Here is a 51,995-nt window from a genome sequence, read left to right as displayed (position 1 = left end):
TCGATGCCCGCCGCCAGCGCCAGATACAGCGCCCGCGGCAGATGCCAGTCCTGAGTGATCAGCAACGCCCGGTCGACGCCGAAGACCTCGTGGGCCCGCACGAGGGTGTCGAAGGTACTGAACCCTGCATAGTCGAGCGTCATGGCCGCGTCGGGAATATTGGCACGGCGCAGGTCGCGCCACATGGTCACGGGCTCGTTGTAGTAGCGCGTGCGGTTGTCGCCCGACAGCAGCAGGTGCCGAACGCGATGCAGGCGCATCAGCCGGGCCGCGGCATGCAGCCGGGCGGCATAATGCGGGTTGCGCTCTCCATCGCGGGACCAGTAGGACGTCCCGAAGACGATGCCGATGGGTGCCGTGCGGCACAGCAGCAGGTCATCCTGAATACGGTCGCGCGTGCGGGCGAGCACCCACAGATTGGCGGCCAGCACCACGCCGGCCGCCAGCAGCAGCAGCACTCCACCCAGCAGCGTCACGCGTTTCAGCCAGCCCATTGCACGCTTCGGCGCCATCGTCTCTCCATCCGAAGGAGTCATCAGCGCACGAATCCTACCCGGGGGCCCTCCCCGTCACAAGCGGGCATGACACCGGCGGCCGGGACGCACCTCAGAAGAGCCCCAGCTCGAGCCGGGCTTCCTCGGTCATCATCTCGCGGCTCCACGGCGGGTCGAAGACGATCTCGATATGTACCCGCGAGATCTGCGGCGCCCCGAGGATCTTGCGCCGCGCATCCTCGGCAATGACATCCCCCATGCCACAACCGGGGGCGGTCAGGGTCATGCGCACGGTGACCACCCGCTCGCCGGTGAGCAGGTGCTCGATGCGACACCCGTAGACCAGGCCGAGATCGACGATGTTGACGGGGATCTCGGGGTCGAAGCAGGTGCGTAGCTGGTCCCAGACGAACTGCTCGAGCGCGGCATCGTCGGCGTCTTCCGGCAGGGTCGGCCGTGGCAGCGGCTCGAGGCCCAGCGCATCCAGGTCACTGCCCTCGATCAGGTACAGCCGCCCCTCGTAGGTGACACTGACGGTGCTGCCCTTGGCCTGCATCACCCCGACCACTGAATCCTCGACCAGAGTGACGCTCTTGCCGAAGGGAATCGAGATCGCGTTCACGTCCCGCTGCAGGGGCATTTCCTGCCCCTTGTAGAGACTCTCCAGTTGCTCCATCGACACGCGTCCTCCCTCCCCTAGCGAACCATCTCGATGGCGCGTTTGAGTGCCGCGACGAAGATGTCGATCTCCTCGGGCGTGTTGTAGGCGGCGAACGAGGCTCGGCAGGTGGCGTCGACGCCGAACTGCTGGAGCAGCGGCTGCGCGCAATGGTTGCCGGTACGGATCGCCACGCCCAGCTGGTCGATCAGCAGCGCGATATCCTGAGCGTGCGCGCCCTCCACCACGAACGAGACCACCCCGGCCTTGTGCGGCGCGGTCCCCAGCAGGCGCAGCCCGTCGATGGCGGCCAGCTCGTGGTGCGCGTGCTCGAGCAGCCGGTGCTCCCAGGCGCGGATCAGGCCGATGCCGATCTCGCCCACCCACTCCAGAGCGCGCCCCAGAGCGATCACCTCGGCGATGGCCGGCGTGCCCGCCTCGAACTTGTGGGGAATCTCGGCATAGGTGGTGCCAGCCTCGAAGGACACCGTGCGGATCATCTCGCCGCCACCCTGCCAGGGCGGCATGGCCTCGAGCAGCGCCGCCTTGCCGTAGAGCACGCCGACACCCGTCGGGCCATAGACCTTGTGCCCCGAGAAGGCATAGAAATCGGCATCGAGGGCGGTGACGTCGACCACCTCGTGGGGCGCGGCCTGGGCGCCGTCGACCAGGATCAGCGCGCCGTATTCGTGGGCGATGCGCGCCATCTCGGCCACCGGGTTGATGGTGCCGAAGGCGTTGGAGACGTGGTTGACGGCCACCAGCCGGGTACGCTCCCCGACCAGCTCGCGGTAGGCAGCCATGTCCAGCGCGCCGCGCTCGTCGACCGGGATCACCCGGATGGTGAAACCGCGCTCGGCAGCGAGCAGCTGCCAGGGCACGATGTTGGAGTGATGCTCGAGCCGCGAGATCAGCACCTCGTCGCCGGGCCCCAGGTTGGCCCGGCCCCAGCTGTTGGCGACCAGGTTGATCGCCTCGGTGGTGCCGCGGGTGAAGACGATCTCGCGGGTCTCGCGGGCGCCGATGAAGCCGCGCACGGTCTCGCGCGTGGCCTCGTAGGCCGCCGTCGCCTCGTCCGCCAGGGTATGCAGCCCGCGGTGGATATTGGCGTTGTAGTGCCGATAGTAGTGATCGAGCGTCTCGATCACCTGCCGCGGCGTCTGGCTGGTGGCGGCATTGTCCAGGTAGATCAGCGGATGGCCGTGAACCCGGCGCTCGAGGATCGGGAAGTCGCGACGTACCCTGACGACGTCCAGGGTCAGATCAGTCATTGCGGTCATGGCCCGATGCCTCCTCGAATGCCTGCTCGTCGAGCAGCGCCGCCTCGACCAGCCCGCCGAGATTGAAGCGTTCCGGCAGCTTGCCGGCCACCGTGAGTTCGACACGCTCGGCGACGGCGTCCAGCTCCACCTTCTCCATCACCTCGCCGGCGAAGGCCAGGGTCAGCAGGCCCCGGGCGGTCTGCGCGTCGATGCCGCGCGCTCGCAGCGCGAACACGGCGTCCTCGTCGAGCTGGCCGGTGGTCGCCCCGTGGGAGCACTTGACGTCATCGGCGTAGATCTCAAGCTCCGGCTTGGTGTCGATCTCGGCGCGATCGGAGAGCAGCAGGTTGGCGTTGCTCTGGTGCGCCTCGATCTGCTGGCTGTCGCGCTTGACCACCACCTTGCCGTTGAACACGCCCCGGGCACGATCGTCCAGCACGCCCTTGTAGTTCTCGTTGGAGAACGTCAGCGGCGCGTTGTGATTGACCAGGGTGTGGTTGTCGACATGCTGGCGCCCCTGGGCGAAGAACAGCCCGTAGTAGTTGGCCTCGGCCCCCTGGGCGTTGAGGTCGGCCACCAGGTCGTTGCGCACCAGCGCGCCGCCCAGGTTGACGGTGAACGAGGTGAAGCGGCTGTCGCGCCCCTGCTCGACCTGCAGGCTGCGCACCAGCAGGTCGTCGAGCGGCGACTCCTGCAGGGTGTAGTGGGTCAGCAGGGCGCCGCGCTCGAGGATGGCCTCGGCGACCACGTTGGTGAAATTGGCGGCCGTCGGGTCGCCGACGTAATGCTCGAGCACCGTGGCCTGGCTGCGTGCCCCGGCCTGAATCAGCACCCGCGGATGGCTCATCACCGGCCGCTCGCCGGCCCGGGAGAGGAACTGCAGCAGGATCGGCGTCTCGACCACGGTTCCCGGCGCCAGACGAATGACGGCGCCCTCCTCGGCGAAGGCGGTGTTGAGCGCGGCGAACGGCGAGAACTCGACGCCGGTCAGACGGCCCAGCACGGCACCCACGGCCTCGTGGTTGTCGGCCAGCGCCCGGGTCAGCGGCTCGACGCTCGCGCCAGCGGGCAGCGCGCCGGTATCGGAGAGCTCGGGCGCGAACACGCCATCGACGAAGCTCAACCGGATCGCCTCGATCGGCAGCGTCAGGGCGGCGGCCTGGGCCGGCGAGAAGTCGGCGTCGTCGGCCAGCGCGAATTCCCCGTCACGGATGCGCCGCACGTCGGTGTACTTCCACTGCTCGACCCGCCTGCCGGGAAAGCCGATCGCCTCGAAGCGTGCCGCCGCGGCCTGGCGCCGCGCAGCGATCCAGGTCGGCTCGGCACCGCGCACCGCCTCGCGCGCCTTCAGCTTCTCGAGAAAGCGCTGTTCTGCACTCGGTTGGGTCTTGTCGCTCACGCCGCAGACTCCTCCTGCACCCATTCATAGCCGCGCGACTCGAGTTCGAGCGCCAGGTCCTTGTCACCGGACTTGACGATGCGACCATCGAGCAGCACGTGGACCTTGTCGGGCACGATGTAGTCGAGCAGACGCTGGTAGTGGGTCACCATCAGCACGGCGCGCTCCTCGCTGCGCAGCGAGTTGACGCCCTCGGCCACCACCTTGAGCGCGTCGATGTCGAGGCCGGAATCGATCTCGTCGAGCATCGCCAGCCGGGGCTCGAGCACCAGCATCTGCAGGATCTCGTTGCGCTTCTTCTCGCCGCCGGAGAACCCCTCGTTGACGGCGCGCTGCAGGAAGCTCGGGTCCATCTTCATGAACGCCAGCTTCTCCTTGACCCGCTTCATGAATTCCGGGGCCGGGACCTCGCCCTCGCCGCGGGCCGCCCGCTGGGCGTTGAGCGCCGCCTTGAGCAGGTAGATGTTCTTGACGCCGGGAATCTCCACCGGGTACTGGAAGCCCAGCAGCAGCCCCGCCCGGGCGCGCTCCTCGATCTCCATCTCCAGCACGTCCCGACCCTCGAAGGTGATCGAGCCGGCCGTCACCTCGTAGCCGTCCTTGCCCGCGATCACCGAGGACAGCGTCGACTTGCCCGCGCCGTTGGGACCCATGATGGCATGCACCTCACCGGCGTTGACCGTCAGGCTCAGCCCCTTGAGGATTTCCTTGCCGTCCACCGACACGTGCAGATCTTTGACTTCGAGCATGTGTTGCCACCTTCAATCTGGATTCGAGGGCGCCATCGCGCCCTCCGACGAATACGTTGCCATATCACCCTCGAGAAACGCGCGAGCGGCGTCTGGGCCAGGCGGCAGCGGGCGAGAGAAGCGGAGTTGACGACTGTCAATGAGCATTCTCGAGCCCGCTGCCAACGCCGCACAGGCGTCGCGCAGCCGTTTCCCGGTTAACCCACGGCGCCTTCGAGCGTCACGTTCAGCAGCGCCTCCGCCTCCACCGCGAACTCCATCGGCAGCTCCTGGAAGACGTCCTTACAGAAACCGTTGACGATCATGTTGACCGCGTCCTCCTCGGAGATACCGCGCTGGCGGCAGTAGAACAGCTGGTCCTCGCCGATCTTCGAGGTGGTCGCCTCGTGCTCGACGGTCGCCGTGCTGTTGCCGATCTCCTGGTACGGGAAGGTGTGTGCGCCGCAGCGGTCACCGATCAGCAGCGAGTCGCACTGGGTGAAGTTGCGCGCCCGCTTGGCGCGCGGGCCGATCTTCACCAACCCGCGATAGGCCTGGTCGCTGCGCCCGGCAGCGATGCCCTTGGAGACGATGGTCGACTTGGTATTCTCGCCGATGTGGATCATCTTGGTGCCGGTATCGGCCTGCTGGCGGCCGTTGGTCACCGCCACGGAGTAGAACTCGCCGACGCTGTCCTTGCCGCGCAGCATGCACGACGGGTACTTCCAGGTGATCGCCGAGCCGGTCTCGACCTGGGTCCAGGACACCTTCGAGCGGTCACCGCGGCAGTCGGCGCGCTTGGTGACGAAGTTGTAGATGCCGCCCTTGCCGTCCTCGTCGCCCGGATACCAGTTCTGGACCGTGGAGTACTTGATGTAGGCGTCTTCCAGCGCCACCAGCTCGACCACCGCGGCGTGCAGCTGGTTCTCGTCGCGCTGGGGCGCCGTGCAGCCCTCCAGATAGGAGACCTGGGCGCGCTTGTCGCAGACGATCAGGGTGCGCTCGAACTGGCCGGTGTTGGCGGCGTTGATGCGGAAGTAGGTGGACAGCTCCATCGGGCAGGTCACGCCCTCGGGCACGTAGACGAAGGAGCCGTCGGTGAAGACCGCCGAGTTGAGCGCGGCGAAGTAATTGTCGCCCTGCGGCACCACGCTGCCCAGGTACTGCTTGACCAGCTCCGGGTAGTCGCGGATCGCCTCGGAGATCGAACAGAAGATCACGCCCGCCTCGGCCAGCTTCTCCTTGAAGGTGGTGGTCACCGACACCGAATCGAAGACCGCATCGACCGCGACACCGGCCAGTGCCGCCCGCTCGTGCAGCGGAATGCCCAGCTTCTCGTAGGTCTCGAGCAGCTTGGGGTCAACCTCGTCGAGGCTCTGGGGACGATCCTCGGGCTTCTTGGGCGCGCTGTAGTAGGAGATCGCCTGATAGTCGATCGGCGGGTAGTCGAGATGCGCCCAGGAGGGCGTCTTCATCTTCAGCCACTGGTGATAGGCCTCGAGCCGCCAGTCGAGCATCCACTGCGGCTCGCCCTTCTTCTGCGAGATGAAGGCAATGACGCTCTCGTCGAGTCCCGGGGGCACCGTGTCGCTCTCGATGTCGGTCACGAAGCCCTGGGTGTACTCGCGACGAACGAGTTGCTCCATTTCCTCTGTTGCCATGATTCTCCCCTCCGGGCGCATCGCACTGCACCCTGTCATCAAGCCTTGGTCGACGTCAGCCCTCGGCCGTGGCGGCCAGGGTCACGCTCTGTATGGGTAACTGCACCGGCAACTTGAGCGGCTCGGCGCGCGCCAGATGCGCCAGGGTCACGCTGTCGAGCAGGGTGCGCACGCCCACGGTGACCCGTTGCCAGTTGTCGGCGACACCGCAGCTGCTGGCCAGGTCACAGTCCCCGTCGGCCTGGCTGCATTCCGTCATGGCGACCGGCCCCTCGATGGCGGCGATGATGTCGCTGGCGGTGATCTCGCCGGGTGCCCGCGACAGGCGATAACCGCCCTGCGCGCCCCGCCGCGAGGTCAGCAGCCCGGCCCGCACCAGCATCTTCAGCGTCTTGCTCACGGTGGGATGCGGCAGCTGCACGGCACTGGCCAGGTCGGCCGCCGCATGTGCCCGTTCCGGGTGGCGGGCGATCTGCGCCATCACCACGGCGGCGTAATCGGTCAGTTTTGACAGCTTGAGCATCGCGATCCTCCAGCCTGTCGGAATTGGGGACCATTTTAGTCCTCTATGACGGCGCTGTGAAGCGCCCGCTGAGGCCGGTACGGCCATCGAGTAAGAAAACAGTGTGCAAAAATTCACCCGGGCGCATGTTGACCTTTGTCGATGGAGCCTCTACGCTATTTGACGTTACCCGGCGATTACATAACTTAACCTTGCTAATTTAGAAAAGATCGCCAGGTCGCGGCAGTATGTCACCCCCCGGTAACGGTGCTGCCCGACAATGACATAATACCGGCGAGAACCAGGCAGGCATGCCGTTCTCGCCCCGGGCCCAAGGAATGGATTTCAGTCGCAGCCCGGCGCGCTCGCGTGGCATTTGGCCCAGTGGCCAGACGCATTGCAGATCGTGACACCAGACAACCACCATGGAGAGGTGCAAGATGCGGATTACCATCTTCGGATCAGGCTATGTCGGCCTGGTCACCGGTACCTGTTTGGCCGATGTCGGCCATGACGTCGTCTGCGTCGATGTTGACGCCGACAAGATCGCGCGGCTCAACCGCGGCGAGATTCCCATCTACGAACCCGGCCTGGAGTCGATGATCGCGGAGAACCGCGATGCCGGGCGCCTGCGCTTCACCACCGACGCCGAGGAAGCGGTGCGTTTCGGCAAGCTCCAGTTCATCGCCGTGGGCACGCCGTCCGACGAGGATGGCAGCGCCGACCTCAAGTACGTGCTCAAGGTTGCCGAAACCATCGGCCAGCACATGAACGAGTACAAGGTGGTGATCGACAAGTCCACCGTGCCGGTGGGCACCGCCGACAAGGTCCGCGATACCCTGCGGCGCACCCTCGAGGCCCGCGGTGCCGACGTCGACTTCGATGTCTGCTCGAACCCGGAATTCCTCAAGGAAGGCGCGGCGATCGAGGACTTCTCGAAGGGCGCACGCATCATCGTCGGCACCGATTCGGAAGCCGTGCGCAAGGCGATGCGCGAATGCTATGCCCCCTACAACCGCAACCATGAAAAGCTGATGTTCATGGACGTGCGCAGCGCGGAGCTGACCAAGTACGCGGCCAACGCCATGCTCGCCACCAAGATCAGCTTCATGAACGAGATCGCCAACCTGGCCGAGCGCCTGGGGGCCGATATCGAGCATGTGCGCCACGGGATCGGCTCGGACCCGCGCATCGGCTATCACTTCATCTACCCCGGCTGCGGCTATGGCGGTTCCTGCTTCCCCAAGGACGTCAAGGCACTCGCCCAGACCGCCACGGACATCGGCTATGACGCCCAGCTTCTGGGGGCGGTCGAGTCCGTCAACCTGCGCCAGAAGACGCGCCTCTTCGAAAAGCTCAACCAGGCGTTCGACGGCGACCTCAAGGGCAAGACCATCGCCCTGTGGGGCTTGGCCTTCAAGCCCAACACAGACGACATGCGCGAGGCGCCCAGCCGCGAGCTGATGGAAGCGCTGTGGGACAGCGGTGCCCGGGTCCAGGCCTTCGATCCCGAGGCTGCCGACGAGTGCCGCCGCATCTATGGCGAACGCGACGACCTGGTACTGGTCGACCGGCGTGACGACACCCTGGAAGGGGCCGACGCCCTGGTCATCTGCACGGAATGGAAGATCTTCCGCGCGATCGACTTCGACAACCTGCGCCAGACGCTGCGCACCCCGGTGGTCGTCGACGGGCGCAACCTCTTCGACCCCGAGATCGTCAAGGACGCCGGCCTGCTCTACTACGCCATCGGCCGCGGCGAATCCCTGAACCGGCAACAGGCAAGACGCGCGGCCGCCTGAGCCGCCGTCACCGGCGGGCCGCGCCTGGCGTTGCTCGCCGTTCCCGGTCTTCCCGCGATTGCCGACCGCACCGGCCGGCAATTCCGCGCAAACGACCACATGTTGTCACGGCGCCGCTGCGGCGGCGCCCCATCAGACAACGGGGCCACGCGAGACCATCAGGTATCACGCGTCGCGCCACCGTTCGATGAGGAAGGTTCGTCATGTCGCTGAACGAGCTTACCGGCGGCTCACGTGCCAGCCGGATCACGGAGTTGACGACGCTGCTGTTCCTGCTGTCGCTGATCGTCGTCCTCGTCTTCGAGCTGCCGCCGGAAGTCTTCTCGCCCGGCTCCAAGAGCTTCATTCTCGCCATCGGCGTCATCGGCGCCTGGCGTTATTCCTGGTGGTTTACCATCGCGATTCGCTCCGTGTGGTACAACCGCCGCGTGTTTCCCCGGCTGCGCCGGCAGGCCGATGCCGCCGACGCCCGCGAAAAACCCGATGCCCTGTATGTGCTGTGTACCTCGTTTCGCATCGAGCCCGAGGTCAGCTTCGCCGTCTATGACGCACTGATCCGCGACGCCGCCGACTACGGCGTGCCCACGACCATCTTCGCGGCGATCTCCGATCGCAGCGACGTCGACGTGATCGATCATGTCATGGCGGAAAACGGCTGGCCCGCCAATGTCGAGGTCAGCTACATGTTCCAGAAGGGCGACGGCAAGCGCTCGGCGATGGCCGAAGTGCTGCGCGCCATCTCGCGGCGCATGCCCAGCCATCGCTCGCTGCTAGTGTCGATGGACGGCGATATCCGCATCGAGCCCGGCACGCTGGCCCGCTCGCTGTCGTTCTTCTTCGTCAAGGACGACCTAGGCGCGCTGACCACCAACAACAGCGCCATCGTCAACGGCGGCGACGTCACCAAGGAGTGGTACGACCTGCGCTATGCCCAGCGCCACCTAGTGATGAGCTCGGGGTCGGTTTCCGAGCGCCTGCTGGTGCTGACCGGTCGCTACAGCGCCTTCCGTGCCGAGCTGGCCACGGACCCCGGCTTCATCGAGCTGGTCGAGAACGACCATATCGAGCACTGGCGCTTCGGCAACTTCAAGTTCCTGTCCGGCGACGACAAGTCGACCTGGTTCTGGCTGCTCAAGAACGGCTGGAAGATGCTCTACATCCCGGACGTCTATGTATCCGGGTTCGAGGAGCTGCCCGACAAGGACCGCTTCTTCGCCTCGAGCCTCGACCTGATGAAGCGCTGGTACGGCAACATGCTGCGTACCAGCGGCCGCGCCATCGCGCTGGGGCCCAGGAAGATGGGGCTGTTCACCTGGTGGAGCCTGGTCGACCAGCGGCTATCGATGTGGACCACGCTGATCGGCCCCTCGGTGGCGATCATGCTGACGCTGTTCGTGCGCCCCTCGTTCATCTTCGCATACCTGCTGTGGATCCTCTTCACGCGCAGCGTCACCGCCACCGTGCTGGCCCTCCAGCACGGCCGATTCAGCCTGCTGTGGATCCCCATGCTGTACTACAACCAGGTGGGTGGTGGCCTGCTGAAGACCTATGTCAGCTTCCGCTTCAATCGCCAGTCCTGGTCGCGCCAGGGGATCTCGGCAGGCGAGCCTGACGACCCGCGTGCCGCCAAGCGCCAGCGCCGCATGGGGCATTTCATGCACGCCGTGTATGTCGGCTCGATGATCCTCGTCCTGGCGCTGACGGTCGGCGTGATAGCCCCGCCGGACCGCGTGGCCTTTGCCGTGCTCGAGGATCAGAGCGCCATGCTGACCGATGACGGCCCGGCCCCCGACCGCGATGACGGCTACTGGCTCGCGCTGGCGCTGGCCGACGCGCCGGAAGGCAGCACCGTGCAACTGCCGGCGGGCAACATGCGGGTCGGCAAGCGCTTTACCGAGAAGCTCTTCGAGGTCGGCGACGTGCGCGCCCGGACCTTCCGCGGCCACGGTGGCGAACGGCCCACCACCTGGTATGTCAACACCAGCCTGGCAAGCCGCCTTCACGATGCCCAGGGGCATACCCTGAGCGAGACCCGGACACTGACCTGCCGCAGCGACAACCCCTGCCGCCTGGACACCGCCTCCGGCACGGTCACCCTCGACGATATGGACGTCCGTCGCGCCTCTACCGAGCGCCGCCAGTAACCGGACATGGATCTACAGGACAAGGAGGATCCCCGAATGAGCCACGACGACAATCACGACCCGGGCCGGACCGAACCGACCCTCGCCGGTCGCCCGCGCGACGAGCGACGCGACGATGCGTCGCGTCCCGCCACCGGCGACCAGATCCATCACGAGCGCCGTGACGAGCGCCGCCACGTCCGCGTCGACGTCCCCTTTGAGGTACGCTTCGCCGACGGCGCCACCCTGGTCGGCCATGACCTCTCCATGGGCGGCTTCTCGGTGTACAGCGACACCCCGATGCAGGCCGATCAGGTGATCTCGGTCTCGCTGCTGCTCTCGGCCGGGACCGCCGAACTGATCGTGCCCGTCGATGCCAAGGTGCTGCGCGATCATGGCGAGCGCGGTGGCCAACAGCACGAGGTGGCCTTCGAGATCACCCGCATCGAACGCCGTCACCGGGAACTGCTGCGCCGGATTATTCGCGCCTACCTGAGCGGCAACCACGCCACCGTGGAAGGCCTGGTCGGCAGCGAGGATCCGCAGACGCCGCGCAAGCGCCGGACCGCCAAGGCCCCCCAGACGGAGAGCAAGACTCGCCGCCCCTGGGGCCGCTACGCTGCGCTGGGGCTGGCCGCTGTCACCCTGCTGGCGGTGATCGCCGCCACCGCCTATCGCAATTTCATGCTCATCGAGCCCGACTTCGCCGCGGTGACGGCCCCGCGCATCGACATCCGTGCCCCCGGCTCGGGCATTCTCGCCGAGCACGGCTTCCATGCCGGCGATCGTGTCGAGCGCGACCAGGAGTTGGTCCGCGTCAAGAACAGCGAGCTCAAGACCGACCTGATCCTGGCCAAGGCCTCGCTGAACTACAACAGCCAGCTGATCAAGAACCTCAAGGAGCGCATCGAGGCGCCCGGCACCAAGGAGGTCTATATCCCGTCCGGCGACAGTGGCGCCAGCGGCACGCCGACCAACTTCGAGAGCGTGCCGCCGGAAGTCGCGCGGGTACGCATGAAGCAGTTCGAGACCGCCAACGACTACCAGCGTTCGCGTATCGACGCCCTCGAGGCACGCGCGTCGGAGAACACCATCTACAGCCCCTGCAACTGTCTCGTCGCCTGGGCGCGCAGCAGCGCCGGCGAGACCTTCATCAACCAGAGCGAACGCATCATGACCCTCATCCAGACCGGTGAGAACGACGTCATGGTGGAAGCCCTGGTGCACATGGACGATATCGATCGCATCGAGCCGCACCAGCGCGCCTACATCGCCCTGCCCAACGCCTCCGAGCCGATCGCCGCCCAGGTACGCAGCGTCTCGCTGGACGTCGAGCGTCAGCCGCGCGCCGGCTTCCCGAAGTGGGTGCGCCAGCAGCAGAACGTCGCCAGCGTGCTGTTGGTGCCGGAGTCGCCGCTGCCGGCCAGCGCCGTGGGGGTGCCCGTGGACGTGCGCTTCAGCGAGGCCCCGGTGATCGACACCACGGCGGAATGGATCTGGCAGGGGGGCCGCGCAGTCTACCAGGAGTTCGCGGACCTGTTCGCCGCGGTGACCGGCTCGGGCGACGACGCCGAGGCCGACAAGCCGGCCAGCAGCGTCGCCAACGGCCAGCCCGTCAAGCAGACATCGAGCTGAATCGAGCCATTGCCAACGTCCGGGCCGCCGCCACGGCGCGCCCGGGCCAGGAGAGCCTCTAATGCTGGAACGTCACAGCAGCAAGACCGCATTCCACTATCGGCAACGCATCGGCCTGAGCCTGGCGCTCGGCCTTTCCCTGAGCGTCTTCGCGGCCCAGGCCGTGGCCGGCAAGCCCGACCTGCCGATCCCCCAGCTGTCGCCCTGCTCCGAGCGCTACACCGAGGTCGCCGACCCGGCGCCGCCGCAGCTGGCCGATAGCAAGGAAGCCATCCGCCAGGCTTTCGGTACCCATGACGACTGGGCCACCGACAAGAACGTGACCATCCTCTCCCCCGCCCAGACCGGCATCGGCGAAACCGGCATGCGCGTCGCCTATCCCGCGGGCACCTCCTCGCCGGGCGACAAGGCGGAGGGGGGCGCCGGCTTCTATGCCACCATTCCCGCACTGCATGGCGCCGATCGGGCCTGCCTGAGCTACCAGGTTCGCTTCCCCGAGGGCTTCGATTTCGTCAAGGGCGGCAAACTGCCCGGCCTCTACGGCGGCAACGCGCCCAGCGGCGGCGATGCCGTCACCGGTGACGGCTACTCCATGCGCTTCATGTGGCGTCGCGACGGGAAGGGCGAGCTTTACGAATACATCGTCAACAAGAAGAAACACTACGGCAAGTCCGTGGGACGCGGTCTCTGGCACTTCCCCACCGGGAAGTGGGTCACCATCGAGCAGGAGATCGTGCTCAACGATCCGCAGCGTCGCAACGGCATCGCCCGCGTCTGGGTCGACGGCCGGCCGATTCTCGAGCAGCGCGGCATCGTCTACCGCAAGTTGCCGACGGTCTACGCCGACGGCCTGATGTTCTCGACCTTCTTCGGCGGTCACGGCAAGAGCTGGCGCACTCCCCGGGACCAGCACGTCGACTTCGCCGACTTCCGCTTCTACGCCGACCGGCCGTGACCGGCCGGCACCTGACCGCCCCATTCCACGCGAACGAGTCGCCATGACCACTATCACCGCAACCCTCTCCGGCTGCTTCGGGCGGCGCCGCCTCATCGGCCAGGCGCTCGCCGCCCTGCTGATCGCCGTCCTGGCCCTGCCGGCCATGGGCATGTCGATCAAGGAGCGCAACCAGCTCGACCTGTCGAAGTACACGGTCAACGACCCCAACGCCTCCTATTTCGACGTCCCGGCGCGCATGAAGCTGCTGCAGCAGACCGAGAACCCCATGCTGCTGACCCAGGTGGAGGAGCTTTCCACCGGGCCCAGCTGCCAGCAGTTGCTGGCCATTCCCCCGCTGGACACCGAGATCCGTATCCCCGGCTTCTACCCCAGCCCCAAGGCCTGGCGGAAGATTTCGGGACCGCTGTTCCAGTTCGAGAAGGCCGTGGCCAAGCTGGCCGGGGCTTACGTCACCAGCGGCGACGTCTACTATGGCCGGTGTCTGATCCGCTTTCTCGACAAATGGGCGCAGCACGACGCCCTGCTGAACTTCTACTATGAGTCATCCCAGCCCCAGGCCTGGTTCTCGACCGAGTCGATGATCTTCTCGGCGGCCGAGGCCTACTCTGTGGTACGCCCGGCAGTGGACGGCATGGACGAGGAAAAGCAGCGGGTCAACCAGTGGCTCAGGGACCTGGCCTACAAGCACAAGGCGATCCCCGGTCAGCCCAACAACAGCTGCTGCAACAACCACTTCTATCGACGTGCCTTGTACGCCTCGATGGTCGGCGTGCTGACCGACGACGACGAGCTGTTCCGTTTCGGTGTCAGCGCCATCTACTCGGCCTTGCATGACCTGACCAAGAAAGGTGCCCTGCCACTGGAAATGAAGCGTGGTCGGCGCGCCAGTCACTATCAGAACTATGCCCTGCTCTACCTGATCCCCAACCTGCAGATCGTCTCGCGGCAGGGTTATGACGTCTTCAACCTCGAGGTCGATGGCCACACCATCAAGGATGCCGTGAACTTCGCCATCGATATCCTCGAAGACCCCGACAAGCTCGGCGATCTGGCGCCTCACGAGCAGTACAAGGGCTTCCTCAAGGATGACCAGTACCTGGCCTGGATGGAGATCTACCTCAGCCACTTCGACGAGCCGCGCCTGGAGCAGTTTCTGCGCACCATGCGCCCGATCGAGAATCGCGGCGCCGGCGGCTACGTGACCCTGTACTTCATGGATCCCGCCGCCCAGCAGCAAGCGTTCACCGCTGCCCAGAAGCGTCGGGCCCGCACCTTCCAGAATCAGAAATGATGCCCGTACGGACTCGTGGCGCCCATCATCACGGAGGAACCTGACATGCTTGGACATTCGCTTCGCCGAGGCCACCGAACCGCCTCCTGGCAGCGCCTGCTGATCGCCTCGCCGCTGCTGCTTGCGGCGGCCGGCTGTGCCACGCACGAGGTGCAACGCGATGCCGCCGTGCCGCCGGTGCCCGCCGCCTACGTCGACTGGTTCGACGGCGGTCGCCCCGTCGACATGGGCGGCATGGATTGGGGGCGCATGGATTTCGCTCGCCAGGCCGCCGAACAGGGCCAGTACGAGAAAGCCATCGCCAGCTTCAAGGCCCTGGGGCGCGAAGGCATGCTGCCCGCCTACTATGACCTGGGCAAGCTCTACGACAAGGGCCAGGGCGTACCCCGGGACCCAAGGCTGGCCGCCGAGTATTATGGAAAGGCCCTGCACCGGCCCAACTCGTCGCTGGGCAACGCCTCCGTGAAACTGGGCGACCTGTACCTAGAGGGCGACGGCGTCGAACGCAACCCCACCCTGGCCTTCTACCTGTACCGCCAGGCCATCGAGGCCGGCGAGGCCGATCAGGCCGCCGCCAAGCTTGCCGGCATGCTGGCCCGGGGCGAAGGCATCAAGCGCAATCCCCAGCGCGCCATCGCGCTCTATCAGAAGGCCGTGGAGGCCGGTGACGCCGGCGCCCTGCGCGAGCTGGCCGACGCCTACCGCCCCGGCGGCTGGTATCAGGCCGACCCGGCCAAGGCCAAGGACTACGCTCAACGTTATGCCGAACATGCCACCACCCTGGCACGCCAGGGCGACGTTGGCGCGATGACCGACCTGGCCAGCCTGTATGCACGGGACGGCCTGCTCGGCTACCAGCCGGAGGAGCAGCGCCGCTGGCTGATGAAGGCCGCCGACTCGGGCGACCCGGATGCCCTGGGCAAGGTCGGCCAGGCCCTGCTCGAGCAGGGCGAGACCCAGCGTGGCCTGGCCATGCTCGAGAAGGCCGCCAAGGCCGGCGATGTCGAATCCATGTACCACCTGGGCTCGGCGCTGCTCGACGGCAAGGGGGTCACGCTGCGCCCCAAGGAGGCCGAATCCTGGCTGGCCAAGGCCGCCGATCAGGGCTCGACCAATGCCGCCGTCGCCCTGGGGCGCGCCTACATCGCCGGTGACGCGCTGCCCCCGGCGCGTCGCCAGGGCATCCAGCTGCTGCAGGGTGCCGCACAAAAGGGCGACCCGCTGGCCCTGGCCGTGCTGGGGGACCTGTATCTGAACGGCAAGGAGGACTTCCCGGCACAGCCCGCCAAGGCGATCGACTACCTGCAGCGTGGCCAGCAGGCCGGCAGCAGCTACGCCACCGCGCAGCTCGGCGAAGCTTATCTCAAGGGCACCGGGGTGGCACCGGACGCCCGGAAGGCGGAAACCTTGCTGAAGCAGGCCGCCCGGCAGGGGCAGGACTATGCTGCCCGCCTGCTCGGCGAAGCCTATCTGGAAGGCAAGACCCTGCCCGCCGATCCCGACGCTGCCGAGCGGTGGCTGCGCAAGGCCGTCGAGGCCGGCGATACCACTGCCATGACCGCACTCGGCAAGGCCTATCTCGACGGTCCACTGGCGGATCGCGGGCAGAGCGAAAAGGCGGTCTCCCTGCTGACCCGGGCCGCCAGCCAGGGCGACGACTACGCCATGGTGGTGCTGGGGCGTGCCTACCGCGACGGCACCGGTGTGCCCCGCGACTTCCGCCAGGCCAAGCGCTGGCTGGAAAAGGCCCGCGATGCCGGTCATGACTCCGCGGAGCTGGCGCTGGCCCGGCTCTACCGCAAGCATGGCAAGGGTGCCGGCAACATCGATGCCATCATCCACGCCGCCCGGCTCGGCGATCCCGCGGCCATGGCCGATCTCGGGCGCGCCTATCTCGATGGCAGCAACGGCGTGCCCATGGATGCCCAGAAGGCCTACCGCTGGCTGACCAAGGCCAGCCGGGCCGGCCACGGCGGTGCCGCCGCCAGCCTGGGCCGCGCCTACATCGACGGCTCGCCCTTCCCGAAAAATACCGACAAGGGGCTCAAGTACCTGAAGATCGCCGTCGCCCGCGGCCACACCGGCGCCATGGCCGACCTCGGCACCATGCTGCTCAAGGGCGAGAATGTCAGCGCCGACCCGCAGCGGGGCGTCCAGTTGCTCCAGCGGGCCATCCGCGGCGGCAACCTGGGCGCCATGCAGACCCTGGGGCAGGCCTACCTGCAGGGCAACGGCGTGTCGCGTCAGCCGCAGAAAGGCATCGCGCTGCTCAAGCGCTCGGCGCGCCAGGGCAACGCCTATGCCGCTCAGGTGCTCGGCGAGGCCTACCTCAACGGCACCGGCGTCACCAAGGACCCGGCCGAGGCCAAGCAGTGGCTGACCCGCGCCGCCAATGCGGGCAGCCTCTCCTCACTGGCCAACCTGGGACGCGCGCTGCTCTACGGGCGTGACGGCATCACCCAGGATGAACAGAAAGGCATCAAGCTGCTGACCCGGGCCGCGGATCAAGGCCACGCCGGCGCCCAGGCCGCCCTGGGACGCGCCTACCTGCGCGGCGAAGGCGTCGAGAAGGATGCCGCCAAGGGCGCGGAATACCTGTTCCGCGCGGCACGCCAGGGCCACCCCACGGCGCGCCTGGCCCTGGCCAAGGCCTATCTCTGGCAGCAGGGGCTGGAAGACGCCAACCAGGATCAGGCGCTGCTGTGGCTCGACCAGACTCTGGAGAGCCGTGGCGAGGCCGCCCTGCGTACCATGCGCGACCTGCTGCAGAACGACCAGGCCGCCCAGGCCGCCGCCAGCAAGGTGGCCGGCGACACGGCGTCGCCCTGACGGCACGGGCGCCCCGCCTCGGCGGCGGTGCCCTCCGCCGCGCGGCATGCGCAAACGCAAGGACCCCGCCATCATGGCGGGGTCCTTTTCGTTCACTGCGGACTGGCCTGGCCAGCCCACGGCGGCGTCAGTCGGAGAACGGGTTGCGCAGCACGATGGTCTCGTTGCGATCCGGGCCGGTGGAGATGATGTCGATCGGCGTGCCGGTCTGCTCCTCGAGGAAGCTGATGTAGGCACGTGCATTGGCGGGCAGGTCCTCGACGCGCTTGATGCCCAGCGTCGACTCGCTCCAGCCCGGCAGGTCCTGGTAGATCGGCTCGACTGCCTCGTAGCCCTCGGAATCCACCGGGGTGTCGAGCTTCTCGCCGTCCTTGCTGCGATAGCCCACGCAGACGCGGATGTTCTCGAGGCCGTCGAGCACGTCCAGCTTGGTCAGGCAGATACCGGAGACCGAGTTGACCTGCACGGCGTGGCGCAGGGCCACGGCATCGAACCAGCCGCAGCGGCGCGGACGGCCGGTGGTGGCGCCGAACTCGTGGCCCTTCTCGGCCAGATGGCGGCCGAACTCATCGAACAGCTCAGTGGGAAACGGTCCGGAACCCACGCGGGTGGTGTAGGCCTTGGTGATCCCCAGCACGTAGTCCAGATACAGCGGACCGACGCCGGAGCCGGTGGCGGTGCCGCCGGCGGTGGTGTTGGAGCTGGTGACGTACGGATAGGTGCCGTGGTCGATATCCAGCAGCGAGCCCTGGGCGCCCTCGAAGAGAATGTTGTCGCCGGCCTTGCGGATCTCGTGGACCAGGCTCACCGTGTCGCAGACCATCGGCCGCAGTTCCTCGGCCATGGTCATGGCTTCGTCGAGCACCTGCTGGAAGTCCACGGGCGCTTCGCCGTGGTAGTGCTGCAGCACGAAGTTGTGGTAGTCCAGCACCTCGCCGAGCTTGGAGGCGAAACGCTCGCGGTGCAGCAGGTCGCCCAGGCGCAGGCCGCGACGCGCCACCTTGTCCTCGTAGGCCGGACCGATGCCGCGGCCGGTGGTACCGATCTTGGCCACGCCGCGCGCCTTCTCGCGCGCCTGATCGAGGCGCACGTGGTATGACAGGATCAGCGGGCAGGCCGGCGACAGGCGCAGGCGCTCGCGAACCGGCACGCCCTTGGCTTCCAGTTCCCGAATCTCGCTGATCAGCGCCTCCGGAGACAGCACCACCCCGTTGCCGATCACGCAGGTCTTGTCGTCACGCAGGATCCCCGAGGGGATCAGGTGCAGGACGGTCTTCTCGCCGTCGATGACCAAGGTGTGGCCAGCGTTGTGACCGCCCTGGAAACGCACCACCGCGGACGCCGACTCGGTGAGCAGATCGACGACCTTGCCCTTGCCCTCGTCACCCCATTGGGTACCTAGTACGACTACGTTCTTGCCCATTACTCTCGTCTCTTGATCGAAGAATCCGCTGACCGTGGCGTGGCGATGCCCTGCCCGGCCATCGTCACGCCAGGGGCGATACCTGCCAGTCGTCGCCCATGCGCACCAGCTGGCGGTTGCAGCGATGCTCGGCCGGCCCCGTCGACTGCCCCGGCAGGGCCCGCACCACGCGCTCGCCGTCGGCCCGCAGACGCGTCACCACGGCATCGAGCCGGCTGCGCGCCACGGCGTCGTCGATGGCCACCGCCGGCGCCCAGATGCCGTCCACGGCGGGCTCGCTCTCGACCAGCGTGGCCAGCAGCTTGAGGTCCATCGAGAAACCGGTGGCCGGGCGCGCGCGACCGAAGGCCTGGCCGGTATCGTCGTAACGCCCGCCCTTGGCCAGCGCCTGGCCGTAGCCGGGCACGTAGGCGGCGAACATCATGCCGGTGTGGTACTGGTAGCCGCGCAGGTCCGCCAGGTCCAGGTACAGGGTGACATCCGGGTGCGCATCGGCAACCCCCCGGCACAGCGCCTCGAGCTGGTCGAGGGCATCGCTGACCGCCGCCGGCGCTTCGGTGAAGACACGCCGAGCCTCGTCGAGCATCTCGACGTCACCATGCAGCTGCGGCAGTGCGCGCAGCATGCGGGCGATCGCACCGTCGTGGATCTGGGCGGCGACCAGTGCCTCGGTTTCCGCGGGCGACTTGCGCTCGATCGCCTCGAACAGGGCCGCCTCGGCCTCGCGCGACAGGTCCGCCGCCTGCACCAGGGCACGATAGATGCCGATATGCCCCAGCGCCAGATGCACCTCGTCGGCGCCTGCCGTCGCCAGGCTGTCCAGCCCCAGGCGCAGGATCTCCAGATCGGCCTCGAGCCCGGCGTGGCCGAACAGCTCGACGCCGACCTGAACCGGGCTGCGCCCGCCCTGATGCGGGTCCGCCTTGGCCCGCAGCACATGGCTGCAGTAACACAGCCGGGCGGGACCGCGTCGCTTCAGGGAATGGGCGTCCATGCGTGCCACCTGGGGCGTGACATCGGCGCTGGCGCCCATCATGCGGCCGGTGAGTTGATCGGTGAGCTTGAAGGTCTGCAGATCCAGGTCGGTGCCCGTGCCGGTCAGCAGCGAGTCGAGGAACTCGACCGGGGGCGGCACCACCAGGTCATACCCCCAGCGGTGATAGAGGTCGAGCAGCGCCCGGCGCAACTCCTCCATGCGACTCGCCTGCGGCGGGAGCACTTCGTCCATGCCGTCAGGTAGCAGCCAGCGATCTGCGATGGTCATTTGCCTGTCCTGCCAGAGATGAATGGCCACAAAAAAACCGGGCCACGCCCGGTTGAAGGATTCTACCATGTTTGCCCCCCGGGTGTACCCCGGGGGGCCGCGGCCTCAGGGACCGTCGGTCTGCCCTGCCCCGGACGGGGTCGGGCTGTTCAGGTAACGGAAGAAGTCGCTGTCCGGCTCGAGCACCAGCAGGTCCTGCTTGCCGTTGAAGCTGTCCTTGTAGGCGTTGAGGCTGCGATAGAAGCGGAAGAACTCGGCGTCCTGCTGATAGGCCTCGGCATAGATCGACGCCGCCTCGGCATCACCCTGGCCCCGCAGTGTCTCGGCCTTGGACTGCGCCTCGGCGAGCAGCACCTGACGGCGACGCTCGGCATTGGCGCGGATCTTCTCGGCCTGTTCCTGGCCCTGGGCCCGGTACTCGCGCGCTTCGCGATGGCGTTCGGTACGCATCCGCTCGTAGACCGCCTGGGTCACCTCGTCGGGCAAATCGATGCGCTTGATACGGATGTCGAGGATCGCCACCCCGAGCTCCTTGCGCATGATCTGGTCGAGCTCGTGGGTGGGCTCCGACATCAGCTGGTCGCGCTTCTCGGCAATGATCTCCTGAAGCTCGAGCTTGCCGAACTGGTTGCGCAGCGCCTCATCGACCCGCGGCGAGATCAGCCGCTCGGCACTCTGTTCATTGCCGGAAGTCGCCTCGTAGTAGCGGGCCGGATCGACGATCTTCCACTTGACGTAGGAATCGACGATCACCGCCTTCTTTTCCAGCGTCAGGTAGCGGCTGGTGTCGGTGTCCAGCGTCAGCACCCGAGCATCGAAGGTACGCACCGTGTTGGTGACCGGCACCTTGAAGTGCAGCCCCGGCTGGATGTTGTCCTCGACGATCTCGCCAAAGCGCAGCTTGATGGCCCGCTGGGTCTCGTCGACGATGTAGAGGCTGTTGCTGCCCACCCAGGCGAGTACGGCGACGCCGGCGACGATGAGCAGGGAACGGTTATTGATCATCAGCGGCCCTCCCTGCGGATACCCTGCGACTGCGTGGTGCTGGTGCGGTTCGAACGGCTGCCGGTATCGTCATTGCGCATCTGCTCGAGCAGCGACGGCGAGACATCGACCTTGGCATCCGAGGATGCCGCCTTGTCGCCATTCAGCCCCAGCTTGTCCAGCGGCAGCACCATCAGCGGGCTGCCCTTGTCGATGTCCAACAGCACCTTGCTGGTCTTCGACAGCACCTCGGACATGGTGTCCAGATACATGCGGTCGCGCATGACCTGCGGTGCCTGGCGGTATTCGCCGAGCAGCGAGTTGAAGCGGTTGGTCTGACCCTGCGACTTGGCCACCACCGATTCGCGATACCCCTGGGCCTGCTCGATCATGCGCTGAGCCTGACCCTGGGCCTCGGGGATGATGGCGTTGGCGTAGCCGATGGCGTCGTTGATCATGCGCTGACGGTCCTCGCGCGCCTTGATCACATCGTCGAAGGCATCCTGCACAGCATCCGGCGCCGAGGTGGACTCGACGTTGATCGCCTGGATGCGCACACCGATGCCGTAGTTGTTGAGGTACGACTGCAGCCGGCTGGAGACGGTGTCCGCCAGCAGCTCGCGACCCGAGGTCAGGATGTCGTCCATCTCGGTGCCGCCGACCACATGGCGCAGCGCCGAGTCCAGTGCATTCTCGATGGACAGCTCCGGCGTACGCACATTGAGCAGATAGTCACGCGGGTTGGCGACCTGATACTGCGCGGAGATCTCGACCTGCACGATGTTCTCGTCCTTGGTGAGCATCGATTTAGTCTGGGAGATCGAGCGGACCCGGGTCACGTTGACCATGCGCACGTCGTCGACGATCGGCGCGTTCCAGTGCAGGCCGGGATTGACCACATCCTGAAACTTGCCGAAGCGCAGCACCACGCCGCGTTCGGACTGGTCGACCAGATAGAAGCCGGAGGCTGCCCAGATCGCCAGCGCGACCACCGCCAGCAGGCCCGGCAGGGCGAAGGTGCTGCGCTTGCCGCCGCCACCTCCGCCACTGCCGCTGCCGCCGCGCTTGCCGCGTCCACCGAGCATGCGGTTGAGCTTGTCCTGAAATTTCTTCAGGGCCTCGTCGAGGTCGGGCGGCCCCTGGTTGTTGCCGCCATTGCCGCCGCCGCCCCCGCGTCGGCCGCCACCGCTCCAGGGGTCATGCTGATTGCCGCCCCCACCTGGCTCGTTCCAAGCCATACGTCGTCTCCACTAAGCAAGGTTGCGATAGGCATCGATGATCGGTGGCCGGAGCCGGCCACCGTATCGAATCAGTCCCGGATCCCGTCGGCCCAGGCCGGCGGCGCGAGCTCCTCCGGTGGCAGGTAATCCTCGGCGTTCTCGCCCTGGCGGGCGAGCAGCTGCAGGAACTCACGCCGGGGCAGGCGAATCGACAGCAGGGTGTGTCCCTGCTCGTCGAAGCGCTCATCCCGGACCGCGTCCAGTGCGTGCAGCCCCGCCCGTAGCCTACCCTGTTCAGGCGCCAGCGTCAGGTCCAGCTCGAGCAGATCCTCGGCCAGGCGTTCGGACAGCGCCTGGGCGAACAATTCGAGCCCCCGGCCGTCGCGGGCGGAGAGCCACACCTCCTCGGGCACACCATGGCCATCGCGCTCGATGCGTGGCGCGCTGTCGAAGAGGTCGACCTTGTTCATGACACGCAGGCAGGGCACCGTGTCGGCGCCGATCTCGGCGAGCACCTTGTTGACCTCGGCCACGTTCTGCTCCCGGTCGGGGTCGGCGCAGTCGATGACGTGCACCAGCAGCGTCGCCTCCGCCGCCTCCTGCAGGGTGGCCTGGAAGGCTTCGACCAGCTTGTGCGGCAGATGGCGGATGAAACCGACGGTATCGGCCATCACCACCGGGCCCACGTCGGGAATCTCCAGCCGGCGCAGCGTCGGGTCGAGGGTCGCGAACAGCTGGTCGGCCGCGTAGACCTCGGAGGCGGTCAGGGCGTTGAACAGCGTCGACTTGCCGGCGTTGGTGTAGCCCACCAGCGAGATGCTGGGGATTTCGGCGCGCGCGCGGGCACGGCGATTCTGCTCGCGCTGGCTGCGCACCTTGTCCAGGCGCTTGTGAATCGCCTTGATGCGACCGCGCAGCAGGCGGCGGTCGGTCTCGAGCTGGGTCTCGCCCGGCCCGCGCAGGCCGATGCCGCCCTTCTGGCGCTCGAGGTGGGTCCAGCCGCGCACCAGGCGGGTGGACATGTATTCCAGCTGGGCCAGTTCGACCTGCAGCTTGCCCTCGTGGGTACGCGCCCGCTGGGCGAAGATATCCAGAATCAGCCCGGTGCGGTCGAGCACGCGACATTTCAGGGCGCGCTCGAGGTTGCGCTCCTGGGACGGACTCAGGCCATGATTGAAGATCACCAGCTCGGCGTGATGGATCGCGAGCAACTCGCGCAGCTCCTCCACCTTGCCGCTGCCGATGAAGGTACGTGGATCGGGACGCCGCCGGCTCCCCTGCATGAGGGTCGCCGGCTCGGCCCCGGCGGAACGCACAAGCTCCAGGAACTCGCCCGGGTCTTCGCGCTCCTGTTCGTCCTGGAAGTCGATATGGACGAGTACCGCCGTTTCACCGGCGTCGGGACGTTCGAAAAACAATCAATGCCTCGCGATCAGCTTTCCTGGGCCGCGTTGGGATCCTGGGCCGGCAAGCGCACGTTGCGCGACGGCACCACGGTGGAGATGGCATGCTTGTAGACCATCTGGCTGACCGTGTTGCGCAGCAGGATGACGAACTGGTCGAAGGACTCGATCTGACCCTGCAGCTTGATGCCGTTGACCAGGAAGATGGACACCGGAATGCGCTCCTTGCGCAGGATGTTCAGGTACGGGTCCTGGAGGGACTGCCCTTTGGACATTTTGCTCTCCCTAACTGTCTCTCGTTAATGTCATTTTAATGGTTGGCCTTGCATGGCCCGCCCTCACGCCGGGCACGCCGCCAGCGTCAGAACAAGGCTCCATACTACGCTAAGTGCTGCACCGGCGCACGATTTTCAAGGTCTCGCCGAGCGGGTCGGCGGACAGGGCATCGACCCAGTGCAACCCCGCCCAGGAACGCAGCCAGGTCAGCTGTCGCTTGGCCAGCTGACGGGTGGCCACGACCCCGCGGTGATGCAGCTCCTCGGCGCTCAGGCGGCCGTCGAGATGCATCCATGCCTGACGATAGCCGACACTCTTGATCGCCGGAAGATCGGCATGCAGGTCACTGCGACATTTCAGCGCACGTACCTCGTCGAGGAACCCGGCCTCGAGCATCGCCTCGAAGCGTACGGCGATGCGGCGATGCAGCACCGCCCGCTCGGCCGGCGCCAGGCCGATGGGAATGACGCGCCAGGGCAATGGCTCGGCCTGCTGCTCACGCCACAGCACGCTCATCGGCCGCCCGCTCAGGCGCTGGACCTCGAGGGCGCGCAGCAGACGCTGCGGGTCGTTGGGGTGGATGCGCGCCGCCGACTCGGCATCGACACGCGCCAGCTCGGCGTGCAGCGCCCCGAGTCCGTCGCGCGCCGCCCATTCCTCCAGTTCGGCACGCACCGCCGGATCGGCGGCGGGCAGCTCACCCACCCCACCGAGCAGGCTGCGGAAATAGAGCATGGTGCCGCCGACCAGCAGCGGCAACCGGCCGGCGGCCAGGATCTCGTCGATGGCGCGACGGGCGTCGTCGCGGAATTCGGCGGCCGAATAGGGCTCGGCCGGGTCACGGATATCGATCAGCCGGTGCGGAGCGCGAGCCAGCTCCTCGGCCGAGGGCTTGGCGGTACCGATGTTCATGCCGCGATAGACCATCGCCGAGTCGACGCTGATCAGTTCGGCATCGAGCCGTTCGCGCAGCGCCATCGCCATGTCAGTCTTGCCGGAGGCGGTAGGCCCCATCAGCAGCAGGATCGTCGGACGAGGCTCTCCCGGGTGTTGCTCATGCATGCGTGTCATTGTCCCCGCAAGAACAGTTTGTCCAGATCGTGCATCGACATCTCGGTCCAGGTCGGCCGGCCGTGGTTGCACTGGCCGCTGCGCTCGGTGCGCTCCATGTCACGCAGCAGAGCGTTCATCTCGGGAATGGTCAGCCGGCGATTGGCGCGCACGCTGCCATGGCAGGCCATGGTCGCCAGCAGTTCATTGATGTGGGCCTCGAGCCGGTCGGAGCGGCCGTAGCGTTCCAGGTCGCCGAGCATGTCGCGGACCAGCGGCTCGACATCGGCCTGGGCCAGCAGGGCCGGCACCTGGCGCACCAGCAGCGTTTCGGGCCCGGCCACGTCGAGTTCCACGCCCAGCCGCCGGAAGGCATCGTGGCACTGCTCGGCGGTTTCCACCGCATTAGCGCTCACCGCCAGCGATACCGGCACCAGCAGCGGCTGGGCGTCCAGGGCACCGCCGTGCACCTGGGTCTTCATGCGCTCATAGGTGATCCGCTCATGGGCGGCGTGCATGTCCACCACCACCAGCCCGCGGGTGGTCTGCGAGAGGATATAGACCCCGTGCAGCTGGGCGACGGCATAGCCCAGCGGCGGCGTCCCGGTGGGGTCGTCCTCGGGCAGTGCCTGCCGGGCATCCGCGGCCTGCCGCCGCTCGTCGAGCGCCACACCGGCCGCCGCCCCGCCCACTTCCGCCTCGGCTTGGGGAGTCAGCAACTGCGTCTCGTGATCGGGATGCAGCGCCCGATAACCGGCCATGAACTCGCGCACCCGATCGGCCCCGGGGCGCGATTCCCGGGCATGCTCGCCAACGCCCCGCAGCGCCATGGGCTGCTGGCGCCAGGCCGGTGACACGGACGGCTGCTCGGCGGCCTCGGCCGCCGGATCCGGCGCGCCGGCTGCCGTCGATGACGGCTCGCCACCCGCCTCGTCCTGTGCCTCGGGACGCACCTCGCCCAGCGCCCGGTGCAGGCTCGAGAACAGGAAATCGTGAACCAGGCGGCCGTCGCGGAAGCGCACTTCATGCTTGGTCGGGTGGACATTGACGTCGACCACCGCGGGATCGAGCTCCAGATAGAGCACGAACACCGGGTGGCGACCATGAAAGAGCACGTCCCGATAGGCCTGGCGTATGGCATGGGCCACCAGCCGGTCGCGCACCACCCGACCGTTGACGAAGAAATACTGCTGATCGGCCTGGGCCCGCGAATGGGTGGGCAGGCCGACCCAGCCCCACAGCCGCATCCCCGAAGCCTCGATATCCAGGTGCAGGGCGTTGTCGAGAAACTTGCCGCCCAGCAGCGCCGACACCCGCCGCTCGCCGGCCTCGCCGCCAGCGGCGGGTCGCAGCTGATGCACGGTCTTCTGGTTGTGGCGCAGCACCCAGCCGATATCGTAGCGCGACAGCGCCAGGCGCCGGAACGCTTCCTCGAGATGGCCGAACTCGGTCTTCTCGGTACGCAGGAACTTGCGCCGTGCGGGGGTGTTGAAGAACAGGTCGCGGACCGTCACCGAGGTACCCCGGGGATGGGGCGCCGGCGACACTCGCGGCTCCATCTGCCGCCCTTCGGCGACTACACGCCAGCCGCCGCGCGGATCGTCGGTGGCATTGGACACCAGCTCGAGACGCGCCACCGAACTGATCGAGGCCAGCGCCTCGCCGCGAAAGCCGAGGCTGGCCACCCCCTCGAGCTCCTCGAGGGAGAGGATCTTGCTGGTGGCATGCCGCGACAGCGCCAGCGGCAGGTCATCCTCGGTAATGCCGCCGCCATCGTCGCGCACCTTGATCAGCCGCGCGCCGCCGGCCTCGAGCTCGATCTCGATGCGCCGGCTGCCGGCGTCGATGGCGTTCTCGACCAGCTCCTTGAGCACCGAGGCGGGCCGCTCGACCACCTCGCCGGCGGCGATCTGGTTGGCCAGACGCGGGTCGAGAACCCGTATGCGTCGCGGCGTTTCGACAGTCATCACGCTCATCACCCCCGGGGAATCCGCAGTACCTGCCCCACCCGGATCGCGTCGCCCTTCAGCGAGTTGGCCTCGCGCAGGGCGCTGAGCGACACCTGGTGGCGCGAGGCGATCTCGGAGAGGGTATCGCCGGGCTGAATGCGATACTCGTTGGCCTGTCGGCCACGCTGCTGATCACGCTGCCAGGCCAGCAGGCTGTTGGGCGGCGGATTCTGGTGGAAGTGCGCGTCGAGCCCGGCGAAGATCGCCTGCGCCAGCTTGCGCTGATAGGCGCTGCTGGTCAGCCGCCGCGCCTCGTTCGGATTGGAGATGAAGCCGGTCTCCACCAGCAGCGAGGGAATGTCCGGCGACTTGAGCACCACGAAGCCGGCCTGCTCGACCCGCGACTTGTGCAGGTCGTTGATGCGGTCGAGCCGGTCGAGCACCTGGCTGCCGGCAGCCAGCGAGTCGTTGAGCGTGGCGGTCATCGTCAGGTCCAGCAGCACCCCGCGCAGCACGCGATCCTTGTCGGCCAGGTTGAGGTTGCCGTCGACCCCGCCAATCAGGTCGGAACGGTTCTCGCTGGCGGCCAGCCACTTGGCGGTCTCGGAGGTCGCGCCGCTTTGCGATAGGGCGAAGACCGAGCTGCCGTGGGGGCGCGGGCTCTTGAAGGCATCGGCGTGAATCGAGACGAAGAAATCCGCCTTCTGGTCGCGGGCCAGCAGGGTGCGCTGGCGCAGCCCCACGTAATAGTCGCCGTCACGAATCAGTACCGCCTTGAAGCCCGGCGCGGCATCGATGATCTGCTTGAGCCGACGGGCGATGGCCAGCGTGACGGTCTTCTCGCGCACGCCCCCTGAACCGATGGCCCCCGGGTCCTCGCCGCCGTGACCGGCATCCACGGCGATGATGATATCGCGCTTGGGATGCGGCTTGGCCTTCTCCCGGGCGCCGACCGTGGCCGGTTCGGCCTTGCCGCCCGCCTTCGCCTGGGTCTTGGCCAGCCCGGCGGAGATTTCCTGGTCACGGATCATCGCCTCGATGGGGTCGATCGGATCCTTGACCGCGCTCTCGCCGGGATACTCGAGATCCACCACCAGACGGTGGCCGTACTGCTCGTTGGGCGGCAGGGTGAAGTGACGCTGCTCGACCCGACGATTGAGATCCAGCACGACCCGCAGGTCCTTGCCATGGCGTACGCCGGTACGGATGTCGTCGATGGCGCTGTCGCTGACGTCGGGCGTGCCCGCCCCCGAGGCCAGCCGGGTGTCATCCAGATCGACGACCAGTCGCCGCGGGTTGTCGAGCGAGAAGATGTTGGCGTCGGGCGCCGCACTGAGGTCGAACACCAGACGCACGTGGTCGGGCGCCGCCCACAAACGCAGGTTGTCGAGCGTGTTGGCCTCGGCGGGCATGGCACCCAGCACCACGGCGCCGACGAGCAGCGTCATGGCCAGACGAGACAGGCGGGCACGGAATGTGGCGACACGCTCCCTCATGGCGATTGCCGGCCCTCGACCTCGTCATCCCCAAGCCGGGCAAGCACCGCTCGCCCACGCTCGGTACCCGCCTGCAACCGGGCACTGCGCCCCGTCGCGGCCACCCGCAGGGTGACGATGAGATCCGCCGCGGGCAGGAAACCCTCGCCACGGCTCGGCCACTCGACCACGCTCACCCCCTCGTCGTCGAGCAGCTCGCGCCCGCCGATGAACTCCAGCTCCTCGGGATCGCCCAGGCGATAGAGGTCGAAGTGATTCACCCGGGCCGTGGGCAGGGTGTAGGGCTCCACCAGGGTATAGGTGGGGCTCTTGACCGCTCCCTGATGACCGTAGGCCCGCAGGATACCGCGCGTCAGGGTGGTCTTGCCGGCGCCCAGCTCGCCCTCCAGGTAGAGGCGCCCCCGGCCGGCCAGGGCCCGCCCCAGGGCCTCGCCGAAGGCTACCTGGGCGGCTTCGTCGGGCAGTGAGATATCCATCGTCGTCACGGGATCAGCCATTCGCCAAGATTCGCGCATAGGATGCCAGATCACCCGCCAGCAGGCCACGCTCACCCCGCTCGGCCACCGCCCGGTCGGCGGCGCGGGCATGCAGCACCACGCCGACCCGCCCTGCTACCTCCAGCGTCAGTCCCTGGGCGACCAGCGCCCCCAGCAACCCCGAGAGCACATCGCCCATGCCGCCGCTGGCCATGCCGGGGTTGCCGAAAGGGCAGAGCCCGACCCCCTCCGGGCCGGCCACCAGGCTGCCGGCGCCCTTGAGGATCACCGTGCCGCCGCGCTCGGCCTGCAGGCGCTTCACCGCCGCCAGCCGGTCGATCTGGATTTCACGCCCCGAGCAGCCCAGCAGTCGCCCGGCCTCGCCCGGGTGCGGCGTGAGCAGCCAGTCGTCGCGGCGCGTGCCGGGCCAGCACGTCACCAGCAGATTGAGGGCGTCGGCATCCACCACCAGTGGCTTGCCGGCCTCCAGCGCCGCCTGCAGCAACCCCTGGCCCCAGGCGCCCTGCCCCAGCCCGGGACCGACGACGATCACATCCGCGCCGTCGAGCAGCGGGCGGGCATCGCTGACGCCACGCACGCCCCGGGCCATCACCTCCGGGGTGCGGGTGAGACTGGCCGCAACATGCTCGGGCGCGGTGGCCAGGCTGACCTTGCCGGCCCCCAGCCGGGCCGCGGTCTGGCTGGCCAGCAGCGCGGCGCCCCCGAAGCCCGGCGCCCCGCCGACCACCAGCACATGGCCGAAGTCGCCCTTGTGGCTGCTCCGTGCTCGCGGCGGCAACGCCTCGCCGACGATCTCCGCCCCCAGACACTCGGCGGCCGGCACCAGGTCCTCATGCGCCTCGGCTATAACGCCCAGGTCGCGGAAGGCCAGCTCGCCGACCTGGTCCGCGGCCTGGCCGGTGTGCAGACCCAGCTTGTCGGCAATGAAGGTGACCGTGAGGTCGGCCCGCACCGCGCAGCCCAGCACCCGACCGGAATCCGCCGCCAGCCCGGAAGGGATATCGATCGCCAGGATCGGCCGGCCGCTGGCATTGAGTGTCGCGATCACCGCATCGAAGGGCTCGCGTACCGTGCCGCCGAGGCCGGTGCCGAGCAGGGCATCGACGACCACCTCGCCGCTCAGGGTGACATCGGGCGACCAGGCCAGCGCCTCCACGCCAGCCAGCCGGGCCAGCTCGTGAGCGCGGGCCGCATCGCCATCGAGGTTCGCCGGATCGCGCACCGCCAGCAGCTGCACCGTCAACCCCTCGGCCGCGGCCAGCGCGGCCAGCACATAGCCATCGCCGCCGTTGTTGCCGCCGCCGCAGACCACGCTCAGTCGCCGGGCCTCGGGCCAGCGCGCGCGCAATTCGGCATAGGCCGCCCGGGCCGCGCGGCGCATCAGGGTAAATCCAGGCAGGGCGCTGGCGGTGTCCGCAGCAATGGTACGACGGTCGATCTCGCGCACCTGTTCGGCAAGGTAGAGGGGGTGGTTGGACATCGTCGTCTCCTGAACATGACCGTTGGCTGGCGAATAGTGTAGGCTGCGCCTGCCGGCGATTTCAGCCTCCCACGCCAGTCGAACGACAGGACTCCATGAGCGCCAGCCAATCCTCTTCCGTCCGCGAGCCGATCGACCTGGACACGCTCGCCGAGCGCATCAAGCAATGGGGCCGTGAACTGGGCTTCCAGCAGATCGGCATCACCGATACCGACCTGGAAAGCCACGAGCACCACCTCGAGCGCTGGCTGGCCGCCGGCCATCACGGCGAGATGGACTACATGGCCCGGCACGGCACCAAGCGCACCCGCCCGGCCGAACTGGTGCCCGGCACGCTGCGGGTGATCAGCGCGCGCATGGACTACCTGCCGCCCGAGGTCGAGACCACCCAGGTACTCGGCCGGCCCGAGAAGGCCTACGTCTCGCGCTACGCCCTGGGCCGCGACTACCACAAGCTGATCCGCAAGCGCCTGGCCGAGCTGGCCAAGCGCATCGAGGCGGAGGTCGGCGCCTTTGGCTACCGCGCCTTCGTCGACTCGGCGCCAGTGATGGAGCGCGCCCTGGCCCAGAAGGCCGGGCTGGGCTGGTTCGGCAAGAACGCCATGCTGCTCAACCCCCGGGCCGGCTCACTGTTTTTCCTCGGCGAGCTCTACACCGACCTGCCGCTGCCGGTGGATGCGCCCTTCGAGGGCGAGCACTGCGGCAGCTGCAGCGCCTGTCGCACGGCCTGCCCCACCGGGGCGATCGTCGACGACAAGGTGGTCGACTCGCGGCGCTGCATCTCGTACCTGACCATCGAGTTGCACGGCAGCATCCCCGAGCGTTACCGCGAGGCGATCGGCAATCGCGTCTACGGCTGCGACGACTGCCAGCTGGTCTGCCCCTTCACCCGCTTCACCCGGGTCAGCCGCGAGGGCGACTTCGCCCCCCGCCACGACCTGGACCGCGCCGACCTGCTGACCCTGTTCGCCTGGAGCGAGGCGGAGTTCCTCGACAGGACCGCGGGCAGCGCGATTCGCCGCATCGGCTATGAACGCTGGCTGCGCAACCTCGCCGTGGGGCTGGGCAACGCGCCCTGGAGCCGCGCCGTCGAGGCCGCGCTGCGCGCCCGGCTCGCCTACCCCTCGGATCTGGTTCGCGAGCATGTGCGCTGGGCCCTCGCGCGCCAGCGCGACAAGCGGCAGGCACGGATCGCCAGCGACGCGTAAGCCGTAAGCCGTAAGCCGTAAGCCGCAAGCCGTAAGCCGCAAGCCGCAAGCCGTAAGCCAGACGATCTGCAATAAGCCGTTCTAGTCAGGTTTTTCTTACCGCTTAACGCTTACAGCTTATAGCTTTCATTCCTCCTCGTCGTGCCTCGGCGCCTCGAGGTTGAGGAAGGTACGCCGATAGTGGCGCAGCTCGGCGACCGACTCGCGAATGTCGTCCAGGGCCTGATGGCTGGCGCGCTTCTCGAAGCCCTTGAGCGCCGCCGGATTCCAGCGCTTGGCCAGCTCCTTGAGGGTCGAGACGTCGAGGTTGCGATAGTGGAAGAACGCCAGCAGTTCGGGCATCTCGCGCTCCAGGAAGCGCCGGTCCTGATGAATGCTGTTGCCGCACATCGGCGAGGAGTTGGCCACCACGTGCTGCTTGAGAAAGTCCAGCGTGCGCTGCTCGGCCTCGGCGGTATCCACCGTGCTGGCCTTGACCCGGTCGATCAGCCCCGAGTCGCCGTGGGTCTTGGTGTTCCAGTCATCCATGCCCGCCAGCAGGGCGTCGGATTGCTTGACGGCGATCACCGGCCCTTCGGCGATCGGGTTCAGCTCGTTGTCGGTGATCAGGGTGGCGATCTCGATGATGCGCTCCCGGTCGGGATCGAGCCCGGTCATCTCGAGATCGATCCATACCAGACGATCGTTGCGCGGGGCGTTGGCATCGGCCATTGGCGGCTCCTTGGTCGGTGGCGGCGCTATCCGATCCGGGGAAGGGGTCGGACAGCGGCGGCGTGGCTGGTTACAATGCCTGCCATTGTACGCTTCGCCGAGGCCCCATGAGCAAACGCAAGCTATCCCGCCAGCAGCGCTGGCGCATCGAGAAGATCCAGGCCGAACGCGCCGCCCGTGCCGAACGCCAGGCCGAGCGCGAGACCCGCTCGCTGGAAGCCGGTGAACATGGCCCTGAGCAGCCCGGGCGTGTGATCGCCCACTTCGGCCGCACACTGGATGTTCGCGGCGACACCGACGCGACCCTGCACCGCTGCCACCTGCGCGCCAATCTCGAGGGCCTGGTCACCGGCGACCGGGTGGTCTGGCGCCGGGCCGACGACGACAGCGGCGTGGTGGTGGCCCGCGACACGCGCGACAACGTTCTCGAGCGCCCCGACGCCCGCGGCCAGCTCAAGCCGGTGGCGGCCAACATCGATCAGATTCTGATCGTCTTCGCGGTCGAGCCCGCCCCCTTCGCCAACCTGATCGACCGCTACCTGGTGGCCGCCGAGGCCACCGGCATCATGCCGGTGCTGGTGCTCAACAAGACCGACCTGCTGCCCGAGGACGGCGGCGCCCTCGCGCACCTGCTCGAGCGTTACCGCGGCCTCGGCTACACGGTGGTACGCGCCACCACCCGGGGCGACACCGGCCTCGACGCCCTGCATGCCCAGCTCACCGGGCGCACCTCGGTGTTCGTCGGCCAGAGCGGCGTGGGCAAGTCTTCGCTCATCGACCGCCTGCTGCCGGATGAAGCCCTGCGGATCGGCGCACTCTCCGAGGACTCGCGCAAGGGCACCCATACCACCACCACCGCCCGGCTCTACGCCCTGCCCGCCGGCGGCGAACTGATCGACTCGCCGGGCATCCGCGAGTTCGGCCTCGGCCACCTCGACGCCCGACAGATCACCGACGGCTTCGTCGAGTTTCGCGACTACCTGGGCCGCTGCCGATTCCGCGACTGCCGCCATCGTGATGAACCCGGCTGTGCCCTGCAGGCGGCGATCGACGCCGGCGAGATCAGTGCCGAACGCTTCGCCAGCTACCGCCGCATCCTCGACGAACAGGCCGGCCGCTGAGCCGCGACGGAACGCTACGCCGGGGCGGTCGCCAGCCGCCGGCGGCTGTGACATCATCCGGACATCCGCTGACCGAAAGGAGTCGACGATGAGCTCTGAAGACAACCTGCTACCGCTGATCGTGGAGCCCGCCCAGCTCGCCGAGCATCTCGATGCCCCCCAGCTGCTGATCATCGATGTGCCGCTCAAGGCCGAGAGCTACGACGAGGGGCACGTGCCCGGCGCGGTCTTTCTCGACCATCGCCGCCTGATGGCCGGCAGCGGCGACGTGCCCAATGATGTTCCCGACGAGGCCGCACTGTCCGAGCTGTTCTCGTCGCTGGGCCTGACCCGCGATACGCACGTTGTGGCCTACGACGACGAGGGCGGCGGCTGGGCCGGACGCCTGCTGTGGACCCTCGAACTGATCGGTCATACCCGCTATTCCTATCTCAACGGCGGTATCCGCGCCTGGCGCGCCGCCGGGCTCGAGACCAGCCGCGAACCGCGCCTGCCGCGCCCCAGCGACTACCAGGCCGAGATCCGTCATCCCGAGGTGCTGATCACCCGCGACGAGCTTCTCGAACGCCTCGGCGATCGAACGTTGGCCGTCTGGGATGCACGCTCTCCCGAGGAATACCGCGGCGAGAAGGGCCAGAATCGCCGCCTCGGACATATCCCCGGCGCGGTCAACCTGGAGTGGACCCGCGCCATGGACCCCGAGCGCGGCCTGCGCATCCGCGACTACGCCGAGCTGGTCACCGAACTCGAGGCTCTGGGGCTGACCCCGGACATGGAAGTGGCCACCCACTGCCAGAGCCATCACCGCAGCGGCTTCACCTGGCTGGTCGGCAAGGCGCTGGGCTTCGAGCACATGCGCGGCTACGCCGGGTCCTGGAAGGAATGGGGAAACCGCGACGATACCCCGGTCGAGACACCCTAAGCCCTGAAGCCCGCATATTGCGCTCCCCGGCCGCCGCGACTATCGTGGCGGCTTCGTTTTCCAGCCGTGGATGCCTGCCGTGGATCGCGCCCAGCTGTTCGCCCTGAGTCAGTACCCCCTGCCCCATCACGGGCTGTCACGCCTGATCGGCCGATTCGCCGAATGCCGCACGCCGTGGCTGAAGGACCGGCTGATCCGGCGCTTCATCCGCACCTTCGATGTCGACATGAGCCAGGCCCGCGAACCCGATCCGCGTGCCTACCCCTGCTTCAATGACTTCTTCACCCGCGCACTGCGCGACGACGCCCGACCGCTCGGCGAGGGACTGGTCTCGCCCGCTGACGGCCTGCTCTCGCAGTCCGGGCGCCTCGAGGACGGCACCCTGGTCCAGGCCAAGGGGCGGCATTACTCGCTGACCACCCTGCTCGGCGGTGACGCCGACCGGGCGGCGACCTTCCGCGGCGGCAGCTTCGCCACCATCTACCTCTCGCCTCGCGACTACCACCGCGTGCACATGCCGCTGGACGCCACCCTGCGCGAGATGGTCTACGTCCCCGGCCGGCTGTTCTCGGTCAATCTGGCCACCGCCGAGCATGTCCCCGACCTGTTCGCCCGCAACGAGCGCCTGGTGTGCTTCTTCGACACGCCCCAGGGGCCGCTGGCGATGGTGCTGGTCGGGGCGATGATCGTGGCGGCCATCGAGACCGTGTGGGCCGGGCAGATCACGCCCCTGGCCGGACGCATCCAGAGCACCCGCTTCGACACCCCGGTGGAGCTGGCCCGCGGCGCGGAGATGGGCCGCTTCAAGCTGGGCTCGACGGTCATCCTATGCACCGCCGAGCCGGTGGCATTCCGCCAGGACCTGCAGGCCGATGCCAGCCTGGTGCGCATGCGCCAGTCGCTGGGCGAGCTGCCGGGCACGCCGGCCGCCGCCGATCAAGCCGAGCGCCTGCCCGGCACCGCGGATTGAGAGCCTGTACCAGGCCAGGGGCGGCACGAGAAGTCAGCGCGTAGATCCCTCGGGGCTTGTGACGCCGGGAAAGCCCGCCCCGTCTTCCGGTCGGCCGCATCGGCACCCCGCAGGACGTCGCCGAGGGGATCGCCTTCCTGCTGTCAGACCGGACAGGTTGAACCGCCGAAGCTACCGAAACGTGGGTGGCGGCGTCATGGCCGCCGCAACCAAAACAAAAGCCAGTGGTACTGCAACCGGTGTCCCGAATCGCCGGGACCCGCCCCTCTTCCCATGCCTGGAGGAACGATCATGCTCGTCAATGCCGACTTCACGCGTCGCGTCAACGTGACTCCGGACCAGCACCGATGGGTCACCTCGCCCCAGGGCGGTGTCGAGCGGGTGATGCTCGACCGCATCGGGGCCGAACAGGCCCGTGCCACCAGCATCGTGCGTTACGCCGCCGGTTCCCACTTCCCGGCTCACCGGCATCCCGGTGGCGAAGAAATCCTGGTGCTTTCCGGCATCTTCTCCGATGAGGGTGGCGACTATCCAGCCGGCTGGTATATACGCAATCCGCCAGGCTCGTCCCACCAGCCCTTCAGCCACGAGGGGGCCACTATCTTCGTCAAGCTGCGGCAGATGTCGCCGGATGATGACAGCCAGGTGCGTATCGATACTGGCGACTCGACGAACTGGCACCGTCAAGAGGGTCGCGACGTCTGCCCTCTGTTCTCCCGTGGCACCGAGCGCGTCAGCCTGCAGCGCCTGGCGCCGAACGCTGCCTTTCCCGACGAGACAGCCGGCGGTGCCGAGCTGCTGGTACTGAAAGGTGAACTGGTAATCGAGGGGCACGGCTATCCGCCGGATAGCTGGATCCGCCTGCCCGTCGGCGATCAGCCACGACTGATTGCCGGCCCGGAGGGCGTCACCTTCTATCTGAAGACCGGTCATCTGAGCCGGATAACAGCAGAGGCCTCTGAATGCGCACCACGCGTATAGCCATCGTCGGGGCGGGACTGGCGGGCCTGTATGCCGCTTTCCGGCTCGAGAAGTCAGGGATTCGAGACTACCTGCTCCTCGAGGCCCGTGATCGCCTCGGAGGCCGCATTGAATCGGCGTCCGCGCCATGGGCATCGCCGGATACGGTCGACCACTTCGATCTCGGACCGACCTGGTTCTGGCCCGGCTTCCAGCACCGGCTGGGCTGTCTCGTCGAGGAGCTGGGCCTGGAGCGTTTCGCGCAGTTCGAGACCGGAGACATGCTGATGGAGCGCTCGCCCGACGAGCCTCCCACGCGGATGCAAGGCTTCGCGAACTCACCCCCCTCGATGCGCCTGATCGGTGGGATGGGCGCGCTGGCCGATGCCCTCCACCGGCGCCTGGATACGGCACGTATCCTCACCGGCCAGAGGGTTCATCACCTGCGCGCGACAGCATCGCACATCGAGCTGGACAGCGAAGACGCATCCGGGCGAACCATGATCCAGCGCGCCGAGAGGGTGCTGCTGGCAGTGCCGCCACGACTGGCCGAGGACAGCATCACCTTCTCCCCCTCCCTGCCGCGGGCACTTGCCCGACAGTGGCGCGGGACGCCTACCTGGATGGCGCCCCACGCCAAATACATCGCCCTCTACGATCATCCGTTCTGGCGCGAACAGGGACTCTCCGGCGAGGCCCGCAGCGCCCTCGGCCCGCTGGGCGAGATCCACGACGCATCCGTGCCAGGCGGCCATGCGGCGCTGTTCGGCTTCCTTGGCGTGCCTGCACAGACCCGAAAAAGCGTTCCCGATGATCAACTCCGCCTGCACTGTCGCGTTCAGATGGCGCGCCTGTTCGGCCCTCGGGCCGCGACACCGGCAGTCGACTTCATCAAGGACTGGGCTCAGGATTCCTGCACGGCCACCGTCGCCGACCGGCAACCGACCGCCCAGCACGCCGCAGCACCCGACGCCACGGCCACGACCGGGCCCTGGCATGAACGCCTGACCGGTATCGCCAGCGAGTGGTCACCCCGGTTCCCGGGCTACCTCGCCGGCGCCATTGAGGCTGCCGATCTGGGCGTACAGGCATTGCCCGAGTTCCGCAAGTGAGCCAACCCGGCAGTCTCGGGCTAAAGCACTTCCTTCCATTCCGGCACGTCCACCCTTCATGGCGGTCAGATGGCAAGGGTAGCGCCCAGGCCGCGCCAGGTCTTGTTGCCGGAGCGAGAAGCGTTCTGAATCAGACTCAGCAGCGCGACGCGGGAAAAGCCAGCACCTCGGCCAGCTCGCGGTGGCCCAGCACCAGCTGGATCAGCCGATCGATGCCCAGTGCCACCCCGCTGCCTTCGGGCATGCCCGCCTCGAGCGCGGCGATCAGGCGCTGGTCGACGTCCACCGCGGGCTTGCCGGCGGCCTCACGGGCGGCGTTGTCGGCGGCGAAGCGGGCGGCCTGCTCGTCGGCATCAACGAGTTCATCGTAACCGTTGGCCAGCTCCAGGCCGTCGACGTAGAGCTCGAAGCGCGCGGCCACAGCGTCGCCCTCGTCATCGACGCCGTGGCGCGCCAGCGCCGCCTGGCTGGCCGGGTAGTCCACCACCACGTCGATACCCTCGCGCCCCAGATACGGCTCGATGCAGAAGCTCATCAGCAGGTCCAGACAGCCGTCGCGATCGGCGTCACGCATGTCCAGACCGCCCCGCTCCCCGGCCAACTGGCGCAGGTCTTCGAGTGGCGTGGTGAATGGATCGACAGTCAGCATCTCGCGAAACAGCGAGCGGTAGCGATGCCGGCGACAGGCGCCGCGCCCGGGCAGCAGGGCTCTCACCAACGCCTCGGTCTCGTCGATCAGCGCCGCCAGCGAGAAGCCCGGCCGGTACCACTCGAGCATGGTGAACTCGAGATTGTGCCGCGCTCCCGTCTCGCCGTCGCGGAAGCAGCGCGCCAGCTGGAAGATCGGCCCGCTGCCCGCCGCCAGCAGGCGCTTCATGGCGAACTCCGGTGAGGTCTGCAGCCACAGTCGCTCACGCCCCGCCGGCGTCCTCGCCTCGGTGCACAGCGAATCCAGATGCACTTCGGTGCTGCCGCCGTGGCCCAGCACCGGCGTCTCCACCTCCAGCACGTCGCGCTCGGCGAAGAACGCCCGCACCCGGGCCAGCAGCCGCGCCCGCTCGCGCAGCGTCGCGATCTCTGCCGTGGGCTGCCAATCGATGGTCATTACCATCCCTCATGTACGAAAAAGCCACGCCCCAAAGCGTGGCTTCGACAGGATAAACGGGCTGGCATCGTTTAGAGCGTCATGAGCCCTATTGCCAAAGCCCTCTCCGAGCGACGCTCGGACCAGGCGAATCCCGGGTAAGGCGGCGGAGTTCAGCAGCGCTAAATGAGCAAGCCGTCCCGGGATTCAACACCGTACGAGCGAGCGCAGGAAGGGCCGCTCATCAGGCGCGAGAGACGTACTCCCCGGTCCGCGTATCCACCTTGAGCACTTCACCTTCATTGATGAACAGCGGCACCCGCACCACCGCGCCGGAGGACAGCGTCGCCGGCTTGGAGCCGCCCTGGGCGGTGTCGCCCTTCAGGCCGGGGTCGGTCTCGGTGACTTCCAGCTCGATGAAGTTCGGCGCCGAGACGCTGATCGGGTTGTCGTTCCACAGCGTCACCGTGTAGGCCACCTGCTCCTTGAGCCACTTTTCGGTGTCGCCCAGCGCCCGCTTGTCGACCGCGTACTGCTCGAAAGAGCCGTCGGTCTTCATGAAGTGCCACATCTCACCGTCGTTGTAGAGATACTCCATGTCCAGCTCGAGGACGTCGGCGGCTTCCAGCGATTCGCCGGACTTGAAGGTACGCTCCCAGACACGGCCGGTCATCAGGTTGCGCAGCTTGACGCGGTTGAAGGCCTGGCCCTTGCCCGGCTTGACGAATTCGTTGTCGACGATGGCGCAGGGATCGCCGTCCAGCATCACCTTCAGACCGCCCTTGAATTCGTTGGTAGAATAGCTCGCCATGATTCCTCGCTGATGATCTCGGCGCGCCGCCTGGCGGCCACGCACGTAATGTTTTCGGCCAGGCCGGTGACGGCCTCGCCCCATCGAATGGTGCCCCGAATGATAACCCGAAGCCCGCGTCTTTTGCAGCGCACGGAAGCCGTGCCCGCCGCCCCGATTCATCGGACCGGATCCTGGCAGACCCAGTTGAGCCATGCCGTGCGCGACCCGCGCGAACTGCTCGAGCGTCTCGGCCTCGATGCCGACTGGCTGCCCGGGGCCGAGGCCGGACACGAGCTGTTCGCGGTGCGCGTGCCCGAGGCCTACCTGCGGCGCATCCGCCCCGGCGACCCGGCCGACCCGCTGCTGCGCCAGGTGCTGCCGGTGACGGCCGAGACCCGCACGCCGCCGGGTTTCGTCACCGACCCGCTGGCCGAGGCGGAGCACACCCCGCGGCGCGGGCTGATTCACAAGTATGTCGGGCGCGTGCTGCTGATCACCAGCCCGGCCTGTGCGATCAACTGCCGCTACTGCTTCCGCCGCCACTTCCCGTATGCCGAGAACTCGCCGTCCCGCGAGCAGTGGCAGGAAAGCCTCGACTACCTGCGCGCGGACACGACCATCCGCGAAGCCATTCTTTCCGGCGGCGACCCGCTCGCTTCCAGCGATACTCGGCTGGCATGGCTGGTCGAGGAGCTGGCGGCGATTCCGCACCTGCAGCGGCTGCGCCTGCATACCCGGTTGCCGGTGGTGATTCCCGACCGGGTCGACGACGCCCTGCTGGACTGGCTGGCCGCCACGCGCCTGCAGACGGTGATGGTGCTGCACATCAACCACCCCGCCGAGATCGACGACGCGGTGATCGCCGCCTGCGCACGGCTGAAGGACGCCGGCGTGACCCTGCTCAACCAGAGCGTGCTGCTGCGCGGCGTCAACGATGACGTGGCCGTGCTCGCCGAGCTGTCGGAGGCGCTGTTCGCCGCCGGCATCCTGCCCTACTACCTGCACGTGCTGGACCCGGTGGCCGGCGCGGCGCACTTCGACGTGCCCGACGGCGAGGCGCGTGCCCTGCACCGCGCCCTGCGCGATCGCCTGGCCGGCTTCCTGCTGCCGCGGCTGGTGCGAGAAATCCCCGGCGAGGCAAGCAAGACGCCCCTGTGAGCCGTGAGCAACAAGAACCCCCAGGCGAGGCCTTGGGGGTTATTACTGCCAGCTTATCGCTTACCGCTTACTGCTGCCTGAACTCGGTTCAAGCCAGCGTTTCGGCGGTGACGTTGGGCGCCACGGCCTGGTCGGCGGTCAGGTGGCGGTTGATCGCCCCCAGCACGGCCTTCATCGATGCGCTGGTGATGCTCTCGTCGATGCCCACGCCGAACACCGACCGGTCCGCGATGCGTACCTCCACGTAGGCGATCGCCTCGGCGTCGGACCCCTGACCACGGGCGTGCTCGTGGTAATCGATGATCTCGATGTCGCGGCCGTCGGCGGCCAGCGCCTTGACGAAGGCATCCAGCGGCCCATTGGCGATGCCGCGCACCTCGCGGGTGTCACCGTCGACGGCCAGCGTCGCCTCGAGCTGCAGGCGCGGCCCGTCGCCTTCGGAGCTCAGACGATGATGCAGCAGGCGGTAGTGGGAATCCGCCGTCAGGTATTCATCGGCGAAGGCCTGATAGATCATCTCCGCGGTGATCTCGCGACCGGTGCGTTCGGCCACCGCCTGCACCACCTGGCTGAACTCGATGGACAGCCGGCGCGGCAGCTCGATGCCGAACTCCTGCTCGAGCAGATAGGCCACGCCGCCCTTGCCCGACTGGCTGTTGACGCGGATCACCGCCTCGTAGGTGCGCCCCACGTCGAGCGGGTCGATAGGCAGATAAGGCACGGCCCAGATGCCGTCGGGATTCTCGCGACGCTCGGCCATGCCCTTCTTGATGGCGTCCTGGTGCGAACCGGAGAACGCGGTGAACACCAGATCGCCCACATAGGGGTGACGCGGGTGTACCGGCAGCTGGTTGCAGTGCTCCACCTCACGCATGATCGGCGTGATATTCGAGAAGTCGAGCTCCGGGTGTACGCCCTGGGTGTAGAGGTTCATCGCCAGCGTGACGATGTCGACGTTACCGGTCCGCTCGCCGTTGCCGAACAGCGTGCCCTCGACGCGATCGGCGCCGGCCATCACCCCCAGCTCCGCGGCGGCGACGCCGGTGCCGCGATCATTATGCGGGTGCAGGCTGACGATCAGGCTGTCGCGCCGCGCCACATGCCGGCAGAACCACTCGATCTGGTCGGCATAATGGTTGGGCGTGGCGATCTCCACGGTGGCCGGCAGGTTGACGATCATCGGCTTGTCGGGGGTCGGGCCGTAGGTGGCACTGACCGCGTCAACGATCTGCACGGCGAAGTCCAGCTCCGTGGAGGTGAACAGTTCCGGCGAGTACTGGAAGGTCCACTCGGTTTCCGGATGCTCGGCCATGCGCTGCTTGATCAGCGTGGTGGCGTCGGTGGCGATCTGGATGCACTCGGCCTTGTCGACGCCGAACACCACCCGCCGGAACACCGGATCGGTAGCGTTGTAGACGTGGACGATCGCTCGCTTGGCCCCCTTGAGCGCCTCGAAGGTGCGATCGATCAGGTGCGGACGCGCCTGGGTCAGCACCTGGATGGTCACGTCGTCGGGCACCCGGTCGTTCTCGATCAGTTCTCGCACGTAGTCGAAGTCAATCTGCGAGGCCGACGGGAAGCCCACCTCGATCTGCTTGAAGCCGACGTCCACCAGCAGCTCGAAGAAGCGCCGCTTGCGTTCCAGGTCCATGGGATCGATCAGTGCCTGATTGCCATCACGCATGTCGACGCTGCACCACTGCGGCGGCTGCGTCAGCCGGCGATTGGGCCACTGGCGATCGGGCAGATCGACGGCCTCGAAGGGACGGTACTTGACGGACGGGTCGGACAACATCATGGCGTAGTCTCCTCGGCGTGACGACGGCGGAACGCGCGAGCCGGGCCGCAACGAAAACGCCCCACCGACGGCATCGTCGGCGGGGCGTGACTGGCGGACTCGACCCATTTCGCGCACTGGACGACGACACGCTCGGCATGGGCAGAGGTGCCGGCGTTCGGCGTAACGGTCGTCATGGGGTATCGGGAATGGTAGAACGGCATGGGACTTTCTCGTGATTGGCTGAACGTCAGGACGGATATACACCTTGCACCGGCTTCAGAGGCCGGTGCGCAGGCGTAGTCGTGACGCTAGTGAGAAAGTCGCAGAACCGTGTGTCATGCCCTCAAGAAATCAATTCCCGCGAGGCTTGTCAACTCCGCTCGCCCCGCCGCGCCTGGCTCGCGGCTTTTCCGGGGACACTCGCCTCACCCCGTGGTCACCGGCTCGGCCACCAGCAGCCGCCACAGCGCCTGTGCCTGCTCGGCCGCCTCGCGCCCTCTCTCGGTCAGGTAGCCGCCATCGGCCTGGGTCACCAGCCCCTGATCATACAGGCGACGCGCCGCCGCCACCTGGGCCGGGTCCGCCGAGCCGTGGACCTTGAGCCCCTCCTGACGGGTATCGAGGTTGAACAGACACAGCAGGTTGAGCGCATCGAGAACATCGGGCGAATAGGTCATGACAGCCTCTTGGAACGCCTGTGACAATGCTTTCACTGTAGACGGCTCTCTCCCGCTTCGCCCGCCGCGACTGCGTGCTTCAGCAAAGAGACAACCCCTCGCCGGCCGGGTCGAGCAACTGCTCGAAGCGCCCCAGACGCTCGACCTCACGACCACGGGCCCACTGGTCGAGGCGCTTGTCGGGCGTAAAGCGGTTGCGCACCACATGCACCAGCGCCGGATTGCCCTTCTCGTCGAGCCGGTGGATCCAGCCGACCGCACCGCTGGCAAAGGCCGCCAGACTGCCGATCGGCTGCAGGCCGAAACGGCGGATATAGCGTTGCGCCCATTGGGAGTCGAACCGCTCGCCGTGGGTCAGCAAGTGACGGTAGATGACCTCGGTGCTCCGGGCGGGGCGATCCGGCCGGGGCCGCGCCATGGCATCCACGACATCGACCACTGCGGCGGCCCGGCCCAGCGTCGACAACGATTCGCCCGAAAGCCCCTGCGGGTAGCCACTGCCGTCGAGCCGCTCATTGATTTCGACGACCACGCTCTTGACGACGTCCGGCGCCAGCCAGCGGCACTCCCCGAGACGCTCGCGCAGCGCCTCGACGTGCCCCGTCAACTGGCGATGCTGCTCGTCGTCGAACTGCCTGGCGGACAGCAGTGCATCAGGCAGCAGCGCCTTGCCCAGATCATGCACCAGCGCCGAAGCCACGACCGCCTTGAGCAGCTCGCGAGGGACTTGGCGGCTGGCCACCAGATCAGCCAGCCGCGCCGCCACGGCGATGCCGTGCTGCACGACCACCGGCTCGCGCTGCAGGCAGACGGTGGCGAACAGCAGTGCCTCGCGGTCCTGTTCCAGAAGACTCAACAGCAGGTCACTGGCCTTGGACAACCGCGCGCTGTCCAGACGCTGCCCCTGCCTGAGTTCGAGCACCTGGGCGTTGAGCAGATCGGCCACCTTGCTCAGGCGGCGCGCCATGGGCGTGGCATAACGCGTCTCGCTGGCCGTCTGCGCCGCCAGCGACGGCTTGTCGGCAGGGGGCTGAAACAGCGGCGACGGCGCCAGGTTGCGGCCGCTGACGGCATCCCGGGCACTCTCGCGCTCGATCTCCTTGACCAGATACCACACCAGTCGCTCGAAGCGCGGCGCCGCGTCATCGAAGGCGAAGCCGACCAGCGCCCGCTGCCAGCGGTCGTCTGAAGTCACGTGGCGTACCTCGCCCCGCGCTTCCAGGCGCTGACCGCTGGGAAAGATCGCCTCGACCCGGTCGAGAATCTGCCCCTGCTCCAGGTGCACCGCCTCGCCGAGCGGCAGTTGCAACAGACAGCCCCCCAGGGAAAGGTTGAGCAGCTCGCCGCGAATCACCCGCGTGTCGAGCGTGATTTCGACGGGCACCTGCATGCCCGACTTGAGCTCGGCGCGGAAGGCGTGGCGGCGGTGCCAGGCGTCGAACGCCTCGGGATAGGGGCACAAGAAGCGCAACCGTCCGGGCGTACCGTTCATCGGGCTCGCCGTCAGCGGGTGGGTCGAGACCATCGCCCCGCGCGCCTGCCCCGAAAGCCGGAACGGGCGCTCCGCCACCAGACCGCTGGCCACCTCCGGCGCCGCGGTCACATCGAGTATCAGGTGCTCGCCTTCCTGGTACTCGACCAGCAGGACGGAGTGCGGCACCGAGGACTGGTCCTCGAAGATCAACGAGATATCGCCGGGCTGTGTCAGTGCGTCGAGAATGTCGGCGACTTCCCGCGGATGCTCGATCACCTGGGTCGGTGTCTCGCTCAGTGTCTCCATGAATGTATTTCCCGTCAGGGCGGAGCGACCCGGCCTCCCTGACGACGGCCGCTCCCGATAGTTGTGTGATCCGGCCACGGAATCAGGCTTCCAGGTCCCCGTGGCGATAGCCGATCAGGTAGAGAACGGCATCGATGCCCAGCGTGGAGATCGACTGCCGGGCCCGCTGGCGCACCAGCGGCTTGGCGCGAAAGGCGATGCCCAGCCCGGCGGTGGCGAGCATCTTGAGATCGTTGGCACCGTCACCCACGGCGATGGTCTGTTCGAGCCGCAGGCCCTCGCGTTCGGCGATCTCGGCCAGCAGCGCCGCCTTGCGGTCGGCATCGACGATCGGCTCGCGCACCTCGCCGGTCACCTTGCCGTTCTCGATTACCAGCTCGTTGGCATGTATTTCGTCAAAACCCAGGCGTTTCTGAAGGTGGCGGGCAAAATACGTGAATCCCCCGGAGAGGATCACCGTGCGATAGCCCAGCCGCTTGAGGTGGGCCATCAGCCGCTCGAGCCCGTCCATCAACGGCAGGTTCTCGGCAATCTCGGCCAGCACCGACTCGTCGAGTCCCTTGAGCTTCGCCATGCGTTCGCGAAAGCTCTGCTGGAAATCCAGTTCACCGCGCATGGCACGCTCGGTGACCGCCGCCACCTCGTCGCCGACGCCATGACGGCGCGCCAGCTCGTCGATCACCTCGGTCTGAATGAGGGTCGAATCCATGTCGAAGCAGATCAGCCGGCGATGCCGCCGCCAGATCGAGTCCTCCTGGATGGCGATGTCCACGCCGTGCATGGCGCCCAGTGCCAGTGCCCGCTCGCGCAGGCTTTCCAGGTCGACCTCCTCGCCGCGCAGCCAGCACTCCACGCAGGCACCGTGTTCCGGCGCCTCGCCGTCCAGCGGGGTGCCGCCCAGCGGCTCACGCCCCGACAGACGATGGATCAGCTCCACGGTCAGGCCGTGCTCGGCGGTGAGCGCGCCGACCTCAGCGAGAATGCCCGCCGGCAGGCGCGGCGCCAGGAGGGTGAGGATCAGCCGGGGCCGGCTGGCCTGGGCGCTCCAGCGATGGTAGTCCTCGGCGGCGACCTGGATGGCCTGGACGTCGAGCCCCAGGTGGTCGCCGGCCTCGGCCAGCGTGGCCTCGAGGCTGGCATCGTGGTCGAGACCCACCAGCGCCTCGAAGTCGACGATACCGAAGGTCACGCTCTGGTTGATGTCCAGCAGCCGCGCGCCACAGGTGGCCAGCGCCTTGCCCAGCCCGGCCAGCTGGCCGGGCTGGGCGCTGCCCGTGGCGCGAATCAGAAATCGTTGTGTCATTGCATCCTCACATCATGAATCGCGACGCCCCCTGGACCACGGGCCACGAGCGAACCCCGCGGCCCGTGGCTCAAGAACCCGCCTCGAGCCGGTCGACCTTCTGGAATCCACGGGGCAGCTTGCTGCCGCGCCGGCCGCGTTCGCCGGCATAATAACCGAGGTCGTCGGGTTTGAGGGTCAGCTTGCGCTTGCCGGCCTGCACCACCAGCGGCGCGTCGGGGGGCAGCACGACCCAGTCGCGGATGAACTCCTCGCGCCGGGCCGCTCGCGGGCCGGGGATGTCGAGCATCTTGTTGCCCTTGCCCTTGGCCATTTCCGGCAGCTGATCGAGATCGAAGACCAGCAACCGCCCCTCGTTGGACACCACTGCGACACGCGCCCCCTCGGCCTCCTCCGGCACCCGCCGCGGCGGCAGGACGTTGCAGCCCTTGGGCACGCTGAGTACCGCCTTGCCGGCCTTGTTCTTGCCGATCAGCGCCTCGAGCGAGGTACGGAACCCGTAGCCGCCGTCGGACGCCAGCAGGTAACGGGTATCCGGCGGGGCCAGCAAGACCCCTATCATGTGCGCACCGGCAGGGGGGTTGATGCGCCCGGTGATCGGCTCACCCTGGCTGCGGGCGCTGGGCAGGTTGTGGGCGGTCAGCGTATAGGCGCGCCCGCTGTCGTCGAGCAGCACCAGCGGCTGGTTGGTCTTGCCGCGGGCGGCGAGATGGAAGCGGTCACCGGCCTTGTAGGAGAGCCCCGCCGGGTCGATATCGTGGCCCTTGGCACTGCGAATCCAGCCCTTCTCGGAGAGCACCACGGTGATCGGGTCGGCGCCCATCAGCTCGACCTCGGACAGCGCTCGGGCCTCTTCGCGCTCGACGATCGGCGAGCGGCGCGGGTCACCGTACTCGCGATCGGCCTCGCGCAGTTCCTCCTCGATCAGGTCGGTGAGCGCCGCGTCGTTGCCGAGCAGCTCCTTGAGTCGCTCGCGCTCGGCCTGGAGGTCATCCTGCTCGCCGCGGATCTTCATCTCCTCGAGACGCGCCAGGTGGCGCAGGCGCAGCTCGAGGATCGCCTCGGCCTGGCGCTCGGAAATGCCGAAGGCCTCGATCAGCGCCGGCTTGGGCTCGTCCTCCTCGCGGATGATGCGGATCACCTCGTCGATGTTGAGGTAGGCGGCGAGCAGGCCCTCGAGAATGTGCAGGCGATCCTCGACCTTGCCCAGCCGGTGCTCGAGCCGCCGGCGCACCGTGGCCCGCCGGTAGCGCAGCCACTCGCCGAGCATCTCGGCCAGCGACAGCACCCGCGGGCGGCCGTCGAGGCCGATGACGTTGAGATTGACGCGCACGTTCTTCTCGAGATCGGTGGTGGCGAACAGATGCGCCATCAGCGACTCGATATCGACACGGCTGGAACGCGGCTCGATGACCAGCCGCGTGGGCGTCTCGTGGGTCGACTCGTCACGCAGGTCGGCGACCATCGGCAGCTTCTTCTTCTGCATCTGGTCGGCGATCTGCTCGAGCACCTTGGACCCGCTGACCTGGTAGGGCAGCGCGGTGATCACCACATTGCCCTCTTCCAGGCTGTAGCGGGCGCGCAGCTTCACCGAACCGCGGCCGCTCTCGTAGAGCTTGGCGAGATCGGCCCGCGAGGTAATGATCTCCGCCTCGGTGGGAAAGTCCGGGGCCGGCACATGGGCGACGAGATCGCCCACCGTGGCGTCCGGGTGGCGCAACAGATGGCAGGTCGCCTCGACCACCTCATGCACGTTGTGCGGCGGAATGTCGGTGGCCATGCCCACCGCGATGCCGGTGGCGCCATTGAGCAGCACGTGCGGCAGGCGCGCCGGCAGCACCGCCGGCTCGTTCATGGTGCCGTCGAAGTTGGGCATCCAGTCGACGGTGCCCTGGCCGAGCTCGCCGAGCAGCACCTCGGAGAACTTCGACAGCCGCGCCTCGGTATAGCGCATCGCCGCGAACGACTTGGGATCGTCGGGGCTGCCCCAGTTGCCCTGGCCGTCGACCAGCGGATACCGGTAGCTGAACGGCTGGGCCATCAGCACCATCGCCTCGTAGCAGGCACTGTCGCCGTGGGGATGGAACTTGCCCAGCACGTCGCCGACGGTACGCGCCGACTTCTTGTACTTGGCGTTGGCGGTCAGCGACAGCTCGCGCATGGCGTAGATGATGCGCCGCTGGACCGGCTTCATGCCGTCACCGACGTGCGGCAGCGCGCGATCGAGAATCACGTACATCGAATAGTCGAGATACGCCTTCTCGGTGTATTCCTTCAGGGAGAGGCGTTCGACGTCGCCCTCCTCCACGTGGATATCCATGGTCATGGCGTGGCTACACCTCTATGTCCGCCAGGTTGCCGTAATCTTCCAGCCAGCTCTTCCTGTCCGAGGCCCGCTTCTTGGCCAGCAGCATGTCGAGCATCTCGCCGGTGCCGTCGCCGTCGGCCCGGGTCAGCTGCACCAGCCGACGGGTATCGGCCGCCATGGTGGTCTCGCGCAGCTGCAGCGGGCTCATCTCGCCGAGGCCCTTGAAGCGCTGCACATTCGGGGTGCCGCGCTTGCCCTCCAGGCGCTTGAGGATCGCCGCCTTCTCGCTCTCGTCGAGGGCGTAGTGAACCTCCTTGCCGAGGTCGATGCGGTACAGCGGCGGCATCGCCACGTAGACGTGGCCGGCGTCGACCAGCGCCGGGAAATGGCGCACGAACAGCGCGCACAGCAAGGTGGCGATGTGCAGGCCGTCGGAGTCGGCATCGGCGAGGATGCAGATCTTGTGGTAGCGCAGCTTGGTCAGGTCGCCGCTGCCCGGGTCGGCGCCGATCGCCACGGCGATGTCGTGGACCTCCTGGGAGTTGTAGATGTCGTGGGACTCCACCTCCCAGGTGTTGAGGATCTTGCCGCGCAGCGGCAGGATCGCCTGGGTCTCGCGATGCCGGGCCTGCTTGGCGCTGCCGCCGGCCGAGTCGCCCTCGACCAGGAACAGTTCGCTGGCCGCCGGGTCCTGCCCCGAGCAGTCGGCCAGCTTGCCGGGCAGCGCCGGCCCCGCGGTGACCTTCTTGCGCGCCACCTTCTTCGCGCTTTTCTGACGGCGCTGGGCGGCGCTGATCACCAGCTCGGCCAGCGCCTCGGCCTGGTCGACGTGATGGTTGAGCCACAGCGAGAAGGCGTCCTTGACCACCCCGGAGACGAAGCCGGCGACGGTGCGCGACGACAGCCGCTCCTTGGTCTGGCCGGCGAACTGCGGGTCGAGCATCTTCACCGAGAGCACGAAGGACACCCGCTCCCAGAGGTCGTCCGGGGTCAGCTTGACGCCGCGCGGCAGCAGGCTGCGGTAGTCGCAGAACTCGCGCAGCGCCTCGAGCAGCCCCGAGCGCAGGCCATTGACGTGGGTGCCGCCGAGCGGCGTGGGAATCAGGTTGACGTAGGATTCCATCAACGGCTCGCCGCCCTCCGGCAGCCACTGGATCGCCCAGTCGACGCCCTGCTCGTCGTCGGCGAAATGGCCGACGAAGGGCGACTCCGGCAGCACCTCGAAGCCGTCGTTGGCCTGCGCCAGGTAGTCGCGCAGGCCGTCCGCGTACTGCCACTCGCTGGTGGCGCCATCGGCCTCGGTGAGCACCACCTTGAGCCCGGGACACAGCACCGCCTTGGCACGCAGCAGGTGCTTGAGCCGCGGCAGCGACAATTTGGGCGAATCGAAGTAGGCGGTCTCGGGCCAGAAGCGCACCACCGTGCCGGTGGCCCGCTTGGCGCAACTGCCGATCACGCTGAGCTCCTCGACCTTCTCGCCCCTGGCGAAGGCGATGGCATGCCGGCTGCCATCGCGGCAGACCTCGACCTCAAGGCGTTCGGAGAGCGCATTGACCACCGACACCCCGACGCCATGCAAGCCGCCCGAGAAGCGGTAGCTGGACTGCGAGAACTTGCCGCCGGCGTGCAGCTTGGTGAGGATCAGCTCGACCCCCGAAAGGCCGTGTTCGGGGTGGATGTCGATGGGCATGCCGCGGCCGTCGTCGCTGACCTCGATGCCGCCGTCGTCGAGCAGCCTGACGCGAATCTCCCTGGCGTAGCCGGCCAGCGCCTCGTCGACGCTGTTGTCGATGACTTCCTGCGCCAGATGGTTGGGCCGCGTGGTGTCGGTGTACATGCCGGGGCGCTTGCGCACCGGCTCGAGGCCCGATAGGACCTCGATCGAAGAGGCACTGTATTGCGTCATGCGGTATCCATGAAGCTGTCGATGATGTCGCTGAACTCAGGGCGCGGACGGGGCGTCGAGCGGGCCGGCGAACGTATGCCCGCCGTGCGCCAGCACCGCGGGCAGATAGGCTGCCAGATGGCTGAAGCCGTGATCGCCGCCCGGCTCGATCAGCATGCGGCAGCCGCGATAGGCGCGAAACGCATCACGACAGTCGAGGGTCTCGTCGGCGGTACCCAGCAGCAGCAGGTAGCGTTCAGGCGTCAGGTACGCCGGCGTCATGGCCGCCAGCGCCTCCCGGTGCGCCGCCTCGACGGTGAAGCGTTCACCATTGTAGGGGTTGACGAACGCCTGGCCCCACCAGGCATCGACCAGCCCGGCCGGCGCCACCGCCGGGTTGATCACCACCGCCGGCAGGTCGTGACGTTCCGCCAGCACGCTGGCCAGAAAACCGCCCATCGAACTGCCCACCAGCAGCACATTGTCGCCGAGCTCGGCCAGTTCGGCCTCGGCCCGCGCCAGGGCCGCGTCCGGCCGGTGCGACAGCTGCGGCGTACGGCATGCCAACGGTCGGCCGCCGTGACGCAGGCTCGCGCAGGCGGCGCGCATCAGCTGCGCCTTGGGCGAGGCGCTGCCGCTGTTGAAGCCGTGGAGGTAGAGCACACCGTCGACCGGCGCCGTGTTCAGGCGGTCACTCAGCATACCCAAAACCTGGATGGATAAACAGCATCAATTGCGCGACTCGGCCTCCCAGACCGCCTCGATCAGACCACGGCTGGACTCATCCAGCGCCTCGACCCCCTCGCGGGAAGCCAGCACACGCTCGGTCTGGGTGGCAATCTTCTTGCCCAGCTCCACCCCCCACTGATCGAAGGGGTTGATATCCCAGATCGTCGCCTGGACGAAGACCTTGTGTTCGTAGAGCGCGATCAGCGACCCCAGCGTCTCGGGCGTCAGGCGCTCGAGCAGCACCGTGGTCGACGGCTGGTTGCCCCGGTAGCGCTTGTGGCTGGGCCGCGGGCCATCGTCGTCGATCGCCTCGTCACCCAGCATCAGCACCCGGGACTGGGCGAAGCAGTTGGCCAGCGTCAGGCGATGCTGGTTCTTGAGATGCTGGCGGGTCGCCTCGTCCTCGACACGGTCGTAGCGGCGCATCGGGGCGATGAAGTCGCACTCCACCGCCTGGGTGCCCTGGTGCAGCAGCTGATAGAAGGCGTGCTGGGCGTTGGGGCCGAGCTGGCCCCACAGCACCGGGCAGGTCGAATAGTGGGTAAGTTCGCCGTGGTTGGTCACCGACTTGCCGTTGGATTCCATCTCCAGCTGTTCGAGGTAGCTGGCAAAGAACTCCAGCCGACCGTCGTAGGGCAGGATCGAATGCGCGCGGATATCGAGGAAGTTGTTGTTCCAGATACCCGCCAGCGCCAGCAACACCGGCAGGTTGGCCTCGAGCTCGGCCTCGGCGAAATGCCGGTCCATCGAATGGGCGCCGGCGAGCAGAGCGCGAAAGTTGTCCATGCCCACCGCCAGGGCGATCGGCAGGCCGATGGCGCCCCACAGCGAATAGCGCCCACCGACCCACTCCCAGAATTCCAGCTGGTGATCTTCGGCAATGCCCCACTCGCTCATCTTCTCGGGGCTCGCCGAGACGCCGATGAAGTGCTGGCGCTGGACCAGCTCGCGGTCGCCGTCGCCGTTGACCAGGTGGCTCATCAGCCAGTCCTGGGCGGTGCGCGCGTTGGACAGGGTGTCGACGGTGGTAAACGACTTCGACGACAGCACGAACAGCGTCGTCTCCGGATTGAAGCGGGTCAGGTAGTCGGCGAGCTGGGAACCGTCCAT

Annotated in this window: 42 protein-coding genes (1 of these 42 only partly in view); 13 read left to right on the top strand and 29 right to left on the bottom strand. The window is 67.6% G+C overall.

Annotated features, from left to right (window positions below; genetic code table 11):
- The 7 genes from ACTCB7_RS13415 to ACTCB7_RS13385 form a co-directional block, all read right to left on the bottom strand.
- Positions 1-512: SanA/YdcF family protein (locus tag ACTCB7_RS13415; RefSeq protein ID WP_463007041.1), on the bottom strand; the 512-nt coding region annotated here is incomplete at its 3' end.
- A gap of 94 nt (positions 513-606) precedes the next feature.
- Complete coding sequence (sufT, locus tag ACTCB7_RS13410; RefSeq protein ID WP_263479067.1) at positions 607-1,170, bottom strand: putative Fe-S cluster assembly protein SufT; 564 nt, start codon at positions 1,168-1,170, stop codon at positions 607-609.
- A 20-nt stretch (positions 1,171-1,190) separates the two neighbouring features.
- A complete protein-coding gene (locus tag ACTCB7_RS13405) occupies positions 1,191-2,432 on the bottom strand; it encodes a SufS family cysteine desulfurase (protein ID WP_463007040.1) in 1,242 nt (413 codons plus the stop codon).
- Positions 2,416-3,813: a Fe-S cluster assembly protein SufD gene (sufD, locus tag ACTCB7_RS13400; protein WP_463007039.1), complete on the bottom strand. Its 1,398-nt coding sequence runs from the start codon at positions 3,811-3,813 to the stop codon at positions 2,416-2,418. Before sufD ends, ACTCB7_RS13405 begins: the two co-directional genes overlap by 17 nt.
- Positions 3,810-4,562, bottom strand: coding sequence for a Fe-S cluster assembly ATPase SufC (gene sufC / locus ACTCB7_RS13395; RefSeq protein WP_224415291.1), 753 nt, complete (start codon positions 4,560-4,562; stop codon positions 3,810-3,812). The genes sufD and sufC overlap by 4 nt, the downstream gene beginning before the upstream one ends.
- Before the next feature lie 197 nt (positions 4,563-4,759).
- Positions 4,760-6,202, bottom strand: coding sequence for a Fe-S cluster assembly protein SufB (gene sufB / locus ACTCB7_RS13390; RefSeq protein ID WP_463007038.1), 1,443 nt, complete (start codon positions 6,200-6,202; stop codon positions 4,760-4,762).
- 55 nt (positions 6,203-6,257) lie between these two features.
- Positions 6,258-6,725 (bottom strand): SUF system Fe-S cluster assembly regulator, encoded by a 468-nt coding sequence (locus ACTCB7_RS13385; RefSeq protein ID WP_163647507.1) that lies wholly within the window; start codon positions 6,723-6,725, stop codon positions 6,258-6,260.
- Positions 6,726-7,144: 419 nt separating this feature from the next.
- On the opposite strand from ACTCB7_RS13385, the gene ACTCB7_RS13380 reads away from it, so the two are divergent.
- The 6 genes from ACTCB7_RS13380 to ACTCB7_RS13355 all read left to right on the top strand — a co-directional run bounded on the left by ACTCB7_RS13380 (position 7,145) and on the right by ACTCB7_RS13355 (position 17,342).
- Positions 7,145-8,506 carry a UDP-glucose dehydrogenase family protein gene (locus tag ACTCB7_RS13380; RefSeq protein ID WP_463007037.1) on the top strand — a complete coding sequence of 454 codons (1,362 nt, stop codon included), beginning with the start codon at positions 7,145-7,147 and terminating at the stop codon, positions 8,504-8,506.
- A gap of 203 nt (positions 8,507-8,709) precedes the next feature.
- The gene (locus ACTCB7_RS13375) at positions 8,710-10,650 is read left to right on the top strand and encodes a glycosyltransferase (protein ID WP_463007036.1); all 1,941 of its coding nucleotides are present in this window, start codon (positions 8,710-8,712) and stop codon (positions 10,648-10,650) included.
- A gap of 36 nt (positions 10,651-10,686) precedes the next feature.
- A complete protein-coding gene (locus ACTCB7_RS13370; protein WP_463007035.1) occupies positions 10,687-12,264 on the top strand; it encodes a PilZ domain-containing protein in 1,578 nt (525 codons plus the stop codon).
- A 61-nt stretch (positions 12,265-12,325) separates the two neighbouring features.
- The gene (locus tag ACTCB7_RS13365) at positions 12,326-13,219 is read left to right on the top strand and encodes a polysaccharide lyase (RefSeq protein ID WP_205596177.1); all 894 of its coding nucleotides are present in this window, start codon (positions 12,326-12,328) and stop codon (positions 13,217-13,219) included.
- A 43-nt stretch (positions 13,220-13,262) separates the two neighbouring features.
- Complete coding sequence (locus tag ACTCB7_RS13360; protein WP_463007034.1) at positions 13,263-14,513, top strand: alginate lyase family protein; 1,251 nt, start codon at positions 13,263-13,265, stop codon at positions 14,511-14,513.
- Between the two features lie 45 nt (positions 14,514-14,558).
- The gene (locus ACTCB7_RS13355; protein ID WP_463007033.1) at positions 14,559-17,342 is read left to right on the top strand and encodes a tetratricopeptide repeat protein; all 2,784 of its coding nucleotides are present in this window, start codon (positions 14,559-14,561) and stop codon (positions 17,340-17,342) included.
- A gap of 127 nt (positions 17,343-17,469) precedes the next feature.
- On the opposite strand, the gene ACTCB7_RS13350 is transcribed toward ACTCB7_RS13355, so the two are convergent.
- The 11 genes from ACTCB7_RS13350 to ACTCB7_RS13300 all read right to left on the bottom strand — a co-directional run bounded on the left by ACTCB7_RS13350 (position 17,470) and on the right by ACTCB7_RS13300 (position 30,384).
- Positions 17,470-18,765, bottom strand: a complete 1,296-nt coding sequence (locus ACTCB7_RS13350) for an adenylosuccinate synthase (protein ID WP_163647512.1) — start codon at positions 18,763-18,765, stop codon at positions 17,470-17,472.
- A gap of 64 nt (positions 18,766-18,829) precedes the next feature.
- Positions 18,830-20,029: an ATP phosphoribosyltransferase regulatory subunit gene (locus tag ACTCB7_RS13345; RefSeq protein ID WP_463007032.1), complete on the bottom strand. Its 1,200-nt coding sequence runs from the start codon at positions 20,027-20,029 to the stop codon at positions 18,830-18,832.
- Positions 20,030-20,134: 105 nt separating this feature from the next.
- On the bottom strand, positions 20,135-21,034 hold the full coding sequence (gene hflC, locus ACTCB7_RS13340) for a protease modulator HflC (protein ID WP_463007031.1): 900 nt from the start codon (positions 21,032-21,034) through the stop codon (positions 20,135-20,137).
- Positions 21,034-22,251 (bottom strand): FtsH protease activity modulator HflK, encoded by a 1,218-nt coding sequence (hflK, locus tag ACTCB7_RS13335; RefSeq protein ID WP_463007030.1) that lies wholly within the window; start codon positions 22,249-22,251, stop codon positions 21,034-21,036. The genes hflC and hflK overlap by 1 nt, the downstream gene beginning before the upstream one ends.
- Positions 22,252-22,322: 71 nt before the next feature.
- Positions 22,323-23,651, bottom strand: coding sequence for a ribosome rescue GTPase HflX (gene hflX / locus ACTCB7_RS13330; RefSeq protein WP_463007029.1), 1,329 nt, complete (start codon positions 23,649-23,651; stop codon positions 22,323-22,325).
- Between the two features lie 14 nt (positions 23,652-23,665).
- Positions 23,666-23,911 carry an RNA chaperone Hfq gene (gene hfq, locus ACTCB7_RS13325; RefSeq protein ID WP_129141100.1) on the bottom strand — a complete coding sequence of 82 codons (246 nt, stop codon included), beginning with the start codon at positions 23,909-23,911 and terminating at the stop codon, positions 23,666-23,668.
- 109 nt (positions 23,912-24,020) lie between these two features.
- Positions 24,021-24,974, bottom strand: a complete 954-nt coding sequence (gene miaA / locus ACTCB7_RS13320; RefSeq protein WP_463007028.1) for a tRNA (adenosine(37)-N6)-dimethylallyltransferase MiaA — start codon at positions 24,972-24,974, stop codon at positions 24,021-24,023.
- Positions 24,975-24,979: 5 nt separating this feature from the next.
- Positions 24,980-26,929 carry a DNA mismatch repair endonuclease MutL gene (mutL, locus tag ACTCB7_RS13315; RefSeq protein WP_463007043.1) on the bottom strand — a complete coding sequence of 650 codons (1,950 nt, stop codon included), beginning with the start codon at positions 26,927-26,929 and terminating at the stop codon, positions 24,980-24,982.
- An 8-nt stretch (positions 26,930-26,937) separates the two neighbouring features.
- Positions 26,938-28,407 (bottom strand): N-acetylmuramoyl-L-alanine amidase, encoded by a 1,470-nt coding sequence (locus ACTCB7_RS13310; RefSeq protein ID WP_205596178.1) that lies wholly within the window; start codon positions 28,405-28,407, stop codon positions 26,938-26,940.
- Positions 28,404-28,883, bottom strand: coding sequence for a tRNA (adenosine(37)-N6)-threonylcarbamoyltransferase complex ATPase subunit type 1 TsaE (tsaE, locus tag ACTCB7_RS13305; protein WP_163647519.1), 480 nt, complete (start codon positions 28,881-28,883; stop codon positions 28,404-28,406). The genes ACTCB7_RS13310 and tsaE overlap by 4 nt, the downstream gene beginning before the upstream one ends.
- Before the next feature lie 13 nt (positions 28,884-28,896).
- Positions 28,897-30,384 carry an NAD(P)H-hydrate dehydratase gene (locus ACTCB7_RS13300; protein WP_463007027.1) on the bottom strand — a complete coding sequence of 496 codons (1,488 nt, stop codon included), beginning with the start codon at positions 30,382-30,384 and terminating at the stop codon, positions 28,897-28,899.
- Between the two features lie 95 nt (positions 30,385-30,479).
- Here ACTCB7_RS13300 and queG point away from each other — a divergent pair, with 95 nt between their 5' ends.
- Positions 30,480-31,592 carry a tRNA epoxyqueuosine(34) reductase QueG gene (gene queG, locus ACTCB7_RS13295; protein ID WP_463007026.1) on the top strand — a complete coding sequence of 371 codons (1,113 nt, stop codon included), beginning with the start codon at positions 30,480-30,482 and terminating at the stop codon, positions 31,590-31,592.
- A gap of 126 nt (positions 31,593-31,718) precedes the next feature.
- On the opposite strand, the gene orn is transcribed toward queG, so the two are convergent.
- On the bottom strand, positions 31,719-32,303 hold the full coding sequence (gene orn, locus ACTCB7_RS13290) for an oligoribonuclease (protein WP_463007025.1): 585 nt from the start codon (positions 32,301-32,303) through the stop codon (positions 31,719-31,721).
- A 107-nt stretch (positions 32,304-32,410) separates the two neighbouring features.
- On the opposite strand from orn, the gene rsgA reads away from it, so the two are divergent.
- From rsgA to ACTCB7_RS13265, 5 genes are all read left to right on the top strand, one after another.
- Positions 32,411-33,424, top strand: coding sequence for a small ribosomal subunit biogenesis GTPase RsgA (rsgA, locus tag ACTCB7_RS13285; RefSeq protein ID WP_463007024.1), 1,014 nt, complete (start codon positions 32,411-32,413; stop codon positions 33,422-33,424).
- A gap of 88 nt (positions 33,425-33,512) precedes the next feature.
- Positions 33,513-34,346 carry a sulfurtransferase gene (locus ACTCB7_RS13280; protein WP_463007023.1) on the top strand — a complete coding sequence of 278 codons (834 nt, stop codon included), beginning with the start codon at positions 33,513-33,515 and terminating at the stop codon, positions 34,344-34,346.
- 79 nt (positions 34,347-34,425) lie between these two features.
- Positions 34,426-35,316, top strand: coding sequence for an archaetidylserine decarboxylase (asd, locus tag ACTCB7_RS13275; RefSeq protein WP_463007022.1), 891 nt, complete (start codon positions 34,426-34,428; stop codon positions 35,314-35,316).
- 291 nt (positions 35,317-35,607) lie between these two features.
- On the top strand, positions 35,608-36,297 hold the full coding sequence (locus ACTCB7_RS13270) for a cupin domain-containing protein (protein WP_224415313.1): 690 nt from the start codon (positions 35,608-35,610) through the stop codon (positions 36,295-36,297).
- Positions 36,279-37,388, top strand: coding sequence for a flavin monoamine oxidase family protein (locus ACTCB7_RS13265; protein ID WP_224415314.1), 1,110 nt, complete (start codon positions 36,279-36,281; stop codon positions 37,386-37,388). The genes ACTCB7_RS13270 and ACTCB7_RS13265 overlap by 19 nt, the downstream gene beginning before the upstream one ends.
- Before the next feature lie 136 nt (positions 37,389-37,524).
- On the opposite strand, the gene epmA is transcribed toward ACTCB7_RS13265, so the two are convergent.
- Entirely contained in the window at positions 37,525-38,493 is a 969-nt protein-coding gene (gene epmA / locus ACTCB7_RS13260) for an EF-P lysine aminoacylase EpmA (RefSeq protein WP_463007021.1), read from the bottom strand.
- Between the two features lie 223 nt (positions 38,494-38,716).
- The gene (gene efp, locus ACTCB7_RS13255; protein WP_224415316.1) at positions 38,717-39,283 is read right to left on the bottom strand and encodes an elongation factor P; all 567 of its coding nucleotides are present in this window, start codon (positions 39,281-39,283) and stop codon (positions 38,717-38,719) included.
- Between the two features lie 99 nt (positions 39,284-39,382).
- On the opposite strand from efp, the gene epmB reads away from it, so the two are divergent.
- Positions 39,383-40,423, top strand: coding sequence for an EF-P beta-lysylation protein EpmB (epmB, locus tag ACTCB7_RS13250; protein ID WP_463007020.1), 1,041 nt, complete (start codon positions 39,383-39,385; stop codon positions 40,421-40,423).
- 88 nt (positions 40,424-40,511) lie between these two features.
- Here the strand turns inward: epmB and leuA are convergent, their stop codons facing one another.
- The 8 genes from leuA to pgi all read right to left on the bottom strand — a co-directional run.
- Positions 40,512-42,221 carry a 2-isopropylmalate synthase gene (leuA, locus tag ACTCB7_RS13245; protein ID WP_463007019.1) on the bottom strand — a complete coding sequence of 570 codons (1,710 nt, stop codon included), beginning with the start codon at positions 42,219-42,221 and terminating at the stop codon, positions 40,512-40,514.
- Positions 42,222-42,628: 407 nt separating this feature from the next.
- The gene (locus ACTCB7_RS13240; RefSeq protein ID WP_224415319.1) at positions 42,629-42,880 is read right to left on the bottom strand and encodes a TIGR02647 family protein; all 252 of its coding nucleotides are present in this window, start codon (positions 42,878-42,880) and stop codon (positions 42,629-42,631) included.
- Between the two features lie 79 nt (positions 42,881-42,959).
- Positions 42,960-44,660: an HD domain-containing phosphohydrolase gene (locus ACTCB7_RS13235; protein ID WP_463007018.1), complete on the bottom strand. Its 1,701-nt coding sequence runs from the start codon at positions 44,658-44,660 to the stop codon at positions 42,960-42,962.
- Positions 44,661-44,742: 82 nt separating this feature from the next.
- Positions 44,743-45,963 (bottom strand): phosphoserine phosphatase SerB, encoded by a 1,221-nt coding sequence (gene serB / locus ACTCB7_RS13230; protein ID WP_224415321.1) that lies wholly within the window; start codon positions 45,961-45,963, stop codon positions 44,743-44,745.
- Between the two features lie 70 nt (positions 45,964-46,033).
- The gene (gene parC, locus ACTCB7_RS13225; protein WP_463007017.1) at positions 46,034-48,289 is read right to left on the bottom strand and encodes a DNA topoisomerase IV subunit A; all 2,256 of its coding nucleotides are present in this window, start codon (positions 48,287-48,289) and stop codon (positions 46,034-46,036) included.
- A gap of 7 nt (positions 48,290-48,296) precedes the next feature.
- On the bottom strand, positions 48,297-50,177 hold the full coding sequence (parE, locus tag ACTCB7_RS13220) for a DNA topoisomerase IV subunit B (protein WP_224415323.1): 1,881 nt from the start codon (positions 50,175-50,177) through the stop codon (positions 48,297-48,299).
- A gap of 36 nt (positions 50,178-50,213) precedes the next feature.
- The gene (locus tag ACTCB7_RS13215) at positions 50,214-50,858 is read right to left on the bottom strand and encodes a YqiA/YcfP family alpha/beta fold hydrolase (RefSeq protein ID WP_463007016.1); all 645 of its coding nucleotides are present in this window, start codon (positions 50,856-50,858) and stop codon (positions 50,214-50,216) included.
- A 27-nt stretch (positions 50,859-50,885) separates the two neighbouring features.
- Positions 50,886-51,995, bottom strand: the 3' portion of a protein-coding gene (gene pgi / locus ACTCB7_RS13210; protein ID WP_463007015.1) for a glucose-6-phosphate isomerase. The gene runs 555 nt beyond the window's last position; the window shows 1,110 of its 1,665 coding nt (coding positions 556-1,665); the start codon falls outside the window, past its right edge; its stop codon occupies positions 50,886-50,888.

It is taken from the genome of Modicisalibacter sp., assembly GCF_055145905.1.
The sequence above is the reverse complement of the archived record's forward strand: the minus strand, read 5'-3'. Positions and strand labels throughout refer to the sequence as shown.

What these genes read in the sequence shown, in the direction of transcription:
- sufT (WP_263479067.1), bottom strand. Translation starts at nt 1,170, where the DNA reads ATGGAGCAACTGGAGAGTCTCTACAAGGGGCAGGAAATGCCCCTGCAG.
- ACTCB7_RS13405 (WP_463007040.1), bottom strand. Translation starts at nt 2,432, where the DNA reads ATGACCGCAATGACTGATCTGACCCTGGACGTCGTCAGGGTACGTCGC.
- sufC (WP_224415291.1), bottom strand. Translation starts at nt 4,562, where the DNA reads ATGCTCGAAGTCAAAGATCTGCACGTGTCGGTGGACGGCAAGGAAATC.
- sufB (WP_463007038.1), bottom strand. Translation starts at nt 6,202, where the DNA reads ATGGCAACAGAGGAAATGGAGCAACTCGTTCGTCGCGAGTACACCCAG.
- ACTCB7_RS13385 (WP_163647507.1), bottom strand. Translation starts at nt 6,725, where the DNA reads ATGCTCAAGCTGTCAAAACTGACCGATTACGCCGCCGTGGTGATGGCG.
- ACTCB7_RS13380 (WP_463007037.1), top strand. Translation starts at nt 7,145, where the DNA reads ATGCGGATTACCATCTTCGGATCAGGCTATGTCGGCCTGGTCACCGGT.
- ACTCB7_RS13375 (WP_463007036.1), top strand. Translation starts at nt 8,710, where the DNA reads ATGTCGCTGAACGAGCTTACCGGCGGCTCACGTGCCAGCCGGATCACG.
- ACTCB7_RS13370 (WP_463007035.1), top strand. Translation starts at nt 10,687, where the DNA reads ATGAGCCACGACGACAATCACGACCCGGGCCGGACCGAACCGACCCTC.
- ACTCB7_RS13365 (WP_205596177.1), top strand. Translation starts at nt 12,326, where the DNA reads ATGCTGGAACGTCACAGCAGCAAGACCGCATTCCACTATCGGCAACGC.
- ACTCB7_RS13360 (WP_463007034.1), top strand. Translation starts at nt 13,263, where the DNA reads ATGACCACTATCACCGCAACCCTCTCCGGCTGCTTCGGGCGGCGCCGC.
- ACTCB7_RS13355 (WP_463007033.1), top strand. Translation starts at nt 14,559, where the DNA reads ATGCTTGGACATTCGCTTCGCCGAGGCCACCGAACCGCCTCCTGGCAG.
- ACTCB7_RS13350 (WP_163647512.1), bottom strand. Translation starts at nt 18,765, where the DNA reads ATGGGCAAGAACGTAGTCGTACTAGGTACCCAATGGGGTGACGAGGGC.
- ACTCB7_RS13345 (WP_463007032.1), bottom strand. Translation starts at nt 20,029, where the DNA reads ATGACCATCGCAGATCGCTGGCTGCTACCTGACGGCATGGACGAAGTG.
- hflC (WP_463007031.1), bottom strand. Translation starts at nt 21,034, where the DNA reads ATGATCAATAACCGTTCCCTGCTCATCGTCGCCGGCGTCGCCGTACTC.
- hflK (WP_463007030.1), bottom strand. Translation starts at nt 22,251, where the DNA reads ATGGCTTGGAACGAGCCAGGTGGGGGCGGCAATCAGCATGACCCCTGG.
- hfq (WP_129141100.1), bottom strand. Translation starts at nt 23,911, where the DNA reads ATGTCCAAAGGGCAGTCCCTCCAGGACCCGTACCTGAACATCCTGCGC.
- miaA (WP_463007028.1), bottom strand. Translation starts at nt 24,974, where the DNA reads ATGCATGAGCAACACCCGGGAGAGCCTCGTCCGACGATCCTGCTGCTG.
- mutL (WP_463007043.1), bottom strand. Translation starts at nt 26,929, where the DNA reads ATGACTGTCGAAACGCCGCGACGCATACGGGTTCTCGACCCGCGTCTG.
- ACTCB7_RS13310 (WP_205596178.1), bottom strand. Translation starts at nt 28,407, where the DNA reads ATGAGGGAGCGTGTCGCCACATTCCGTGCCCGCCTGTCTCGTCTGGCC.
- tsaE (WP_163647519.1), bottom strand. Translation starts at nt 28,883, where the DNA reads ATGGATATCTCACTGCCCGACGAAGCCGCCCAGGTAGCCTTCGGCGAG.
- ACTCB7_RS13300 (WP_463007027.1), bottom strand. Translation starts at nt 30,384, where the DNA reads ATGTCCAACCACCCCCTCTACCTTGCCGAACAGGTGCGCGAGATCGAC.
- queG (WP_463007026.1), top strand. Translation starts at nt 30,480, where the DNA reads ATGAGCGCCAGCCAATCCTCTTCCGTCCGCGAGCCGATCGACCTGGAC.
- orn (WP_463007025.1), bottom strand. Translation starts at nt 32,303, where the DNA reads ATGGCCGATGCCAACGCCCCGCGCAACGATCGTCTGGTATGGATCGAT.
- rsgA (WP_463007024.1), top strand. Translation starts at nt 32,411, where the DNA reads ATGAGCAAACGCAAGCTATCCCGCCAGCAGCGCTGGCGCATCGAGAAG.
- ACTCB7_RS13280 (WP_463007023.1), top strand. Translation starts at nt 33,513, where the DNA reads ATGAGCTCTGAAGACAACCTGCTACCGCTGATCGTGGAGCCCGCCCAG.
- ACTCB7_RS13270 (WP_224415313.1), top strand. Translation starts at nt 35,608, where the DNA reads ATGCTCGTCAATGCCGACTTCACGCGTCGCGTCAACGTGACTCCGGAC.
- ACTCB7_RS13265 (WP_224415314.1), top strand. Translation starts at nt 36,279, where the DNA reads ATGCGCACCACGCGTATAGCCATCGTCGGGGCGGGACTGGCGGGCCTG.
- epmA (WP_463007021.1), bottom strand. Translation starts at nt 38,493, where the DNA reads ATGACCATCGATTGGCAGCCCACGGCAGAGATCGCGACGCTGCGCGAG.
- efp (WP_224415316.1), bottom strand. Translation starts at nt 39,283, where the DNA reads ATGGCGAGCTATTCTACCAACGAATTCAAGGGCGGTCTGAAGGTGATG.
- epmB (WP_463007020.1), top strand. Translation starts at nt 39,383, where the DNA reads ATGATAACCCGAAGCCCGCGTCTTTTGCAGCGCACGGAAGCCGTGCCC.
- leuA (WP_463007019.1), bottom strand. Translation starts at nt 42,221, where the DNA reads ATGATGTTGTCCGACCCGTCCGTCAAGTACCGTCCCTTCGAGGCCGTC.
- ACTCB7_RS13240 (WP_224415319.1), bottom strand. Translation starts at nt 42,880, where the DNA reads ATGACCTATTCGCCCGATGTTCTCGATGCGCTCAACCTGCTGTGTCTG.
- ACTCB7_RS13235 (WP_463007018.1), bottom strand. Translation starts at nt 44,660, where the DNA reads ATGGAGACACTGAGCGAGACACCGACCCAGGTGATCGAGCATCCGCGG.
- serB (WP_224415321.1), bottom strand. Translation starts at nt 45,963, where the DNA reads ATGACACAACGATTTCTGATTCGCGCCACGGGCAGCGCCCAGCCCGGC.
- parC (WP_463007017.1), bottom strand. Translation starts at nt 48,289, where the DNA reads ATGACCATGGATATCCACGTGGAGGAGGGCGACGTCGAACGCCTCTCC.
- parE (WP_224415323.1), bottom strand. Translation starts at nt 50,177, where the DNA reads ATGACGCAATACAGTGCCTCTTCGATCGAGGTCCTATCGGGCCTCGAG.
- ACTCB7_RS13215 (WP_463007016.1), bottom strand. Translation starts at nt 50,858, where the DNA reads ATGCTGAGTGACCGCCTGAACACGGCGCCGGTCGACGGTGTGCTCTAC.